This window comes from Streptomyces collinus, from assembly GCF_031348265.1.
In the GTDB taxonomy this organism is placed as follows: Bacteria; Actinomycetota; Actinomycetes; order Streptomycetales; family Streptomycetaceae; genus Streptomyces; species Streptomyces collinus.
This window is the reverse complement of sequence record NZ_CP133771.1, coordinates 6,558,023-6,615,693: the sequence shown is the minus strand read 5'-3', so window position 1 is coordinate 6,615,693 and position 57,671 is coordinate 6,558,023. Positions and strand designations below refer to the sequence as shown.

Below are 57,671 nucleotides of genomic sequence, written 5' to 3'. Positions count from 1 at the left end.
GACATGTCGAGCAGGTTGCCGACGAGGTGGTCGAGCCGGTCGGCACCCTCCTCGATGCCCGCGAGCAGCTCGGCCCGGTCCTCCTCGGACCACTCGACGTCCTCGGAGCGCAGGGAGGTCACCGCCGCCTTGATCCCGGCGAGGGGGGTGCGCAGATCGTGGCTGACGGCGGCCAGCAGGGCCGTACGGATGCGGTTGCCCTCGGCGAGCGTGCGGGCCCGGTCGGCCTCCTCCCGGAGCCTGCGGCGGTCCAGGACGACGGCGGCCTGGGCTGCGAAGGCGGCCAGCACCCGGCGGTCCTCGGCGGGCAGCACGCGGCCGGTGAGGGCCAGGGCCATGTGGTCGCCGACGGGCATGTCCACATCCGCCTGATCGGGCCGGTCGACCGGGTGTCCCCGGCCGACGCGCCCGGCGCAGGTCCAGGGCTCGACGTCGCTCGCCCGTTCCAGCAGGGCCGCCGACTCCATGCCGAAGGTCTCCCGGACCCGTTCCAGCAGGTCCTCCAGGCCGGTCTCACCGCGCAGCACGTTGCCGGCGAGGAAGGACAGGATCTCGGACTCGGCCCGCAGCCGGGCCGCCTGGTGCGTGCGGCGGGCGGCGAGGTCGACGACGGAGGCCACCGCCACCCCGACCGCGACGAAGATCACGATGGCGACGATGTTCTTCGGATCCGCGATGGTCCAGCGGTGCAGGGGCGGTGTGTAGAAGTAGTTCAGCAGCAGGGAGCCCACCGCCGCCGAGGCCAGGGCGGGAAGCAGCCCGCCGAGCAGGGCCGCCGCCACCGTCAGTGCCAGGAACAGCAGCATGTCGTTGGCGAGGCCGAGGTCGACGGCGTTGAGCAGTGCGGCGAGCAGCGGCGGTCCGGCGACACCGGTGATCCAGCCCCACACCCGCCGGGAGCGTCCGAGCCGCGCGCCCCGGGCGACCGGCAGCCCCCGGCCCCTGGCGACCTCGTCGTGGGTGACGATGTGCACGTCGAGGTCGGGTCCGGACTCCCGGGCGACCGTCGCTCCGACGCCGGGCCCGAAGACGTACTGCCAGGTCTTGCGGCGCGAGGAGCCCAGCACGATCTGGGTGGCGTTGACGCCGCGGGCGAAGGCGAGCAGCGCGGCCGGTATGTCGTCGCCGACGACATGGTGGAACGTTCCGCCAAGGTCTTCGACCAGGGTCCGCTGCAGCACCAGTTCCTTGGGCGAGGCCGAGGTCAGTCCGTCGCTGCGGGCTATGTAGACGGCCAGCACCTCGCCGCCGGCGCCCTTCTCGGCCAGCCGGGCGCCCCGGCGGATGAGCGTGCGGCCCTCGGGGCCACCGGTCAGACCGACCACGATCCGCTCGCGCGAGCCCCAGATCTTCGACACCCGGTGTTCGCTGCGGTACTGGGTGAGGTAGGCGTCGGCCCGGTCCGCCACCCACAGCAGTGCCAGCTCGCGCAGGGCTGTCAGGTTGCCGGGGCGGAAGTGGTTCGACAAGGCGGCGTCGATCCTGTCCGGCCGGTAGATGTTGCCGTGCGCCATCCGACGCCGCAGCGCCTCGGGCGTCATGTCGACCAGCTCGACCTGGTCGGCCCGGCGCACCACCTCGTCCGGCACGGTCTCCTGCTGCCGCACCCCGGTGATCGACTCGACGACGTCGCCGAGGGACTCCAGGTGCTGGATGTTGACGGTCGAGACCACGTCGATCCCGGCGGTGAGCAGTTCCTCCACGTCCTGCCAGCGCTTGGCGTTGCGGGAGCCCGGGACGTTGGTGTGGGCGAGTTCGTCCACCAGGGCGACCTGGGGGCGACGGGCGAGGACGGCGTCGAGGTCCATCTCGGGAAAGACGCCGCCGCGGTACTCCAGTTCCCTGCGCGGCACCTGCTCCAGGCCGTGCAGCAGCACTTCGGTGCGGGGCCGTCCGTGGTGCTCGACGAAGGCCACCACACAGTCGGTGCCCCGCTCGACGCGGCGGTGCGCCTCGGCCAGCATCGCGTACGTCTTGCCGACGCCCGGCGCCGCACCGAGGTGGATCCTGAGCTTGCCGCGTGCCATGGCCTCATTGTCTTCCGGTGGTCTGCCGACTGCGCAGCGTCGACCCTACGGCCGGAAAGCGCGGCATTCGGGCGCCGGGCACGCTCCGGGGCGCACTTTGACGGAACTCTGACGCGGCCGGCCCGCCGGGGCCGGGCACCGGGGTCCCCACCCGGCGCCCGGCCGGTCAGGGGGTCACGCGGGGTTGTCGCCGTGGGTGAGGGTCTCCCAGGCGACGAAGAGGTTGTTGCTGCCGGCGGGGCGGCCGCGCTGGGTCAGCGTCGCGGTGTTGGTCATGGCGTGCCCCAGGCGGTTGGCCAGGGCGTTGTGGCCGACCTCGGTCACCGGCCCGAGGCCGAGCTTGAGCGAGCCGCCGCACAGCCGGCCGTCGGCACCGACGCCGAGCTGGTACCTGGCGTGGAAGCCGAGCCCGTGCCGCAGCCGCTCGCCCACGTCGGTGCCGTAGAGGTCCTGCCCCTGGATGCGGCTGGTCTCGGCGACGTGCGAGATGGCCGAGAGGCCGTAGCCGGTGTGGGTGAAGTCGCGGCAGGTCTCCTGGCTGAGTCCGTTGACGAATGTCGACTGGCCCTGCCAGTACTTGACGATCTTCTCCCGGGTGTCGAGGTTCTGGCTCGGCACGGTCTTCGGCAGCGCGCCGTCGGACTCCAGGTAGACGTAGGCGGCCGTGCGCGTGCGGAACTTCGCCATGGCCTTGTCGTACGACGCCTTGTCCTCCAGGAAGACGGAGATGCCGACGGCGGCCTCCATCATCGACAGCTCCCAGTTTCCGTTGGAGTTCGAGCCGTTGATGATCTCCGGCAGGTAGACGGTGCGGAGCATGGTGGCGAAGCGGCCGGAGTTCGCCCAGGGGCCGGTGTAGGTGTGCTTGATGATCTCGGCGGCCCTCGGCCAGGAGGAGCCGGCCCAGCCGGTCTGCAGGGGCGCGTTGCTGTTGGTGTGGTCCCTGATCACGGCGGACCAGGCGTCCATCAGCTCGATGGCCTTGCGGGCGTGCCGTTCGTCGCGGGTGAGGTACCAGGCGAGCGCGTGGGTGTACGCGGCGATCGCGTCCTGGCGCTCGTCGGTGCAGCCGAGGTCGGGGTTGGAGTACGAACCGCATTCGACGACCGCCCGTGGCCTGGGCGTGCGCTCCAGGTCGGCGTACTTGCTCGCCATCATCCGGTCGAAGGCGCCCGTCCAGGGCTGAGCGCCGGCGTTGACCTTGGACCGGGTGAAGTCCAACTGCCCCTTCGAGACGGTGACTCCGGGGTGGGCGAAGGCGGCGGGGGCGCTGGGGGCGGCGTCGGCGGGCCAGGCGAGGACACCGGCGACGAGGGCGGCCGAGGCCGCGAAGAGAGCGGTTCTGCGCATACGTGAGGGCCTTCCGTTCTTCTATGTGAACGTGAAGCGCCTTTATGAACAGACGCGTTGGACGGAGACGGTAGGTACAGACCAATGCACCGTCAAGGTCCCGCGCACGAGAAAGGGCCGCACCCCCGGTGGGGTACGGCCCTGGTGTCTCTACGAGGTCAGCGGACCTCGGTGATCTCCGGTCCGCGCTGGAGCTGGCCCATTCCACCGGCGAAACGGGAACCCTCCTCCTGCTGGACGCCCTCGGGCACCATCTGGGCGTCGTCCGGCAGCTTCAGGACGATCGGGTCGCGGGGCGCCATCGGGCTTTCGCCGCGGACCACGACCGTGTCCCGGAAGATCTGCTCGAGCAGCCCGGCGGCCTGCGGCTGCACCGCGCCCTGGCCCGAGATGACCCCGCGCAGGAACCAGCGGGGGCCGTCCACACCGACGAACCGCACGACCTGGAAGCCGCCGGTGCCGTCCGGCAGCTGTACGGGCACCTGGGCGCGCAGCTCCCAGCCCAGCGGCCCCTCGACCTCGTCGACGATGCCGCCCTGCTGGGTGATGCCAGTGCCGATCTCCTCGCGCACCTCGCCCCAGATGCCCTCGCGCTTGGGCGCGGCGAAGCCCTGCAGCTGGATGGCGCTGTCGCGCAGCACGACCGTCGCCGCCACGATCGCGTCGCCCGCGACCTCGACCCTGAGCTCCATGCCGTCGACGCCCGGCACGAACAGGCCGCCCAGGTCGACCCTGCCTTCGCTCGGGTCACGTACCTCGGAGCTGTCCCAGGGCCCGTCGGGGCGCGGCGCCGGTTCGAGCCTCAGGCGCTCGCGCTCTGCGTCCGCATCGGTGTCGACACCGTCGACGACCTGCTCGGCCTCGCCGGCCGCGTCCTCGGCGGCATCCCTCTTCTTGCGACGTCCGAACACGTCACTGTCCTTCCCGGTCGGATACGACCGAAGCGTATCGATTCCCACCCGCCTGACCGCCGATGGCGGCCTGACCGCTTGTGCCGCTCGTCCCGCCCACCGCCGCATGGCCTCCGGTGGACCCGAAGCCCCCCTCGGCCCGCGCGGAGCCGGGAAGCTCCGCCACCTCCTGGAAGCGGACCCTCTCGACCTGCTGGACTACCAGTTGGGCAATCCGGTCGAAGCGCTCGAACCGCACGGCCTCGCGCGGGTCGAGATTCACCACGATCACCTTGATCTCCCCACGGTACCCGGCATCAACCGTCCCTGGGGCATTCACCAGGGCGACGCCGCAGCGGGCGGCCAGACCGGATCGCGGGTGCACGAAGGCCGCGTACCCCTCCGGCAGCGCCACAGACACCCCCGTGGGCAGAACGGCCCGCTCGCCCGGCCCCAGTCGGCACGCCTCGGTGGTGCGCAGATCGGCCCCGGCGTCACCGGGCTGCGCGTACGACGGAAGCGGCACGTCCGGGTCGACGCGGCGGATCAGCACGTCCAGCGGCGGCCGACTCACGGGGTTCGTGGGGGTCATGGGGCTTTCGGGGCTCACGGGGCTGGTGGGGCTTGCGGGTTGCAAGGGGCGGCCCGTGCTCACGGGTTCACCTCGAAGGCACGGGCGCGCCGGACCTGGTCCGGGTCGCTCATGGCGGCCTGGATCTCCTCCTGGCGGCCGTGGTCGACGAAGTGGTCGACCTTCACCTCGATGAAGAGCGCGTCCGCGCGCACGGCGACGGGTCCCTCGGGGCCGCCCACGCGTCCGGTCGCGGTGGAGTAGATCTTCCGCCCGGCGACCGCCGTCACCTCCGCCGCCAGGTACAGCGTGGTGCCGACGGGCACGGGCCGCTCGAAGTCGGTCTCCAGCCGTCCGGTCACCGCGATCGTGCGCAGCAGCCAGTTCAGCGAGCCGAGGGTTTCGTCGAGGGCGGAGGTGAGCACGCCACCGTGCGCGAGGCCCGGAGCGCCTTGGTGGGCGGGCTGGACGGTGAACTCGGCGGTGAGCGACACACCCTCTCCGGCCCGTGCCTGAAGGTGCAGCCCGTGCGGCTGATCGTCGCCGCAGCCGAAACACGCGCCGTAGTGCGCGCCGAGGAGCTCACCGGGCGCGGGCGCGTCCGGGTGCCGCACCGGCTGCACGGCGTCGGCCGGAGGCTGAAGAGCTGCGGAAGTACGACTCACAGCCGGAGACCTTACCCGCGCATCGGCCCCTTCCGGACACCGTGTCAAGCTTGGCTCCATGCAGCTCTCCGCCGCCCCTTACGAAGAACGCCTCACCGCCCCGCGGACCTGGTGGCTGATCTCGTTCCTCGTAGGCCTCTCCATGGCCCTGATCCTGCTCCCGTTCGGCACGCTGCCGATGCTCGGCGGTCTGGCCGGGGGCACCGCGGTCGCGGCCGTCGCCGCGAGCTCGTACGGCTCGGTTCGCATCCGTGTGGTCGGTGACTCCCTGATCGCGGGAGAGGCGAAGATCCCGCTGGCGGCACTGGGCGAGGCGGAGGTGATGGACGCGGAGGAGGCCCGCGCCTGGCGCACCTACAAGGCCGATCCGCGCGCCTTCCTCCTGCTGCGGTCATACATCCCCACGGCCCTGCGGGTGGAGGTCACGGACCCGCAGGACCCGACTCCGTACCTGTACCTGTCCACGCGCGAGCCGGAGCGCCTGGCGGAGGCACTGCGGACGGCGAAGCCGGCGTAGCACACCTGAGCGGGACGTCACCCGGCCGCCGATCGACGTCCGGTCTCAGCGCCCGTCGCCGCCGGGCCGGTCGTCGCCGCGGTGGCCCTCGTGACGGCCCAGCGGGTCATGGGTGATCTCGCCCATCTCCAGGGCGTCCGCCGGACGTTCCAGGCCGGGGAGCGCCTCCAGGGCCTCCCAGGGCACCTGGATCTTGCGCAGGTCCCGGCGGATCCGGCCGGCGAGCTTTCTCGTCTCGCCGCGGTTCATGACCGCGCCCACGGCGGCGCCCACCAGGAACGGCATCAGGTTCGGCATGCTGCGGACCATGCGCTTCATGATTCGCTGCCGCAGTTCGCGCTTCATGCGGCTGTTCAGCGCCGCGCTGAGGGTCGACGGCTTGGACGCGTCGATCCCGCGCTCCCCCGACCACGAGTCGAGGTACGCGGTGCTGCGCTGCTTGAGGTTGCCGGGCGGCCGTACGCCGTAGACCTCGTGGAGTTCGGCGATCAGCTTCAGCTCGATCACCGCGACGCCGGTGACCTCGGCGGCCAGCTCCGTCGGCATCGCCGGGGGCACGGGGAGCATCGCGGCCGCGCCGACACTTGCTCCGACCGTCGCCGTCGCGTTCGCGGCGCCCGCCACGAGCTTGTCGGCGAGCTCCTCGGGCCCCAGACCCGGGAACTGCCTGCGCAGCTTCGCCAGGTCCCGTACGGGCACGCGCGGGGCCAGTTCGATGATGCGGTCGGCCAGGTAGGCGAGTCCGGCCCGGGCCCGGTCGCCCCCCTTGCGTGCGCCTTCCCTGGCCCGCTCCCGGAGCGTCCCCGCCCGCCGTCTCGCGACGGGTGCGGGGACGTCCACGGACGCCGGGAGGTCACCCCGGTCCGCTGCCGGTTCGAGCGAGGCCGCCCCCGTACCGGATGAGCCTCGCTCGTCTTCACGCGTGCCGTACCGCGGGCCGTCCGTCGGCCCTTCGTCCGCTTTCTGCTTGGAGAAGCGGCGCTTCCAGGGAGGGGTCGAGCCGGTCACGGCCGACCCGCCCTCAGTCGCAGTCGCGGCAGATCGGCTGACCGTTCTTCTCCCGGGCCAGCTGGCTGCGGTGGTGCACCAGGAAGCAGCTCATGCACGTGAACTCGTCCTGCTGCTTCGGGAGCACCCGGACGGCCAGTTCCTCGTTCGAGAGGTCGGCTCCGGGCAGTTCGAGGCCTTCTGCGGCCTCGAACTCGTCGACGTCCACGGCGGAGGCCGACTTGTCGTTCCTCCGAGCCTTCAGCTCTTCGAGGCTGTCCGAGTCGACGTCGTCGTCGGTCTTGCGTGGAGTGTCGTAATCGGTTGCCATGGTCGCTCTCCCCCTCTGGGTGTCTGCGGTGTCTCCAGCGCACGTAACGCGTGAGAGGCCGGACTTGTGCCCGACCTGAGGCGGAGATTTTGCCTCACATCAAGGTCTGTTACTCAATCGACACCCAACCGGACTCCTCAAGAGTGATCGGCTTGGATGGCGATGGGGACCGTACACGGTCCGAATGCTGCACGCCAAAGGCGTCTCACCGTGTACTTCCCGTGATCAAGACCCCCGAAAACCGGGATTATCCCGACTTTCCGACAACGGGCATGATCACAGAGAGTAGATGGCCGGAAAGGCGTCCCTGTGATCGATCACACACGGTGCACGCGCGGTGAAGCTCAAAAAATTCCGCGCAAAGCGAACATCCCCGTGTGACGCCGAGTGGATCGGCGACATGATCTCAGATCGGCAGCGTGACGCGCATGACGAGTCCACCCCCCTCACGCGGCTGGGCGTAGATGTGCCCGCCGTGCGCCCGGGCCACGGACCGGACGATGGACAGGCCGAGCCCCACGCCCTTGTCGCTGCCCGTCCGCTCCGTGCGCAGTCGCCGGAACGGCTCGAAGAGGTTGTCGATCTCGTACGCCGGCACGACCGGGCCCGTGTTGGCGACGACCAGGACCGCCTGGCCGTGCTGGACGTCGGTGGTGACCTCGACCCAGCCGTCCTCCGCCACGTTGTAGCGCACGGCGTTCTGCACCAGGTTGAGCGCGATCCGCTCCAGCAGCACGCCATTGCCCTGGACGACCGCGGGCTTCTGCTCGCCGCGGATGCTCACGCCCTTGCCGGCGGCCTCCCCGCGGACCTGGTCGATGGCCTGCTCGGCGACCTCGGCGAGGTCCACCGGCCCCCGCTCGACGATCTGGTTGTCGCTGCGGGCGAGCAGCAGCAGGCCCTCCACCAGCTGCTCGCTGCGCTCGTTGGTGGCCAGCAGCGTCTTGCCGAGCTGCTGGAGTTCGGTGGGGGCGCCCGGGTCGGACAGGTGCACCTCGAGGAGGGTGCGGTTGATCGCCAACGGCGTTCTCAGTTCGTGCGAGGCGTTGCCGACGAAGCGCTGCTGGGCGGTGAAGGCGCGCTGGAGGCGCTCCAGCATGTCGTCGAAGGTGTCGGCCAGCTCCTTCAGCTCGTCGTCCGGGCCGTCCAGCTCGATCCGCCGGGAGAGGTCGGAGCCGGCCACCGCGCGGGCGGTGCGGGTGATCCGGCCCAGCGGCGACAGGACGCGGCCGGCCATGGCGTAACCGAAGGCGAACGCGATGACCGCCAGGCCCAGCAGGGCCAGCAGCGAGCGGCTGAGCAGGTTGTCCAGGGCGTTCTGGCGCTGCTCGTTGACGCAGTGGTTCATCGCGTTGTTGAACTCGGCGGGCGAGGCCTGGTCGGGCAGGTTGCAGATGTCGCTGGTGACCTTGCCCTCGACGATCTTGAACGGCAGCTCGCTGCCCACGTTCAGGGCCTGGGCGGCCAGCAGGTAGATGATCGACAGCAGCAGGATGCCCGCGATCAGGAACATGCCGCCGTAGAGCAGCGTGAGCCGTATGCGGATGGTCGGGCGCAGCCAGGGGAAGGGCGGCACGGGCCTTCTGGGGTCCCAGGTGGGCTTGGGGGGCGCCTGCGGGGGCGCGGGGGTCGTTGCCACGGGGTATCAGATCCGGTAGCCGGAACCGGGGACGGTGACGATGACGGGCGGCTCGCCCAGCTTGCGGCGCAGGGTCATGACCGTCACGCGCACCACGTTGGTGAACGGGTCGGTGTTCTCGTCCCAGGCCTTCTCCAGGAGCTGCTCCGCGGAGACGACGGCGCCCTCGCTGCGCATCAGGACCTCCAGGACGGCGAACTCCTTGGGAGCGAGCTGGACCTCCTTGCCGTCGCGGAAGACCTCGCGGCGGTTGGGGTCGAGCTTGATCCCGGCGCGCTCCAGCACGGGCGGCAGGGGCACGCTGGTGCGCCGGCCGAGGGCGCGCACGCGCGCGATGAGCTCACTGAACGCGAACGGCTTGGGCAGGTAGTCGTCGGCGCCGATCTCCAGCCCTTCGACCCGGTCGCTGACGTCGCCGGAGGCCGTCAGCATCAGCACGCGCGTGGGCATGCCCAGCTCGACGATCTTGCGGCAGACGTCGTCGCCGTGCACGAGGGGCAGGTCGCGGTCGAGGACGACCACGTCGTAGTCGTTGACCCCGATACGCTCCAGGGCGGCCGCGCCGTCGTACACGACGTCGACGGCCATGGCCTCCCGGCGCAGTCCGGTGGCCACCGCATCGGCGAGCAGTTGCTCGTCCTCGACGACGAGTACGCGCACGTTCCTGGTCCTTCCTCATGTCCACCCGCGCAGCCCTTCACGGGCGCACGCGGGCAGGGGTCTTCGACGTTTCCCTGGTGTTGCCCTCCATCCTGCCCTTTTCGGCCATAAGTCGGAGGTAAGGCGGGTGAGAGGGCGGTGACCCGAGGGGGAATACGAGATTTTCTCCTCCGGTTAGGTTTCCACGGAAGGGAGCTTGGGGAGGACGGCTTTACATCCCACGATCACGCTCTGCTGGCGCCGCACCACCATGCGGTGCGCATCAATCCGCTTTCCGCAGGGCGGGCGTGGGTGTCCGGCACCGTCGCCGCCCGGCCGAGCGGCGCTGGGCATCCACAGGCGGCGTGATCGTCCCTTCCGAACGGCACACCCCCGTGCCATCGACCCACGACCCAGGACGAGGGGGCGCAGCATGGACGCATTCACCGCAGGACTTCTGCAGCGCATAAGGGCGACCGAGTCCGATCTGTCCCGGGCTCGCGACGAGGGCGACGACTTCCTCGTCGATGTGGAGCAGGGCGAACTCGACGACCTGCGCCGTCTCGCCGCCGAGCACGGTGTGGAGGTCAGCGCGACGAGCGGCGTCTGATCAGGCCGTACGGAGCGGGCCCCGGCGAATCCAGCGCCGGGGCCCGCTCCGTTTCCGTGGGGCCGCTGCACCCGGTGCTCGGCGCACGTCGGGCCCCGGGCCCTCTCAGTCGTGCCACGCCCCGAAGTCCTCCAGGAGGCGCTGGAGGGGCTCGAAGACGCCGGGGGTCCCCGCCACTGCCAGATCGCCCGACGGGCGCTCTCCGGGGCGCCCACCGGTCAGCGCGCCCGCCTCCCGGGCGATCAGGTCCCCCGCCGCGAGGTCCCAGGGGTGCAGACCGCGCTCGTAGTAGCCGTCGAGGCGTCCGGCGGCCACGTCGCACAGGTCGACCGCGGCCGAGCCGCCGCGCCGGATGTCGCGCAGCAGTGGGATCAGCCGCTGGGCCACATCGGCCTGGTGGGCACGGACGTCGGCGACGTAGTTGAAGCCCGTGGAGACCAGCGCCTGGTCCAGAGGCGGCGCGGGGCGGCAGGCCAGAGTGCGCTCGCCGTCCCAGGCCCCGGTGGCCCAGGCACCCCGGCCGCGCACGGCGTGGAACGTCTCGCCGCGCATCGGGGCCGTGACGACGCCGACGACGGTCTCGCCGTCCTGCTCGGCGGCGATGGAGACGGCCCAGGTGGGCAGCCCGTACAGGTAGTTCACCGTGCCGTCGAGCGGGTCGATCACCCAGCGGACGCCGCTCGTGCCCTCTGTGGCGGCCCCCTCCTCGCCGAGGATCCCGTCGTCCGGGCGGCGCTCGGCGATCAGGTCCGTGATCAGCTTCTCCGCCGCGATGTCCATCTCGGTGACGACGTCGATGGGGCTGGACTTGGTCGCGGCGACCGCGAGGTCGGCCGGACGCCCGTCTCGCAGCAGCGCGCCGGCGCGGCGGGCGGCCTCCTGGGCGAGTTCGAGCAGGTCCGTGTGCAGGGGGTCGGTCACGGGGCTCCTCACGCGTAGGTGCTGTCGGCGCCCGCGGCGGCGGGCCGGGGGGCGCGGGCCGGGCAGCAGCCGACCGGGCAGAGGTTGTGGCTCGCGCCCAGGGCGCCCAGGGCGCACGGTGTGACGTCCTGCCCGCGCTCGGCTGCGGCACGCTCCACGACCAGCTCGCGGATCGCGGCGGCGAACCTCGGGTCCGCGCCGACGGTGGCCGAGCGCCGCATCGGCAGCCCGAGCTCCTCGGCCCGGGCCTTGGCCTCCGTGTCGAGGTCGTACAGGACCTCCATGTGGTCGGAGACGAAGCCGATGGGGGCGATGACGACGGCCGGGACGCCGGCCGCGTGCCGCTCGTCGAGGTGGTCGCAGATGTCGGGCTCCAGCCACGGGATGTGCGGGGCCCCGGAGCGGGACTGGTAGACGAGCTGCCAGGGGTGGTCGACGCCGGTGCGTTCCCGGACGGCGTCGGCGATCTGCTGCGCCACGTCCAGGTGCTGCTTCACGTACGCGCCGCCGTCGCCGTGCTCCTCGACGGGGCCGGAGGTGTCGGCGGAGGCCGTCGGGATCGAGTGCGTCGAGAAGGCGAGGTGCGCCCCGTCCCGGACGTCCTCGGGGAGCTCGGCGAGGGACTGGAGCACCCCGTCGATCATGGGCTCCAGGAAGCCGGGGTGGTTGAAGTAGTGCCGCAGCTTGTCGACCTCGGGCAGCTCCAGGCCCTCCGCCTCAAGGGCCGCGAGCGCGTCGGCGAGGTTCTCGCGGTACTGGCGGCAGCCCGAGTACGAGGCGTAGGCGCTGGTGGCGAGGACCAGGATGCGGCGGCGGCCGTCGCGGACCATCTCGCGCAGCGTGTCCGTCAGGTACGGCGCCCAGTTGCGGTTGCCCCAGTAGACCGGGAGGTCCAGGCCGTGGTCGGCGAAGTCCTTGCGCAGGGCGTCCAGCAGGGCGCGGTTCTGGTCGTTGATCGGGCTGACCCCGCCGAACAGGAAGTAGTGCTGCCCGACTTCCTTGAGGCGTTCCTTGGGGATGCCGCGCCCACGTGTGACGTTCTCCAGGAACGGGACCACGTCGTCCGGGCCTTCCGGGCCGCCGAACGAGAGCAGGAGCAGGGCGTCGTAGGGGCTGGCATCGCGCGCGTCTGGCATGAGTCGATCCTGCCACCCTGCACTGACAGCCGGGAAACGGCGGGTGGCCCCCGCGCGGCAGCCGGATCCGGGACGGGGCCGAACGGGGGCTGCCGGGCATTCCAGGCGTAAGCTGTGTCGACTGCGTTCGCAGCTTACTGAGCCTTCGGAGACCTCGTGCCCAGCCCCTACCGCGCCCTGTTCGCAGCTCCCGGCTCCAAGGGTTTCTCCGTCGCGGGTTTCCTCGGTCGCCTCCCGCTGTCGATGATGGGCATCGGCGTGGTCACGATGATCTCGCAGCTCACTGGGAGGTACGGCCTGGCCGGTGCCCTGTCGGCCACCATCGCACTGTCCGCGGCGGTGGCCGGACCGCAGGTGTCGCGGCTGGTCGACCAGTACGGGCAGCGGCGGGTGCTGCGCCCGGCGACGCTGATCTCGCTGGCCGCGGCGGCCCTCCTGCTGTGTGCGGCGCACTACGGGTGGCCCGACTGGGTGCTGTTCGCGGCGTGCGTGGGCATCGGCTGCGTCCCGAGCGTCGGCGCGATGATCCGGGCCCGCTGGGCGGCCCTGTACCGGGGGACGCCGCAACTGCACACGGCGTACTCCTTCGAGTCCGTGGTGGACGAGGTGTGCTTCATCTTCGGGCCGATCATCTCCATCGGCCTGTCCACGGCCTGGTTCCCGGAGGCCGGTCCGCTGCTCGCCGCCTGCTTCCTGGCGGCCGGCGTCTTCTCGCTGACCGCGCAGCGCGCCACCGAGCCCGCACCCCACCCGCGCGAGCGGCGGGGCGGCGGCACGGCGATGCGCTCGCGGGGCCTTCAGGTCCTGGTGGCCACCTTCGTGGCGACCGGGGCGATCTTCGGGGCGGTCGACGTGGTCACCGTGGCCTTCGCCGAGGAGGAGGGGCACAAGGCCGCCGCCAGCATCGTCCTCGCGGTGTACGCGGCGGGCTCCTGTGTGGCGGGGATGGTCTACGGGCTGCTGCACTTCGCCGGACCACCGGAACGCCGGTGGCTGCTGGGCGTGTGTGCCATGGCCGTGAGTATGATCCCCCTCCTACTGGTCGGAAACTTGCCGTTTCTGGCCGTGGCGCTGTTCGTTGCGGGTCTGTCCATCGCTCCGACGATGATCACGACCATGTCCCTCATCGAAGAGCACGTACCACGCGCGCAGCTCACCGAGGGCATGACCTGGGTGAGCACCGGGCTCGCGGCGGGTGTCGCACTCGGCTCCTCCGCGGCCGGCTGGGTGATCGACGCGGCCGGGGCGCGTGCCGGGTACGGGGTTCCGGCGGTGGCCGGGGCCGTCGCGGTCGCGGTGGGTTTCCTCGGGTTCCGCCGGCTCAAGCGACCGGCACCGGGTCGGGGAGGCTCCGTTGAGCAGCACAGCGAACGGAAAGAACGGCACGTGGCGTAACTGGGGCGGCAACGTCTCGGCCCGTCCCGCGCGGGAGGTCACCCCTGCTTCCGTGGACGAGCTGGCCGCCGCGGTGCGGCGGGCCGCCGAGGACGGTCTGAAGGTGAAGGCCGTCGGCGCCGGGCACTCCTTCACCTCCATAGCCGCGACGGACGGCATGTTGATCCGCCCTCAACTGCTGACCGGCATACGCAACGTCGACCGCGAGAACATGACGGTCACGGTGGAGGCCGGCACCCCGCTCAAGAGGCTCAACACGGCCCTCGCCCGCGAGGGCCTGTCGCTCACGAACATGGGCGACATCATGGAGCAGACGGTCTCCGGCGCCACCAGTACCGGCACGCACGGCACGGGGCGGGACTCCGGCTCGATCGCCGCCCAGATCAAGGGGCTGGAGCTGGTCACCGCCGACGGTTCCGTGCTCACGTGCTCCGAGAAGGAGAACCCGGAGGTCTTCGCCGCCGCCCGCATCGGCCTCGGTGCCCTGGGCATCGTCACCGCGATCACCTTCGCCGTCGAGCCGGTCTTCCTGCTCACGGCCCGCGAGGAGCCGATGCCGTTCGACAAGGTCCTCTCCGACTTCGAGGAACTCTGGGCCGAGAACGAGCACTTCGAGTTCTACTGGTTCCCGCACACCGGCAGCACCAACACCAAGCGCAACAACCGCAGCGCGGGCCCGGAAAAGCCCGTGCCGCAGCTGAAGAGCTGGTTCGAGGACGAGTTCCTCTCCAACGGCGTCTTCCAGGTGGCCAACTGGGTCGGCCGCGCGGTGCCCGCCACGATCCCCGCGATCGCCCAGATCTCCAGCAAGGCCCTGTCCGCACGGACCTACACGGACATCCCTTACAAGGTCTTCACGTCCCCGCGCCGGGTGCGCTTCATGGAGATGGAGTACGCCGTTCCGCGCGCGGCGGTCGTGGAGACGTTGCGCGAGCTGAAGGCGATGGTGGACCGCTCCGGTCTCCGGGTCAGCTTCCCGGTCGAGGTGCGCACCGCCCCCGCCGACGACATCGCGCTGTCCACCGCGTCCGGCCGGGACAGCGCGTACATCGCCGTCCACATGTTCCAGGGCACCCCCTACCAGCGGTACTTCACGGCGGCCGAGCGCATCTTCACCGCCCACGAGGGCCGTCCGCACTGGGGCAAGGTCCACACACGGGACGCCGAGTACTTCTCCCGGGTGTATCCGCGCTTCGGTGAGTTCACGGCGCTGCGGGATCGGCTCGATCCTGATCGGCTGTTCCAGAACGACTACTTGCGGAGGGTTCTGGGGGCGTAGGCGGCACACCGGGGTGGTGTTCCCGGCGTCTGCGCGCCGGGCGGCACTCGGGGGCGTCGCACTCGCCCGGGAGAGCACTGCGGGGCTCCGGTGCCGGCCGGGCCGGTCGAAGGAGTGCCGGTGCCGGAGCCGGATCGCGGGGGGGGGTGCTTTCGGCCATCGTCACGCCGAAGACGACGGCCGCCGCGAGCACCTGGGCTTCCGTAGTCCGGACCACGCGCGTGACGACGCCGGCGCCGGGGATCCTGCCGTACACCCCGAAGTACGAAGCCGGTTCGGCCGCCAGGATCGCCGCGACGGCACCACCCGCGACCTGCCACACGTTCAGGTCGATCCGCTGCGGCCTCTCCGTAACCCTTCGTTCCGATTCTGGCGATTACATGAAGTTCCCCACGTTCAAGATCACAGAACGGGGGAAAGGGGGGTCTTAGTCCCACCCCTTGCGAGAAGTTGGGCGGCGTGCCAATCCACGCACGTGGCCCGAATGGAGTACTGTTGCGAGCCCTGGGTCCGGTCTCCCATGTGGGTGTACAGGGCCTTGAGGACCGCCGGGAGGGGGCTAGTTGCACAGGGTGATGAAGTTCGTCACTTAGCGTTGCGAATAGGTAACCGTGCCATAACGGCGATCCAGGGCCCGTGCCCGACACGCCGGGCAACTCGGCAAGGTTGTGGCAGGCTGCACCCGGGCAGGCCACACTCGACTAGCGGAAGCAGCGACGCACGTGACGTCGGCAGGCACCACCCGGGAGGTCCCCATGCCCGAACTGCGTGTCGTGGCCGTCTCGAATGACGGCACACGGCTGGTGCTGAAGGCTGCCGACTCTACGGAGTACACGCTCCCGATCGACGAACGCCTGCGCGCCGCCGTGCGCGGCGACCGTCCCCGTCTCGGCCAGATCGAGATCGAGGTCGAGAGCCACCTCCGTCCCCGCGACATCCAGGCGCGTATACGTGCGGGCGCGACCGCGGAAGAGGTCGCGCAGATGGCCGGCATCCCCGTCGACCGGGTGCGCCGCTTCGAGGGTCCCGTGCTCGCCGAGCGCGCCTTCATGGCCGAGCGCGCCCGCAAGACCCCGGTCCGCCGCCCCGGCGAGAACTCCGGTCCGCCCCTGGGCGAGGCCGTGCAGGAGCGGCTGCTGCTGCGCGGGGCCGACAAGGACACCGTCCAATGGGACTCATGGCGTCGCGACGACGGCACGTGGGAAGTCCTGCTGGTCTACCGCGTCGCGGGCGAGCCGCACTCGGCGAGCTGGACGTACGACCCGCCCCGGCGGCTCGTCCAGGCCGTCGACGACGAGGCGCGCTCCCTGATCGGCGAGTCCGACGACCTGGCCGCGCCGGAGCCCAGCTTCCCGTTCGTTCCGCGGATCGCCCGGCTGCCGCGCGACAGACCGCTGGACCGCCCCGAGCGCCCCAGCCTGCCCGCGCAGGCGTCCGAACCGGATGAGGAGATCACCGGCGAGCGGGATTCCCTGACGAGCCTGCTGGAGGCGGTGCCGAGCTTCCGCGGCGACCTCGTCGTCCCGGAACTGCCCCCGGCGGAGCCCGAGGAGGAGCCCGTCGTCGCCGAGATCGAGGAGGAGGAGCCCCCGGCTCCCGCCGCCTCGGCCGGATCCGCCTACGCGGACGTCCTCATGCCGCGATCGGTGGGCAGCCACCGCGACCGGCTCATCGGTGCCACCGACCGCCAGGCCGAGGCGGACGGCGTACGCCCGGGCCGCAGAGCGGCCGTCCCGAGCTGGGACGAGATCGTGTTCGGGACGCGGCGCAAGAAGCAGGAGTAGCCGAGTCAGCCGGCGGACGACGAGGGCCGTGCCTTCCGGGCGCGGCCCTCTCCTCGTGTCAGGTCACTGCGGATCCGGCCCGACGGCGACCGGCCGGTCCGGGTCCGAGGACCACTCCGACCACGACCCCACGTACAGCTCGGCCGGAATGCCCGCGGCCGCCAGCGCCAGGACCTCGTGGGCGGCGGACACCCCCGACCCGCAGTACACGCCGACCCGCGAACCCTCCCTCACGCCGAGCCCCCCGAAGCGCTCCCGCAGTTCCCCTGCGGGCAGGAAGCGCCCGTCCGCCCCCACGTTCTCCGTGGTGGGTGCCGACACCGCGCCCGGGATGTGCCCGGCCACCGGGTCGATGGGCTCCACCTCGCCCCGGTACCGCTCCCCCGCCCGCGCGTCCAGCAGCACTCCGGACCGCGCCAGAGCCGCGGCGGCATCCGCGTCGAGCAGCCCCGTCACCCCCGGCTCGGGCACGAAGTCACCCTCGGCCGGAGCCGGCACGGACGTCTCCAACGGCCCCTCCCAGGACGGCAACCCGCCGTCGAGGACCCGCACGTCCGGGTGACCCGTCCAACTCAGCAGCCACCACGCCCGGGCCGCCGCCCACCCCTGGCCGCCGTCGTAGACGACCACCGGTGTGCCGGCCGACACGCCCGCCCGGCGCATCGCGGTACCGAACTGGGCGAGGTCGGGCAGCGGGTGCCGACCGCCCTTACCCGGCGCGGAGGCCAACTCCCGGTCCAGGTCGACGTATACGGCTCCGGGAAGGTGCCCTGCCTCGTACGCGGTCCGGCCGTCGAACGGCGGCTCGCCGGCCGCCTTGGCCGCGCTGAGCTGCCAGCGGACGTCGAGCAGGACCGGCGGCCGGGCGCTGTCGAGGTCCTTCACGAGGTCGGATGCGGAGATGATGGCGTTCATGGTCCCCATCCTCGCGCACGGGGGTGGCCGAGCCGTCCGTGTCCGGCTACTCTGCTCGGCCGGAGCGGAACGATCACACGGTGTACGGGAACAAGCACATGCTGTACAGCTGAACGACACCTGCCGACAAGCGCGCCGCGAGGGACGAGGCCCGCACATCGGGCATTCTCCCGGACATGGGACGCCCCACAGGGCTGACCCGCCAGGCTGCGGAGAGCACGGCCACCGCGAGGCCGAGAAGAGAGTGACGATGACCGACGCACGGGGGTCCGCCGGGCCGTACGGTGACCCACCCGCCCGGCACGCGCCCGGCGCGCCCTGCTGGGTGAGCCTGATGGTGCACGGACTGGACGCGACCGAGGAGTTCTACGGAGCGCTGTTCGGCTGGGAGTTCCAGCCGGGCCCCCAGCAGCTCGGCCCCTATGTGCGCGCGCTGCTCGACGGACGCGAGGTGGCCGGCCTCGGCCGGCTGCCACCGGACCGCCATCTGCCCATCGCGTGGACGCCCTACTTCGCCTCACAGAACGCGGATCTGACGGCCGAAACGGTGCGCAGCCGCGGCGGAACGATCGGCGTGGGTCCGCTGGACGCCGCCGACGCCGGCCGTCTGGCGATCTGCTCCGACCCCGCGGGCGCGGTGTTCGGCATCTGGCAGTCCGCCGCGCATCTGGGCACCGCCGTCTCGGGCGTTCCCGGCACACCCGCCTGGAACGAGCTGCTGACCTTCGAGTCGGCGAGCGTCGCCAAGTTCTACCGGACGGTGTTCGGCTACGAGGAGGAGCCGGTGGTCTCCGCCGACCTCGACTACGTGGCCCTGCTCCTGGGCGGCGAACCCGTCGCCGGCATCCACGGTGTGGGGCACGCCCTGCCCCGCGACCGGGGGCCGCACTGGGTCACGTACTTCCAGGTCGCCGATGTCGACGACGCCGTGGACCACCTCGTCCACCTGGGCGGGCAGGTCCTTAGGCCGGTACACGACACCGACCACGGGCGGGTGGCGAGGGTGGCGGACCCGGAAGGGGCGCGGTTCGCGCTGCTGCAGCGGCCGGACTGACGGCCGGAGCGCCGGACCTGGGTCAGGCGGACGTCACCGGCAGCACGTCCGGGGACAGGGCTGCCGCATGGGAGGTCGCCGCGGTCATCCGGCGGCGGTGGTGACGGCGGCACAGCACCTCGTACCCGACTTCGTCGGCGGAGTGGGTGACGTCGCCGACGACCACCTGAGCGCCCTCGACGACCATCACCCCGCCTATCGTGCGGGCGTTGTGCGTGGCGCGGGCTCCGCACCAGCACAGGGCCTCGACCTGGAGCACCTCGACCCGGTCGGCCAGCTCCACCAGCCGCTGCGAGCCGGGGAACAGCTTGGAGCGGAAGTCGGTCGTGATGCCGAAGGCGTAGACGTCCAGGCTCAGGTCGTCCACCACACGCGCGAGTTGGTCGATCTGCTCCGGCGCGAGGAACTGCGCCTCGTCGGCGATCACGTAGTCCGCACGGCCGCCTTGCGAGAGATGGTCGACGAGGTAGCCGTAGAGGTCCTGCCCGTCGCCGACCTCCACCGCGTCCGTCACCAGGCCGAGGCGCGAGGACAGCTTGCCCTCGCCGGCCCGGTCGTCGCGCGAGAAGATCATGCCCTGCAGGCCGCGCGCCGAGCGGTTGTGCTCGATCTGGAGAGCCAGCGTCGACTTCCCGCAGTCCATGGTTCCGCAGAAGAACACCAGCTCGGGCATGTGGAGTTGAGCACCTTTCGGCGTGGGAGGTCGGCGTTCGGCAGTGTCAGGAGCGTACTTCGAGCAGGGGGACCAGCTGCTCGGCGGGGGTCATCGAACCGTGGTTGCCGACCATGGCCGACTCCTTGGGCTCCCGCTCGGAGGCGATGAGCAGGACGTCGTCCCGCGCGGCCGCGACCACGTCACCGATCCTGCCGTACACCCGTTCGTCGATCTGCGGGCCGAACCAGCCCGCCGCGATGGCCTCGTCGCGTGAGGCCACCCAGAACTGCTCGCCGAGCACCTCGCGCCAGCAGGTCAGGACGTCGTTCGCCGCGCCGGGCACCGCGTAGACGTGGCGGGCGCGGCCCTCGCCGCCGAGCAGGGCGACCCCGGCGCTCAGCTCCCAGTCCTCGTCGAAGTCGATGCGGTGCTGCTCGTCGAACGGCACGTCGATCATGCCGTGATCGGCGGTGACGTAGAGGGCGCTGCGCGGCGGCAGTTGCTCGGCCAGGCGCTGGACCAGGCGGTCGGCGTACATGAGCTGGCCGCGCCAGGCGTCGGAGTCGACGCCGAAGCGGTGACCGGCGCCGTCCACCTCGGCGAAGTACGTGTACACCAGGGAGCGGTCGCCCGCGGCCAGTTGCTCGGCCGCCAGGTCCATGCGGTCCTCGCCGGTCAGCCGCCCCAGGAACGATCCGCCACTGAGCGCGACCCTGGTCAGCGGGGTGTTCTGGAAGGTCGGGGACGAGACCTGCGCGGCGTGCACCCCGGCCGCGTGCGCCAGCTGGAAGACCGTGGGGTACGGCTGCCAGACGCCGGGCTGCGTCCATGGCTGCCAGCGCAGCTGGTTCATCAGCTCGCCGGTGTCCGGGTTGCGGACGGTGTAGCCGGGCAGGCCGTGCGTGCCGGGCGGCAGGCCGGTGCCGACGGAGGCGAGGGAGGTCGCCGTGGTCGCCGGGTAGCCGGCGGTGAGCGGACGCCCGGTGCCGCCGCGGGAGGTGGCGAGGAGGGACGTCATGAAGGGCGCGTCCTCGGGGTGCGCCTTCAGCTGCTCCCAGCCGAGACCGTCGATCAGGAACACGCAGTTCCGGTCGGCGGGGGTCAGCTCCGTGATCGCGGCGTTCATGTCCGGTACGCCGAGACCGGCGGCCAGGGTGGGCAGGAGGTCGGCGAGCGATCCGCTGCCGTACTCGGGGGCGGGTGCGGAGGCGACGGCGAGCGGTTCGGGGTGGGAATCCCAGGCCGTCTTGGGCTGTGCCATCAGCGGGTCGTGTCCGCGGTCGCCTCGGAGAGGGCCTGCGCGAACGCGAGAGCCTCACGCACGGTCTCCGGTCCGTCCCCGGCCTCGCTGACGCGCAGGCTGAGGTCGTCCGCCGTCGAGTTGCCGGTGTAGCCGTGGTCCGCCTCGCAGTTGGGGTCGCCGCAGGCGGCCGGCTCCAGGTCGATGCGGGAGACGGCGCCCCAGCCGATGGTGAGGACGACCTCGCGGGGCAGAGTGCCCGGCTTGTACGACTCGGGGTTGGCGACCACACGGCTGACCACGATCGACGAGATGCGGCCGATCTTCACGGACTCCGTCGACGTCGTGGCGTACGGCGTCGGGGATGTGCTGTCGGCGGCCTGCTCGTCGGTGTGGCTGACGATGAAGCGGTTGTCCGTGAGGACGAGCACGGTCACGTGCCGCCGCACCTCGTTCTGGTCGAACGTCGTCTCCTGGTGGACCAGGTACGACCGCATGGGCTCACCGCCCACGGCGGCCTCCACCGCCTCGGCCACGAGGGCCGGGTAGTAGCCGCTGCGCTCGATCGCCGCCCGCAGCCCCTGGGTCGTCGTACTGGTCTTGGCCATGACGCCCATCCTACGGGGGACCACTGACTGCGAGGGACAGGTCGCCCCCTGTCAGTAGGCGGGAAGGGTCCGCGGGCCGAGGTCGTCGCGGGCGGGCGGGGGCGCGAGGCGGACGGAGGCGCCGAGGACGCTGAGGCCGTGCGAGGCGACGACCACCGGCTCCAGGGTGACCGCGACGACCTCGGGATGGTCGTCGACCAGCCGGGACACCCGCAGCAGCAGCTCCTCCAGGGCCCGGGTGTCAGCCGGTGCGGAGCCGCGCCAGCCGAACAGCAGCGGGGCCGTGCGGATCGAGCGCACCAGCGAGGTCGCCTCCCGGTCGGTGACCGGGATCAGCCGGTGCGCGGTGTCCCCGAGCAGCTGCGAGGCGGCCCCGGCGAGTCCGAAGGAGAGCACCGCTCCGGCCGCGGGGTCGATGACGGCCCGGACGACGACGTCCACGCCGCGCGGCGCCATCCGCTGCACCACCGGCCGCAGCTCCTCCGGCGCACCGAACAGCTCGGTCAACTCCGCGTAGGAGCGGCGCAGTTGGTCCTCGTCGGCGAGGTCGAGGCGGACGCCGCCCAGGTCGGCGCGGTGCCTGAGGTGCGGGGCGGTGGCCTTGAGTGCCACGGGGTAGCCGAGGGTGCGGGCGGCTTCGGCGGCGGCGTCGGGGGTCGGGGCGGGCAGGGCGCGGTGGACCTGGACGCCGTAGTGGCCGAGGAGGTCACAGGTCTCGTCGGTGCCGAGGGTGAGGCCCTGCCCGCGCGCGAGCAGGCCGTCGATCAGCGCGGCGGCGCCCTTCTCGTCGATGTCCTCGTACTCGGGCACCTTGCCGGGGTCGGCCGCGTCGCGCCGCCACTGCGCGTAGGCGACGGCCTGGCCGAGGGCGCGGACGGCACGCTCGGAGGCGGGGTAGGCGGGGATGAGGTGGGCGCCTTCGGGGGCTTCGGTGGCGGGGAGTTGTTCCGCTGCGGGCGTCGGGCTTGGAGCGTTTTGCGACGGGTTGTCCGATGTGGTCTGCGGCGCCGTGCTCGCCGCCGCCGACAGGGCTTCCGCCAGGCCGCCGAGCTCCACGTGGACCACCAGGACCGGCTTGCCCGGAGTCGCGGCCGAGGCGGAGCGCAAGGCCTCCGCCAGGGCCCCGTCACCGACCGAGCCCTCCCCCACCGCCGGTATGGCCGTGACGACGACGGCGTCGCACCGGTCGTCGGCGAGCGCGCGGGACAGGGCGGCGTGGAAGTCCGCCGCGGAGGCCGCGGTCGTCAGGTCCTGCGGGGGGTGCGGCCGCAGGCCCTCGGCGAGGCACGCGTCGTACGTGAGCAGGCCGAGCGACTCCGAGTTGCCCAGGATGGCCACCCTGGGGCCGGGCGGCAGGGGCTGGCGGGCGAGCAGCAGGCCCGCGTCCACCAGCTCGGTGATGGTGTCGACGCGGATGACGCCGGCCTGGCGCAGCAGCGCCGACACGGTCGCGTGCGGCAGCCGGGTCGCCCGGACGGCGTGCCCCTGGGGGGCGGCGCCGTGCCGCGCGCCCTGGACGACGACCAGGGGCTTGGCCGCGGCGGTCCGGCGGGCGAGGCGGGTGAACTTGCGGGGGTTGCCGATGGACTCCAGGTACATGAGGACGACGTCGGTGTCGGGGTCCTCGTACCAGTACTGCAGGACATCGTTGCCGGAGACGTCGGCGCGATTGCCGGAGGAGACGAAGGTGGAGACGCCTGTCACGCCCGTGACGCCGCCGCCGCGCCGGTGCAGCCGGGACAGCAGGGCGATGCCGATGGCACCGGACTGGGCGAACAGGCCGATCCGGCCGGGGCGCGGCACCTCGGGGGCGAGGGAGGCGTTCAGCCGTACCTCCGGAGAGGTGTTGATGATGCCGAAGGCGTTGGGGCCGATGATCCGCATGCCGTACGTGCGCGCGTGCCGTACGAGGGCGCGCTGGCGTTCACGCCCCTCGTGGCCGCTCTCGGCGTACCCGGCGGAGACCACGACGAGCCCCTGCACGCCGTGTTCGCCGCACTCGGTGACGACCTCGGTGACCTGCTCGGCCGGTACGGCGACGACGGCGAGGTCGACCGGGCCGTCGATGTCCCGCACCGAGCGGCGGGCGGGCACCCCGTCGAGCTCCTCCTGCCCCTCGGGGAGGGCCTTGTTCACGGCGTACAGGCGGCCGGTGAACCCGGCGTCGCGGATGTTGCCGAGGACGCTGCGGCCCACGCCGCCCGGGGTGCGCCCGGCGCCGATGACGGCGACCGACCCGGGGGCGAGGAGCCGCTGCACGGAGCGTGCCTCGGCGCGGTGTTCGCGGGCGTACTGCACGGCGAGGGAGCGGTCGGTGGGTTCGAGGTCGAACTCCAGACGGACGACGCCGTCCTCGAAGCTGCGCTTCTGGGTGTAGCCGGCGTCCGTGAACACCTTGATCATCTTGTTGTTGGCGGGCAGCACCTCGGCGGCGAAGCGGCGGATGCCGCGCTCACGGGCGACGGCGCCGATGTGTTCGAGCAGGGCGGAGGCGACTCCGCGGCCCTGGTGGGCGTCCTGGACGAGGAAGGCGACCTCGGCCTCGTCGGCGGGTGCGGACGCGGGCGTTCCGTCCGCGCCGATCCGGTCGTAGCGTACGGTGGCGATGAACTCGCCGCCGACCGTGGCCGCGAGTCCCACCCGGTCCACAAAGTCGTGGTGCGTGAAGCGGTGGACGTCCTTGGCGGACAGGCGAGGGTACGGCGCGAAGAAGCGGTAGTACTTCGACTCGTCGGAGACCTGCTCGTAGAAGCTGACCAGGCGATCGGCGTCATCAACGGTGATGGGCCGGATGCGCGCGGTGCCCCCGTCGCGCAGCACCACGTCGGCTTCCCAGTGGGCGGGATACTCGTGCCGGTCCGGCGAGGTCTGCATGGGCCCCAGAGTACGGCTAGCGTCCGACAGCGGCGCGAGGCAGTCTGTGGAGGGCGTCAGTCGGGTCGAGGCCGCGATCCGACGGCACCCCGGGAGTGGAACGCGAGGACCACTCCTGGAGGGCTTCACGATATGGGAAACTGGTCTAGACAACCCTGAAAACCGAAGGGCAGCAACACATGGCTGAGCGCCGCGTCAACGTCGGCTGGGCCGAGGGTCTCCACGCCCGCCCCGCCTCCATCTTCGTCCGAGCCGCCACGGCCGCAGGCGTCCCGGTGACGATCGCCAAGGCTGACGGCAACCCCGTCAACGCGGCCTCGATGCTGGCCGTCCTGGGCCTCGGCGCCCAGGGTGGCGAGGAGATCGTCCTCGCCTCCGACACCGAGGGCGCGGACGTCGCCCTGGACCGGCTGGCCAAGCTGGTCTCCGAGGGTCTCGAGGAACTGCCCGAGACCGTCTGATGTCCCGTGCGCCGGTCCGGCGCACATGGAAGGGCTCGCCCTGATGCAACGGGCGAGCCCTTCGCCATTCCCGGCCGACAAGGAGCGGGAATTCTAGAATTCCCCGTTTCGGGCACGGGAAATAGACCCTCACGAATTGGCTGCTCTTTGTATACGGCCGCCGTGTTAATGCCGCAGGCTCGCCGTGTTTACGGGATGTTGCGAGTTCCTCACACCGCCGGCGGGCTCCCTGCCGGAGCCGAAGCGCAGACGGTGCGCGCCCGTGGCACGCTCGGCGTGCAGCGCCGTGACCGCCCGCGCGCGCTCGCCGTCCCCGCGCGCCACCGCGTCCACGATCGCGCCGTGTTCCGTCCAGGACTCCACCGGGTTGGCCGGCGCGTCCACGGCGTACATCCACGCGATCTTGTGGCGGAGCTGGGTGAGCATCGAGGTCAGTGCGGGGCTGCCGGAGGCCTGGGCGAGTGTTTCGTGGAACCAGCCGCCGAGGGAGCGCAGGTCGTCGCTGCTGCCGCGGCGGGCCCGCTCCTGGCCCAGCCGGACCAGGCCGCGCAGGACCTTCAGATGCGCCTCGGTGCGGCGCTGGGCGGCGCGGGCCGCGCCGAGGGGCTCCAGGAGCATGCGCATCTCCAGCAGGTCGCCCGCCTCCTGCTCGGTGGGTTCGGCCACGCACGCGCCCGCGTGCCGGCGGGTCACCACGAAGCCCTCGGCCTCCAGCGTGCGCAGCGCCTCCCGGACGGGCACCCGCGAGACGCCGTAGCGGCGCGCCAGGAGTTCCTCGGTGAGCCGGCTGCCGCGTGCGTGGACGCCCGCGACGATGTCGTCCCGGATGGCCGTGCACACCGAGTGCGCGGGAATACGCATGACCGACCTCCCCATTAATCCCCGTGAAACGCCGACGAGCGGCGTCCGTTCCGTGACTCTATTGCAATGAGCCGGAATTTCCGACGGCCCTCGGGAATCCAGGGATATTTTTTGGACAGGCTGCCGCCGTAAACACCGAAAGCCCCGGCTCGGGGAGCCGGGGCTTCGGGAACAGCGCGGAGGTTCCGGTCAGACGTTGACGCCGTGGGAGCGGAGGTAGGCGACCGGGTCGATGTCCGAGCCGTACTCGGGGCTCGTACGGGCCTCGAAGTGCAGGTGCGGGCCGGTGACGTTGCCCGTCGCGCCGGACAGGCCGATCTGCTGGCCGGGGGTGACCTGCTGGCCCACCGAGACGCCGACGGAGGACAGGTGGCCGTACTGGGTGTACGTCCCGTCGTTCATCTTGATCACGATCTGGTTGCCGTAGGAGCCGCCCCAGCCGGCCTCGACGACGGTGCCCGCGCCGACCGCGTGGACGGAGGTGCCGCTGGCGGCGTGGAAGTCCACACCGGTGTGGCTGCCGGAGGACCACAGGCCACTGCTGGCCTTGTAGCTGGTGGAGACGTACGAGCCGGAGATCGGGGCCACGTAGGCGTTGAGGCGCTTGCGCTCGGCCTCGCGGGCGGCGCGCTCCTTGGCCTCGCGGGCCTTCTCGGCCGCTTCCTTGGCCCTCTCCGCCAACTCGGCGGCCTGCTTGCGCGCGGCCTCCTCGGCCTTCCGCTTGGCGGCGGCCTCGTCGGCGGCCTGCTGCTGCGCGACGGCCTGGGCGTCGATCTGCTGGGCCACGGTGTCGCCCATGGTGACGACCGGGGTGAGACCGGTCTGCTCGGGGCTGGGCTCGGCGGCGAAGGCCGCAGGGGCCGCCACGGTGCCGATCACGCCGGTGGTGGCGAGGGCCGCGACGCCCGCCGCGCGGGCGGTGCCGCGCTGGATCCTGCTGGGACGACGGTGCTTCCCGGTGGCGCGAGTGAACGCCATGTAGTGGCTGGTCCTTTCCTTCCCTCTCGCCTACCGGGTTAGCTGACGGGTTCGGAGCAGGAAGGTCTCCTACGGACTCCCTCGCGACTCGCGCGGGCGTCCGATTCACCCCAGGGACTACGGTGGGTCCCCGGCTCCCCTGGCTCGCGCCGTACGGGGACTCGGCGATGACTGTCCGGTGCCGCGGGTGCGGCGCACTGCCTGACGAACAGCCCGGACGACGCTAAGCGGCGCCGCTTTCAATTCCCAAACGAATCCCGGCGTTTGTAGCGCATCCCACAGGGCAGACAGGCAACTCCCATCCCAATTCGGACATAAAGGGGCCCTGGTGCCTTTGAAGACAACCAGGGCCCCTGTGCGCGCGTGCCGCTACTCGGCCGCGACGACGGTGACTTCGCCGATGCCCAGGGCCTCGACAGGTGCCTTGATCTGCGCCGCGTCACCGACGAGGACGGTCACCAGACGGTCCACCGGGAAGGCGCTCACGGCCGCCGCGGTGGCCTCCACGGTGCCGGTCGCGGCGAGCTGGCGGTACAGCGTGGCCTGGTAGTCGTCGGGCAGGTGCTGCTCGACCTGGTCGGCCAGCGTGCTCGCGACCGCCGCGGCCGTCTCGTACTTCAGCGGAGCCACCCCGACCAGGTTCTGCACGGCGACGTCCCGCTCGGCGTCGGTCAGTCCCTCGGCGGCGAGGGTGCGCAGCACCGTCCAGAGGTCCTCCAGAGCGGGGCCGGTGTTGGGCGTGTCGACGGAACCGCTGATGGCGAGCATCGCGGCACCCGTGCCGTCCGGGGCCGACCTGAGGACCTGGCCGAACGCCCGTACGCCGTAGGTGTAGCCCTTCTCCTCGCGCAGGACGCGGTCCAGGCGGGAGGTGAGAGTGCCGCCGAGGCAGTACGTGCCGAGCACCTGCGCGGGCCACACACGGTCGTGCCGGTCCGGGCCGACCCGGCCGATCAGCAGCTGCGTCTGGACGGCGCCGGGGCGGTCCACGATGACGACCCGGCCGGTGTCGTCGGCGGTCACCGGCGGCACGGGTCGCGGCTCGGCCGAGGAGCCCGTCCAGGCGCCCAGGGTGTCCCCGAGCAGGGCGTCGAGGTCGATGCCGGTGAGGTCGCCGACGACCACGGCGGTGGCCGTGGCGGGGCGGACGTGCTTCTCGTAGAAGCCGCGAACGGCAGCGGAGTCGATCGCGGCGACCGTCTCCTCGCTGCCCTGCCGGGGCCGCGACATGCGCGCGTCCGACGGGAACAGCTCCTTGGAGAGCTCCTTGGCGGCGCGGCGGGAGGGGTTGGCCAGTTCGTGCGGGATCTCGTCGAGGCGGTTGGTGACCAGCCGCTCGACCTCGCTGTCGGCGAACGCGGGCGCCCTCAGCGCGTCGGCGATCAGGTTCAGCCCCTTGGCGAGCCGGGAGGCCGGCACCTCCAGGCTGAGCCGGACGCCGGGGTGGTCGGCGTGCGCGTCGAGGGTGGCGCCCGCGCGCTCCAGCTCGGCGGCGAACTCCTCGGCGGAGTGCTTGTCGGTGCCCTCGGAGAACGCCCGGGCCATGATCGTCGCCACACCGTCGAGACCGGCCGGCTCGGCGTCCAGGGGGGCGTCCAGCAGCACCTCCACGGCGACGACCTGCTGGCCGGGGCGGTGGCAGCGCAGCACCGTCAGGCCGTTGTCGAGCGTGCCGCGCTCGGGGGCGGGGAAGGCCCACGGCCGGGCGTCGCCCGACTGCGGCCGGGGGTGGAAGTCCATCGTGGCGAGCTCGGTCACCGGGCCGCCTCCTCGTTCTCGTCCTGGTCGGCGGGGGATTCGGGGGCGGTCGGCTCGTAGACGAGCACCGCGCGGTTGTCGGGCCGCAGGCAGGCCTTGGCGACCTCGTGGACCTCCTCCGCCGTGATCTCCAGCACACGCTGGACGGCGGTCAGGGCGAGCTGCGGGTCGCCGAACAGCACGGCGTACCGGCACAGTTCGTCGGCGCGGCCGGCGACCGTGCCGAGCCGGTCCAGCCATTCGCGCTCCAGCTGGGCCTGGGCGCGCTCCATCTCCTCGGCCGTGGGGCCTTCCTCGGCGAACCGGGCGAGCTCCTCGTCGATGGCGGTCTCGATGACCGGAACCTCCACGTCACCGGACGTCTTCACATCCAGCCACCCCAGGGAGGGCGCCCCGGCGAGCCGCAGCAGGCCGAAGCCGGCCGCCACGGCCGTACGGTCGCGCCGCACCAGCCGGTTGTAGAGGCGGGAGGACTCGCCGCCGCCGAGGACGGTGAGGGCCAGGTCGGCGGCGTCGCACGCGCGCGTGCCGTCGTGCGGCAGCCGGTAGGCGGCCATCAGGGCGCGCGCCGGGACCTCCTCCTCGACGACCTCGCGCAGCTGCTCGCCGATGGTCTCCGGCAGCGAGCCGTCGCGCGGGGCGGGCTTGCCGTCGTGCCCGGGGATGGAGCCGAAGTACTTCTCCACCCAGGCGAGGGTCTGCTCCGGGTCGATGTCGCCGACCACGGAGAGCACGGCGTTGTTCGGTGCGTAGTAGGTGCGGAAGAACGCCCGCGCGTCCTCCAGGGTCGCCGCGTCCAGGTCGGCCATGGAGCCGATCGGGGTGTGGTGGTAGGGGTGGCCCTCCGGGTAGGCGAGCGCGGTCAGCTTCTCGAACGCGGTGCCGTAGGGGACGTTGTCGTAGCGCTGGCGGCGCTCGTTCTTGACGACGTCCCGCTGGTTCTCCATCGACTCGTCGTCGAGCGCCGTCAGCAGCGAGCCCATGCGGTCGGCCTCCAGCCAGAGGGCGAGCTCCAGCTCATGGGTGGGCATGGTCTCGAAGTAGTTGGTCCGCTCGAAGCTGGTGGTGCCGTTCAGCGAGCCGCCCGCGCCCTGGACGAGCTCGAAGTGACCGTTGCCCTTGACCTGGGCGGAACCCTGGAACATCAGGTGCTCGAAAAGGTGAGCCAGGCCGGTGCGTCCCTTGACTTCGTGGCGCGAGCCGACGTCGTACCAGAGGCACACCGCGGCGACCGGGGTCAGGTGGTCCTCGGAGAGCACCACGCGCAGGCCGTTGGCCAGGCGGTGCTCGGTCGCTGTCAGGCCCCCGGAGCCTGCCTGGGCTGTGGCCGTGTGACCCATGGGCATGTACGTCCCTTCGATCGCGGAGCGGTCTTCACAACCGCGGATTCCTGCCGGTCCTGCCACTGTATGCAAGCGTGCGAAGCCCTGGTGAAGTTCCCGGGCGGCGTACGCCGAGAGCGAGCACGGGGGACCGTCCTCGCCGGGCTCGGTAGGGCCCGACAGGCGTCGGAGACCGGGCCCTGGTCCCGGTTGTCAGTGCGGCGGTCCACAATGGTCGGCGTCAGATCCGGATCGCAGCAGCATGAGCGAGCCGCAGGGGCGGCCGGTGACGAGTGGGCGAGCGCGCGCAGGGCCCGATGGGCCGGGCACGATCGACGTCTCCTCACCGGCAGGAACGCCCCGTAGGCGAGCGACCAGTAACAGGAGGAGCCGGCAGCGATGGCCCGCCGCAGCACGAAGACGCCGCCCGACGACTCGTACGAGGAGCGGATCCTCGACATCGACGTCGTCGACGAGATGCAGGGCTCCTTCCTCGAGTACGCGTACTCGGTCATCTACTCCCGCGCCCTGCCCGACGCACGCGACGGCCTCAAGCCCGTGCACCGCCGCATCGTCTACCAGATGAGCGAGATGGGCCTGCGCCCCGAGCGCGGGTACGTCAAGTGCGCCCGTGTCGTCGGCGAGGTGATGGGCAAGCTGCACCCGCACGGCGACGCGTCGATCTACGACGCCCTCGTGCGCATGGCCCAGCCCTTCTCGATGCGGGTCCCCCTGGTCGACGGCCACGGCAACTTCGGCTCGCTGGGCAACGACGACCCGCCGGCGGCCATGCGGTACACCGAGTGCCGGATGGCCGAGGCGACGAGCCTGATGACGGAGTCGATCGACGAGGACACCGTCGACTTCAACCCCAACTACGACGGCCAGGAGCAGGAACCGGTGGCCCTGCCCGCCGCCTTCCCGAACCTCCTGGTCAACGGCGCCTCGGGCATCGCGGTCGGCATGGCGACGAACATGGCGCCGCACAACCTGCGCGAGGTCATCGCCGCCGCCCGCCACCTGATCAGGTACCCGAACGCCGATCTCGACGCCCTGATGAAGCACGTCCCGGGCCCCGACCTGCCCACCGGCGGCCGCATCGTCGGCCTGTCCGGCATCCGGGACGCCTACGAGTCCGGCCGCGGCACGTTCAAGATCCGGGCGACGGTCTCGGTGGAGCCCGTGACGGCCCGCCGCAAGGGCCTCGTGGTCACGGAGCTGCCCTTCACGGTCGGCCCCGAGAAGGTCATCGCCAAGATCAAGGACCTGGTCGGTTCGAAGAAGCTCCAGGGCATCGCCGACGTCAAGGACCTGACCGACCGCGAGCACGGCCTGCGCCTGGTCATCGAGATCAAGAACGGCTTCGTGCCGGAGGCGGTCCTGGAGCAGCTCTACAAGCTGACGCCGATGGAGGAGTCCTTCGGCATCAACAACGTGGCGCTGGTGGACGGCCAGCCGCTCACGCTGGGCCTGAAGGAGCTCCTGGAGGTCTACCTCGACCACCGCTTCAACGTCGTACGGCGGCGCTCGGAGTTCCGCCGCTCCAAGAAGCGCGACCGGCTGCACCTGGTCGAGGGTCTGCTCACGGCCCTGCTGGACATCGACGAGGTCATCCGCCTGATCCGCTCCAGCGAGAACTCCGCACAGGCCAAGCAGCGCCTGATGGAGCAGTTCTCGCTGAGCGAGGTACAGACGCAGTACATCCTCGACACGCCGCTGCGCCGTCTGACCAAGTTCGACCGCATCGAGCTGGAGTCCGAGAAGGACCGGCTCAACGCGGAGATCGAGGAGCTGACCCGGATCCTCGACTCGGACGCGGAGCTGCGCAAGCTGGTCTCCTCCGAACTGGCCAACGTCGCCAAGAAGTTCGGCACCGACCGGCGTACGGTGCTGCTGGAGTCGGGCGGCGCCCCGGTCGCGGCCGTGCCGCTCCAGGTGGCCGACGACCCGTGCCGGGTGCTGCTGTCCTCGACGGGTCTGCTGGCCCGTACCGCGAACGGCGAGCCCTTCACGGAGGACGCCGGTGCCCAGCGCGTGAAGCACGACGTGATCGTCTCGGCGGTGCCCGCCACCGCCCGCGGGGAGGTGGGCGCGGTCACCTCGGCGGGCCGGCTGCTACGGCTGAACGTGGTCGACCTGCCCCAGCTTCCGGAGTCGCTGACGGCACCGAACCTCGCGGGGGGCGCGCCGCTGGCGGAGTTCGTCTCCCTGGAAGACGACGAGACGGTGGTCTGCCTGACCACGCTCGACGAGTCGTCGCCGGGCCTGGCGCTCGGCACGGCACAAGGCGTCGTCAAGCGCGTGGTGCCGGACTATCCGGCCAACAAGGACGAGCTGGAGGTGATCACCCTCAAGGAGGGTGACCGGATCGTCGGCGCGGTCGAGCTGCGCACCGGCGAGGAGGACCTGGTCTTCGTCACCGACGACGCGCAGTTGCTGCGCTTCCAGGCGTCCCAGGTCCGCGCTCAGGGCCGCCCGGCCGGCGGTGTGGCCGGCATCAAGCTCGCCGAAGGCGCGAAGGTCATCTCCTTCACCGCGGTGGACCCGGCGGTGGACGCCGTGGTCTTCACCGTCGCGGGCTCCCGGGGCACGCTGGACGACTCCGTCCAGACGACGGCCAAGCTGACCCCGTTCGACCAGTACCCGCGCAAGGGCCGCGCCACGGGCGGCGTCCGCTGCCAGCGGTTCCTGAAGGGCGAGGACTGTCTGTCCCTGGCCTGGGCGGGCCCCGTCCCCGCCCTGGCGGCGCAGAAGAACGGCACGCCGGCCGACCTGCCGGACATCGACCCCCGCCGCGACGGCTCGGGAGTGTCCCTGGCGAAGACGGTGGCCGTGGTGGCCGGGCCGGTCTAGGCCGGGTCCGCGGCCTGCTCCTCGGGGTCGCGTACGTACCGCAGGACGCCCCACATGCCGTGCTCGTCGGCGTGTGGGGCGTCGCTCGCGGACGCCTCCAGCTCCTTCTCGAGCGCGGCGGCGTCGATCCCCGAGCCGATGAGGACCAGCTGCGTGAGGCGTTCGCCGCCGTCCGGCCAGGGCTCCGGGTAGAAGCGCAGGAACCGCCCGACGGCGTGGACGGCGTAACGGTTGCGGGCGTCGTGCGGCCCGAAGTCGATGTAGCCCTTGATCCGGTACAGCCCCTCGGGCCTGCTGTCGAGGAACGTCATCAGCCGGCGCGGGTCGAGGGGCGCCCGGGAGACGAACGACAGGCTGTCGTACGCGGCGTGCAGGTGTCCGGCGTGGCCGTCCGCGGCGCGCTGGTGCGGGGCGTGTGCGTGGGGGGCGTCTGCGGGCAGGTCCTCCGGGTGCAGGCCCTCTTCGCGCAGGTCGCCTTCGTGCAGATCGTCTTCGTGCAGGTCGTCGAAGGAGAGCTGCCCCATGCGCTCCTCGCTCGGGCGGCAGTCGAAGAGGAACTCCGGGTCGATCCGGCCGTAGGTGGCCGGGACGACGGCGGCGCGGTCGACGAGGGACCGGACCAGCCCGAGGACGCGTTCGGCGTCCGCCGCCCGGTCGAGCTTGTTGACGACGACGAGGTCGGCCAGCGCGAGATGCCGGTCGATCTCGGGATGCCGGGCACGGGTGTCGTCGAACTCGACGGCGTCGACGACCTCGACGAGTCCTCCGTACACGACCCCGGGATGCTCGCTGGCCAGCAGCATCCGTACGAGTTCCTGCGGCTCGGCGAGACCGCTGGCCTCGATGACGATGACGTCGATGCCGAGGGAGGGCTCCGCGAGCCGCTCCAGGTACTGGTCCAGTTCGCTCGCGTCGACGGCACAGCACAGGCAGCCGTTGCCCAGGGAGACCGTCGAGTCGCCGAGCGCTCCCGCCACGGCCATCGCGTCGATCTCGATCGCCCCGAAGTCGTTGACGATGGCGCCGATACGGCTGCCGCCACTGCGGTGCAGGAGGTGATTGAGCAGGGTGGTCTTTCCCGAGCCGAGGAATCCGGCCAGGACGACGACCGGGATCTGCTGCGGTTTCGGACTCGGCTGGCTCACCGTGCGACCTCTCTCGCGCCGACGCGTGCACCGGCTCGCGTTCCCGGCACACGTGGGAAATGGGGATGCCGCCCCAGGATACGAGCCAAAAGATCCACACCGAAGTGAACGGCCGTCAGCACCACTCACGGGACAGACGTCGGGCAGGGCGCCGGTCTGCGCGACTCGCACTGCCCTCCGTGCGCCTCCCCTCCGATCGGAGCCGCTCGGCTCCCTGGAGTTACAGCTTCACGCGCACCACCGCGCCTGAGGACTACCGCCTCGCATCGCCGGCCCAGCCCTCCACCCGGCGGCGCTTCCCCTCAGTCCGGCACAGGCGCCGGCGCCTCCGGCCCCACATACCGCGCCACCGGCCTGATGATCTTCGAGTCCTCCGACTGCTCCAGGATGTTGGCGCTCCAGCCCACCGCCCGGCCGGCAGCGAAGGTCGGGGTGAACATCTCGCGAGGCAGACCGCAGAGTTCCATGACCACACCCGCGTAGTACTCGACGTTGGTGTGCAGCTCCCGCCCGGGCTTCAGCTCCGCCAGAATCGCCTCGATGTGACGCTCGACCTCGACGGCGAAGTCCACCCGCGGCCCGCCGAACCCCTGGGCGACCTCGCGCAGCATCCGGGACCGCGGGTCCTCCGTGCGGTAGATCGCGTGCCCGAACCCCATGATGCGCTCACCGGCGAGCACCCGCTGGCGCACCCAGGGATCGATACGGTCCGGGGTGCCGATCGCGTCCAGGGTGTCCAGAGCCCGGCTGGGCGCGCCCCCGTGCAACGGGCCCGACAGCGCCGCCACCGCCCCGGCGAGGCATGCCGCCACGTCCGCGCCCGTCGAAGCGATGACCCGGGCCGTGAAGGTGGATGCATTGAATCCGTGATCAATGGTTGAGATCAAGTATTGCTCGATCGCCCGCGCATGCCGCTCGGCCGGCACCGAACCGGTCAGCATGTAGAGGTAGTTCGCCGCGTAGGTCAGGTCCTCCCGCGGCTCCACCGGTTCCAGCCCCCTGCCCAGCCGGTGCAGTGCGGTGAGCAGCGTCGGTACGGCCGCGGCGGCCTCGATCGTGTCCCTGCGGCGCCGGTCGGCGTCGATGTCGTACACGGGGCGGAATCCCTTCGCCGCACCCAGCAGCGACAGCGCGGTACGCATCCCGGCCAGCGGCCCGGAGCGCCCACCGGCCGCTGCGATGGCCGGCAGCGCCGCTCGCACCTCGTCGGGCAGGCGCCGCAGTGCCGCGGTCTCGGCCGCGAAGGCCGCACTCCGCTCGGCGTCCGGCAGTTCGCCGTGTACGAGCAGGTGCCAGACGTCCTCGAAGCCGCGGGTCCGCGCGAGGTCGACGGCGGAGTACTGGCGGTAGTGGTAGAAGCCCTCCAGACCGCGGACATCACCGATCCGGGTGTCGGTGACGACGACACCGGCAAGCCCCCGAGGCGCTTCGACAAGAGTGGCTGCTGACCTTTTCACGGACATGACTTCCTCCCTGGACTTGATTCGACTGTCCATGATTGACTGAATGCCTGTCAATATTGATTGAATCAACCTAACAGTCAATGGTCCGCTGCACGGATACGGTGACCCCCATGCGCGATCGAGAACCCGCCCCCCAGGACGCGGAACGGCGGCTGAGCACCAAGGAGGCCGCCGAGCTGCTCGGCGTGAAGCCGGAGACCGTGTACGCGTACGTGAGCCGCGGCCAGCTCAGCAGCCGTCGGGTGAGCGGCGGCCGGGGCAGCACCTTCGACGCCGCGGAGGTCGAAGCCCTCGCCCGGCGCAACAGGCGGGAGAGCGTCGGCACTTCCGGTTCCGGCAGCGAGCTGTCCGTCCGCACCCGCATCACGCTCATCGAGAGCGACCGCTACTTCTTCCGCGGGGTCGACGCGGTCGAACTGGCCACACGGCACACCTACGAGGAGGTCGCCGAGTGGCTGTGGACGGGCCGGATGCTCCCGGGCAGCACGTTCACCGCACCCTCCGCTTCCGTCGCCGTCGCCCGCCGCGCCGTCGACGCCCTGCCCGAGCACGCCGCTCCCGCCGACCTGTTGAGGGTCGCGACGATCGCCGCCGCGACCACCGATCCCCTGCGGTTCGACCTCTCCGAGGGCGCCGTACTCGGTACCGCGCGCACCCTCATCCCCACGCTCGTGGCCGCTCTGCCCCCGGCGGGCCACCGGCGCCGCGACGAGGGCCCCCTGGCCCACCGCCTGTGGTCCCGGCTGTCGGTGCACAAGGACCCCGACGAGGCCTCCCTGCGCGCCCTGGACGCCGCCCTCGCCCTCCTCGTCGACCACGACCTGGCCGCCTCCACGCTCGCGGTGCGCGTCGCCGCGTCCGCCCGTGCCCACGCCTACGCCGCGGTCTCCGCCGGGCTGGGCGTGATCGAGGGCCCGCTGCACGGCGCGGCCAGCGGGCTCGCCCACCGGCTGCTGCAGGACGTGCTCGACCAGGGCGACGCGGCACCCGTGATCGCGGACGAACTGCGCGCCGGCCGCCGCATCCCGGGCCTCGGACACCGGCTCTACCCCGGTGAGGACCCACGCGCGCGTGCCCTGTTCGCCCTCCTGGAACAGATCCCGCGCGCGGAGCCCGCTCTCCTCGCGGCCCGCGACATCGTCGAGACGACCGCGCGTCACGCCCCGCTGCACGCCAACGTGGACCTGGCCCTGGCCGTGCTCACCGCGTCCTGCGGCATGGCCCCGAGCGCGGGCGAGACGATCTTCGCCGTGGCCCGGACGGCGGGCTGGATCGCCCATGCCCTGGAGGAGTACGGCGAGCGCCCGCTGCGGATGCGACCGAGCGGTCTCTACGCAGGTCCGAAACCGCCGCAGCCACTGCCGGAGTAGCGTCGGCCTGCCCCGAAAGTCGCCGTGGAGGAAGTCAGGTTAGGCTCACCTCTGTGAGTACGTGCTCAAGCGTCTCCCGGGACTTCGCCGAGCCCGTTTCGGGAACCGCGGCCACCGCGAGGACCTGGCTGTTGCTGGAACAGCCCGGTCCGTGGGGTGCCAAGGCGCTCACTTCGAGCCACCTGGACCCCGCCCTGGGGCGTGCCCTGGAGGCGGCCGCCAAGGACACGGGCGTGCGGATCGCGCTCATCCGCCGCCCGGGGCGTCACGCGGACCGCCGTGTGCCCGCAGCTCGCCGGGTGTACGCCGCGCACGTCGTCCCGGGCAATGTCTGGCTGCACAGCGCCTCGACCTCGGACCCCGGGGAGCTGCTCGGCCTCGACTTCGCCGCACTCGGCAGGGGCGACCACCAATCGTTCGGCGCGCTGCTCGGCGGCCGGCCCCACGACGGTGACCCGCTCGCCCTCGTCTGCACCAACGGCAAGCGCGACCGCTGCTGTGCCCTCCTGGGCCGGCCGCTCGCGGCCGAGCTGGCGACCTCCGGGGTCGAGGGCGTCTGGGAGGTCACCCATCTGGGTGGTCACCGCTTCTCCCCCACCGTGCTCGTGCTGCCGTACGGATACGCGTACGGCCGGGCCGAGGCCCATTCCCTCAAGGAGGTCCTGCACGGCGCCCGTGAGGGGCGGATCGTCGTGGAGGGGTGCCGGGGCAGCTCGGCATGGGACCGGCCCGGTCAGGCCGCCGAGCTCGCCGTGCGCACCAGGGTCGGCGAGTACGGCGCTCAGGCTCTGAGTGTCGTCCGGACGTCCGGCGCGGCCCCGCGCTGGGAGGTGACCGTCGCCCACGCCGACGGACGCCACTGGCAGGTCGACGTGGCCCAGGGCGCGGCCCTGCCGGCCCGCCCCGAGAGCTGCGGGGCGTCCGTGCTCGGTACCCCCGCACGCATGGACGTGGTGGCGGTGCGCGAGGTGAGGATGACAACCTCACTGGCCAGCTGACCGTCCGGCTCGCCTCGGACACACGTTGATGCCGCATCTGTACACATTGATCTGGAGATCCACGCCACACCCGTCTAGGGCCGGCGGCCGTGCGCACGTACGGTCTTGGCTATGAGCCCCACTCCCTCCGCACGCCGCCTGCGCCTCGGCCTGCCCCGGCGGGTGTTCTCGCAGGTGCTGCTGATGCAGGTGGCGATCGCCGCGGGAGTCGCGGTGCTCGCGACCGGATTGTTCCTCGCGCCCCTCAGCAACCAGCTCGACGACCAGGCCATGCGCCGCGCGCTCGCGATCGCGCAGACGACCGCACAGCTGCCGGATCTCGCGAAGGACCTGCGGGACACGCCGCCCTCGCCGGACGGCCCGGTGCAGCGGGAGGCGGAGCGGATCCGCAAGGCCACCCAGGCCGAGTACATCGTGGTGATGGACTGGCGGGGCGTGCGCTGGTCGCACACGGACCCGCAACAGATCGGCGGCATCGTCTCGACCGACCCCGGCCAGGCCCTGGCCGGTAAGGAGGTCATGGAGATCGACAGCGGCACCCTGGGCCGCTCCGCCCGGGGCAAGGTGCCGCTGCGCGACAGCGACGGCACCGTCATCGGCGCGGTCTCGGTCGGCATCGCCTACGACAGCGTCCGGGCCCGGCTGATCCACGCGATCCCGGGACTGCTCGCGTACGCCGGCGGCGCCCTGGCCGTAGGCGCGCTGGCGGCATGGCTCATCTCCCGGCGGGTCCACCGGCAGACCAGGGATCTGGCCTTCTCGGACATCGCGGCGCTCCTGTCGGAACGCGAGGCGATGCTGCACGGCATCCGCGAGGGGGTCGTCGCCCTGGACCGCACCGGCCGCATCCGTCTGGTGAACGACGAGGCGCAGCGCCTGCTGGGCATCGGGGAAGCGGTCGTGGGCCGCTCACCCGACGAGGCGCTCGGCGCGGGCCGCACGGCCGACGTGCTGGCCGGACGCGTCACCGGCACGGATCTGCTCACCGTGCGCGGCCAGCGGGTGCTGGTCGCCAACCGCATGCCCACCGACGACGGCGGCGCCGTGGCCACCCTGCGCGACCGCACCGAGCTGGAGCAGCTGGGCCGCGAGCTGGACTCCACCCGCGGTCTGATCGACGCCCTGCGCGCCCAGGACCACGAGCACGCCAACCGCATGCACACACTTCTGGGGCTGCTCGAACTGGAGATGTACGACGACGCTGTCGACTTCGTCGGCGAGGTCGTCGGTGACCACCGGGCCACCGCCGAGCAGGTCACCGAGCGGATCGAGGACCCGCTGCTCGCCGCCCTGCTGGTCGGCAAGGCGACCGTCGCGGCCGAGCGGGGCGTCGCCCTGGGGGTGTCGGACCGGACCCGGCTGCCCGACCGGCTGGTCGACCCGCAGGGGCTCGTCACCGTCGTGGGGAACCTGGTGGACAACGCCCTCGACGCCGTCGCCGGCAAACCGCACGCGCGCGTGGAGGTCGAAGTGCGCGCCGAGGGGCGTACGGCGATCCTCAGGGTCCGCGACACCGGGCCGGGAATCCCGCCGGAGCACCGGGAGTTGATCTTCACCACGGGATGGTCCACGAAGACGCCGCCCGCCCACCGCGAGCGGGGCATCGGACTCTCCCTGGTGCGCAGGCTGGCGGAGCGGCAGGGTGGCAGCGCTACGGTCGGCGAGGCGCACGGCGGAGGCGCGGAGTTCACCGTCGTCCTGCCCGAGGCGCTGGCCGGGCCGGGTCCCGAACCGGCCGTATCGACCGTGCCGTCCGCACCGCAGACGGCCGAGGAGGGGTCGTGATGATCGAAGTCCTGGTCGTGGACGACGACATGAGAGTCGCCCGGGTCAACGCCGCCTACGTCGAGAAGGTACCGGGCTTCCACGTCGCCGGAGAGGCCCACAGCGCCGCGGAGGCGCTGCACCGGCTGGAGACACTGCCCCGGCTGGACCTGGTGCTCCTGGACCACTACCTGCCGGACGCGACGGGACTCGCGGTCGTCCAGGAGATGCGGCGGCGCGGCGATCAGACCGACGTGATCATGGTGACGGCGGCCCGGGACGTCTCCACCGTGCAGGCGGCGATGCGGCACGGCGCACTGCAGTACCTGGTCAAGCCGTTCGCCTTCGCCGGCCTGCGCGCCAAGCTGGAGGCCTACGCGGAGCTGCGCCGCACCCTGGACGGCGGTGGAGAGGCGGAACAGGCCGAGGTGGACCGCATCTTCGGGGCCCTGTCGGCGTCGTCGGAGCCCGATCTGCCCAAAGGCCACTCCCCCACCACCGCGGAGCTGGTCCGCCAATGCCTGATGCACGCGGACGGACCCTTGTCCGCCCAGGAGATCGCCGAGCGGACCGGAGTGAGCCGCCAGACCGCCCAGCGCTACCTGAAGCTCCTGGAACGCACGGGACGGGCCAGGCTGACCCTCAAGTACGGCGACGCGGGCCGCCCGGAACACCGCTATGTGTGGGCGACCCGCGGCTGAGGCGACAGCCCGCCGCGTTTCCACGGCCTGGCGATGGCCGCGCACCGACCGTGGCAGCGATGGCAGCCGCAGCTACGCCGCTCCCGCACCCGTCAGCGACCGCACCTCTGTCTCCGCATGCTTGACCTCGTCCGGGCCCTCCGCCGAGGTGACCGTGCCCAGCCAGCCCGCGAGAAAGCCGAGGGGGATCGAGACCAGACCCGGGTTCTGCAGGGGGAAGTACTGGAGGTCGATGCCCGGGAACAGCGAGTCGGGGCTGCCCGAGACCACCGGTGACAGCACCACGAGCACCACCGCCGGGACCAGACCGCCGTAGACCGCCCACACGGCACCCCGTGTGGTGAAGCCGCGCCAGAACAGCGAGTAGAGCAGCACCGGCAGGTTCGCCGACGCGGCGACGGCGAACGCCAGGCCCACCAGGAACGCCACGTTGAGATCCCGCGCCAGCAGACCGAGCGCGATCGCCACCGCACCGACCCCGACGGCCGCGACGCGGGCCACCGCCACCTCGCTGCGCGGCTTCCCGCCCCGGCGCCGCAGGGACGCGTACAGGTCGTGGGCCACGGACGCCGAGGAGGCGAGTGTGATGCCGGCGACCACGGCGAGGATCGTGGCGAAGGCGACCGCGGCGACGATCGCGAAGAGAACCGTCCCGCCGGTGGATCCCGCACCACCGCCGAGATCGAGCGCCAGCAGCGGAACCGCCGTGTTCCCGGCCGCGTTCGAAGCACGGACCGCATCCGGCCCCAGGATGGCGGCCGCACCGAATCCGAGCACGATCGTCATCAGGTAGAAGCCGCCGATGAGACCGACGGCCCAGACGACCGAGCGGCGCGCGGCGCGCGCGGTGGGCACGGTGTAGAAGCGGGACAGGATGTGCGGCAGCCCTGCCGTGCCCAGCACCAGAGCCAGCCCCAGGCTGATGAAGTCGAAGCGGGCGGTCCAGTCCCCGCCGTACTTCAGTCCCGGCGCCAGAAACGCCCCGCCGTGCCCACTGCGCTCGGCTGCCGTGAGCAACAGCCGGTTCAGGTCGCCGTGGAAGCGCATCAGGACGAGCACCGTCAGCGCGATGGTGCCGCCGAGCAGCAGAACGGCCTTGACGATCTGGATCCACGTGGTCGCGCGCATCCCTCCCAACGACACGTAGATCACCATCAGTGCGCCCACACCGATGACGGTCCAGGCACGGGCCGCGTCGCTCGTGCCCCCGAGCAGCAGCGCCACCAGGCTCCCCGCGCCGACCATCTGCGCCACCAGGTACAGAACGGACACCGTGACCGAGGAGGTTCCCGCCGCGATCCGGACCGGGCGTTCCCTCATCCGGGCCGCCACGACGTCGGCGAGCGTGAACCGGCCGCAGTTGCGGACCAGTTCGGCGACCAGGAACAGCACCACCAGCCACGCCACGAGGAAGCCCACGACATACAGCAGCCCGTCATAGCCGAACAGCGCGATGAGCCCGGTGACCCCGAGGAAGGAAGCGGCCGACATGTAGTCACCGGCGATGGCAAAACCATTCTCCATGGGGGAGAAGAGCCGCCCGCCCGCGTAGAACTCCTCCGCCGAGCCACGCCGGTTGCGGCTGACCCAGGTGGTGATCCCCAGCGTGACAGCGACGAACGCGCTGAAAAGCAGCAGCGCAAGCGTCTGATGTTCTTCCGTCACGACCCACCACCGCTCATGCCACGCGTCAGTTCCTGTGTGTCCCACCGCAGTTCGAGGGCGGCTCGGTCCCTGCGCAGCCGCGCGTGCCGCGCGAAGGCCCAGGTGAGAAGGAAGGTGGACAGGAACTGCCCGAGCCCCGCCACCATCGCGACGTTCAACGCTCCCGCCACGGGCCGCTCCATCAGCTCAGGCGCCGTCGTGGCTGTCACGACGTAGCCCACGTACCAGGCGAAGAACGCCACGGACGCCGGCACCACGAACTTCCGGTACCGCCGCCGCACCTCCTGAAAGGCCGCACTGCGCTGCACTTCCAGGTACACGTCGGCCGCCGCGGCCCCCGTGGCGCCCTCCGTCCGTGCCGATGGAACCATCGGTTGAGCTTGCGCCCCGTCGCCGGACGACTCGCCCCAGCCGGAGGCGAGGGCGTCGTACCAGGGATCGTCGTACCTGAGCTGTCCGGCCTCCTCGGCCGGGAACGGATCATGACCGTCGAGAGGCTCGACCCGGTTCTCCTGGCCGGCCCCACCGCCGCGGAGACGGCCCTTGCTTGGCTGCATGCCCAAGGATGGACAGAACGGGAAGATCCCCGACTCTTCTTCCCCGCACACTTCACCCCATCAGGTGACTAACCTGCTGGTAGCCGCACAAGTCCCTTTCCGTAGGCGTAACGCACCGCCTGCGCACGGTCCTTGATCCCGGTCTTGGTGAAGAGGTTGTTGCTGTGAGACTTCACGGTCGCCGTGGAGAGGTGCAGCCTCCGGGCGATCTCCGGGTTGCTCAGCCCCTCGGCGATGAGGAGCACCACTTCCGTCTCCCGGCCGGTGAGCCCGTCCCGTGGCGCAGGGGGTGCGACCGGCCTGGGCCCGGCCTCCCCCAAGCGCTCCAGTGGCCGCCTCTGAACGCCCGGCGACCGCGATGCCCTGGAGCAGCGCGAACGACGCTGCGGGTTTGGCCAGTTCACGGGATCGGAGCCTGGGTGGATCACGGGTGGATCCCCGACCGTGTGTCTCTCCACCCGGGGGTGGAGAGACGTCTCGGTACGGCCGGGGCCGTACCCAGGCGACTCATGGAGGCCGGACCACTGCCGACCGGGTACATGACCCCGGCCGTACCCGGCAACAGCCCGGCGCTCCGGCTACGCGTCGATCCGCGACCGGTCCAGCGTCGCCGCCGAGTTGGAGATGAACTCCTTGCGCGGCGCCACGTCGTTGCCCATGAGCAGATCGAAGACCTGCTCGGCGGCCTCCAGGTCGGAGAGGTTGATCCGGCGCAGGGTGCGGTGGCGCGGGTCCATCGTCGTCTCGGCCAGCTGGTCGGCGTCCATCTCACCGAGGCCCTTGTAGCGCTGGATCGAGTCCTTGTAGCGGATGCCCTTGCTCTGGAACTCCATGAGCGTGTCACGCAGTTCGCGGTCGGAGTACGTGTAGACGTACTTGTCCTGCCCCTTCTTCGGCTGGACGATCTCGATGCGGTGCAGCGGCGGCACCGCGGCGAAGACCCGGCCGGCCTCGACCATGGGCCGCATGTAGCGGTGGAACAGCGTCAGCAGCAGGGTGCGGATGTGCGAGCCGTCGACATCGGCGTCGGTCATCATGATGATCTTGCCGTAGCGTGCTGTGTCGATGTCGAAGGTCCGGCCCGAGCCGGCTCCTATGACCTGGATGATCGCGCCGCACTCGACGTTCTTCAGCATGTCCGTCACAGACGACTTCTGAACGTTGAGGATCTTGCCGCGGATCGGCAGCAGCGCCTGGAACTCGGAATTCCGGGCGAGCTTCGCCGTGCCGAGCGCAGAGTCTCCCTCGACGATGAACAGCTCGCTGCGGTCGACGTCGTCGCTGCGGCAGTCGGCCAGCTTGGCGGGCAGCGAGGAGGACTCCAGGGCCGTCTTGCGGCGCTGCGCGTCCTTGTGCTGCCGGGCGGCGATACGCGTGCGTGCGGCGGCGACGGCCTTCTCCAGCACGACTCGGGCCTGCTGGGCGGCATCCCGCTTGGTGGACGTCAGGAACGCCTTGAGCTCCTTCGTGACCACGTTGTTCACGATGCGGCGGGCCGCCGAGGTCCCGAGGACCTCCTTGGTCTGGCCTTCGAACTGCGGCTCGGCGAGACGCACGGTGACGACCGCGGTCAGGCCCTCCAGGGCGTCGTCCTTGACGATGTCGTCCTCGGCGACGCGCAGGAGCTTCTTGGCGCGCAGCACCTCGTTCATCGTCTTGGCCACGGCCTGCTCGAAGCCCGCGACGTGGGTGCCGCCCTTGGGCGTGGCGATGATGTTGACGAAGGACCGGAGCGTCGTGTCGTAGCCCGTCCCCCAGCGCAGGGCGACGTCGACACCGAGTTCGCGAGTGACCTCGGTGGGGGTCATCTGGCCGTGGTCGTCCAGGACGGGGACGGTCTCCTTGAAGATGCCCTGCCCGGAGAAGCGGAGGACGTCGCAGACCGGCTTGTCGTTCGCCAGGTACTCGCAGAACTCGCTGATTCCGCCGTCGAAGCGGAAGGACTCCTCACCCTTGCTGCCGCCCTCGCCGAGCCCGTACTCGTCGCGCACGACGATGGTCAGGCCGGGCACCAGGAACGCGGTCTGACGGGCGCGCTGGTGCAGCGTCTCCAGGTTGAGCTTGGCGTCCTTGAGGAAGATCTGGCGATCGGCCCAGTACCGCACGCGCGTGCCCGTGCGGGTCTTCGGGATCTTCTTGGCCTTGCGCAGGCCGCTCTTGGCCTCGAACTTGGCCTCGGAGCCGTTCCCGGCGAAGGCGCCGGGAACACCGCGCCGGAAGCTGATCGCGTGGGTGTGCCCACCGCGGTCCACCTCGACGTCCAGCCGGGCGGAGAGGGCGTTCACCACGGAGGCGCCGACGCCGTGCAGACCGCCGGAGGCGGCGTAGGAGCCGCCTCCGAACTTGCCGCCGGCGTGCAGCTTGGTCATGACGACCTCGACACCGGAGAGGCCGGTCTTGGGCTCGACGTCGATCGGGATGCCCCGGCCGTTGTCCCGGACCTCGACAGAGCCGTCGTCCTGGAGGATCACCTCGATGTGGTCGCAGTACCCGCCCAGGGCCTCGTCGACGGAGTTGTCGATGATCTCCCAGACGCAGTGCATCAAGCCACGGCTGTCGGTCGACCCGATGTACATACCCGGGCGCTTGCGCACGGCCTCGAGCCCCTCGAGGACGAGCAGGTGCCGCGCGGTGTAGTTGGAACCGTCCCGGTCGGCTCCTGCCAGCAGAGCTGTGGACGGCACGGACGTCTCGGCGGTCACGCGGTTCGCTCCTCGCTGAATTTCAGATGGGGCCCTCATGGGTAAGGGCGCGGCTTCGGTCACCGGTGAGAGGGTACCGAGGCCTGGTAGAGCCGTTGTAACGCCACCCTCCTCCGAAACTCAGACTAGTCCACACTCGCATGCGTGTTCGATCCCTCGATGGAGTGAAGTACACATCACGTTCCCTTCCAGGCATGAACCATTTAGGCTCCGGGCACGTCCTCATGAACAACCGGCAACCCAGCCGGGAGGACCGACCACCGATACAACGCGAAGCCCCGTAAGACACATAGACACGCAATACGGCACATTCGCCGCCAACCGGCAGCAGACAGCCGCCTCGCAAAGATTCTTTCGAGGAAAAGCCACGAGCGGGAACGTTTTGGGGCTGGTTGGATGTTGACCCTGGTACGACAGCTCGTCGAGCTAGAGAAGAGGCGACGTGACTACTGTTCTGACCCCTGCGAGCCAGTTGACGGCCGCTGATCGCTGCGACCGCTGCGGCGCCCAGGCGTACCTGCGCGTCGTCCTGCTCAGCGGCGGAGAACTGCTCTTCTGCGCCCACCACGGGCGCAAGTTCGAGCCGGAACTCAAGAAGATCGCCGCTGAGATACAGGACGAGACGGAGCGGCTCACGTCCGTTCCCGCGAACGCCTCCGAAGAAGAGCGCTGACACCTCGCGTCCGACGACGAGCCAGCCCGGCACAGGCCGGTGAACGGGCGGCTGTCTCTGGTCACCAGAGACAGCCGCCCGTTTCCTCGTCCCCCGTACCGGCTCGGACTCCGCCGGACGCCTCCCACACCTTCCGGGGTTCAGGTCCAGCCGAGCGTCCGCATGAGGTGGGACACTCGCATGTACACACCGGGGTTGCCGGCCCGCCCACAGCCGATCCCCCAGGACACGAGCCCGATCAGCCGCCCCTGAGCCACCAGCGGCCCTCCGCTGTCGCCCTGACAGGCGTCCCGGCCCCCCTCGGCCTCCCCGGCGCACAGCATGCTCGTGGCGTCGTAGGTGCCGTCCATACCGCCCGGATACGCCTTCTCGCACAGCGCGTCCGGAAGCACCCGCACGCGTGCCGCCCGTAGACCGTCCGGGTATTCGCCGGTGCCCGAGGTGTCGCCCCACCCGTACACCGTCGCGGTCTCACCGGCCGCGTATGCGGGGTCACCGTCGGCCGCCATGGCGATGACCGAGTCCCCCTGGAGCGGTTTGGCCAAGGTGAGTACGGCGAAGTCCCCGGCGTTGCTGACACCGTCGTAGGCCGGGTTCACCCACGTGCGGCTCACGGCGACCTCCTGCCCGCCGCGGCCCGAGAGCAGGTCGGTGCGCCCGGCTATGACCTTGAGGTCCCGTACGCGCTCCGGGGGCCCGCCCAGGACGTCCTCATCCAGGCAGTGCGCCGCGGTGAGCACGGTGGTGGGGGCGACCGCCACTCCTCCGCAGAACTGCCCCGCGCGCGTACCCCCAAACCGGTCACGACTGGACAGGGCCACCGTCCACGGGCTCTGGGACGCCTCGACGGGAAAGCCGCCTATGACCACGCTGTCGGCGGCCACAGGGGCGCTGAAGCCTATGGACAGGGCAGGCACCGCGGCCGCCAGGGCCAGCGGCAGGACCAGAGCTCGTGCCAGTCGACGACGCATGCACACTCCTCACTCCGTGATGTCGGTCGGACACCCAGAGTGATTCAAGCCGCCGAACCCCGCACCTGCGGCGAAGCAGCACTGCGAAGGCCCGGCCCCCCTGGGGGAACCGGGCCTTCCGTGTCGTACGGCCTCGCTCAGTCGAGGTAGTCGCGCAGCACCTGCGAACGGGACGGGTGGCGCAGCTTCGACATGGTCTTGGACTCGATCTGACGGATCCGCTCACGCGTGACGCCGTAGACCTTGCCGATCTCGTCGAGGGTCTTCGGCTGACCGTCGGTGAGGCCGAAGCGCATCGAGACGACGCCCGCCTCACGCTCGGACAGGGTGTCCAGGACGGAGTGCAGCTGCTCCTGCAGGAGCGTGAAGCTGACCGCGTCGGCCGGGACGACCGCCTCGGAGTCCTCGATGAGGTCACCGAACTCGCTGTCGCCGTCCTCGCCCAGCGGGGTGTGCAGCGAGATGGGCTCACGGCCGTACTTCTGGACCTCGATGACCTTCTCGGGGGTCATGTCGAGCTCCTTGGCCAGCTCCTCCGGGGTGGGCTCGCGGCCCAGGTCCTGGAGCATCTGGCGCTGCACACGCGCGAGCTTGTTGATGACCTCGACCATGTGCACCGGGATACGGATGGTGCGGGCCTGGTCGGCCATGGCGCGGGTGATCGCCTGACGGATCCACCAGGTGGCGTACGTGGAGAACTTGTAGCCCTTGGTGTAGTCGAACTTCTCGACCGCGCGGATCAGACCGAGGTTGCCCTCCTGGATGAGGTCCAGGAAGAGCATGCCGCGGCCGGTGTAGCGCTTGGCCAGGGAGACCACCAGACGGAGGTTGGCCTCCAGGAGGTGGTTCTTGGCGCGGCGGCCGTCCTCGGCGATGATCTCCAGCTCGCGCTTGAGCTTCGGGGCCAGCTTGTCGGCGTTCGCCAGCTTGTCCTCGGCGAACAGTCCGGCCTCGATGCGCTTGGCGAGCTCGACCTCCTGCTCGGCGTTGAGCAGAGGAACCTTGCCGATCTGCTTGAGGTAGTCCTTGACCGGGTCGGCGGTGGCACCGGCGGCCGCGACCTGCTGGGCGGGCGCGTCGTCCTCGTCCTCGTCGGAGAGCACGAAGCCCGCGTTCTCGGTGGTGCCCTCGGCCTCCTCACCGGCCTTGCCGGGGGCTGCTTCCTCGAGCACCTCCTCCTCGAGGATCTCGGCGTCGTCCTTCTTGGCGCTGGTCTTCTTGGCCGCCGTCTTCTTGGCGACGGTCTTCTTCGTGGCCGCCTTCTTGGCGGTCGTCTTCTTGGCAGCCGCCTTCTTGGCGGGTGCCTCCTCCTCGGCGGCGGGCTCGGTGGCGGGCGCCGCCGGCGTGGCGGTGGCGGTGGGCTTCCGGGTGGTCACCGCCTTGGCCGCGACCGTCTTGGTGGCGGTGCGCTTGGCGGGACTCTTCGCTGCGACGCTCTTTCGGGTGCGCTTGGGCTCTGCGGCACTGACCATCAGCGTCACACCCTCTTCCTCGAGGATCTGGTTGAGGCTGCGCAGTACGTTCTTCCACTGAGTGGCCGGAATCTGGTCAGCTTCGAAGGCCCGACGCACGTCATCGCCGGCGATCTGCCCCTCAGCCTTTCCCCGCTCAATGAGCGCCATGACAGAGACGGACTCGGCGATCTCCGGCGGGAGCGTACGGGATGTGCTGGCCGACACGAACAACCTCTCGGAACGTTGGAAAACGGCTTCCGGCCCCGTCCACAGTGGACAGGAGCCGACCGCCGGCTTGGGGGTGGGCCGACGGCGCGGGCGGGGGCCGGGAAGATGCACAGCGCCGTGAACGGCGTCCGTATTCCCTCCGCGGCTGTCACCTCTTAGGTCATCGCGTTCTTCCCGCGAGCGTTACGCCTAATCCGCGTGGCCCGAGTCACACCCCGTAAGCGAACGAAATCGTTCAAACACTTACATAAGAGGTCACATGCGGTACTGGCTCGGCCGCCCCACAAGGCCCGGCCCTTTCGCGCCGTCGGACCCCGCAGGATCACTGGGATCCCACGAGGTCCGACGGGAGGCGGATCACCGATCAGGCACTGCCACAGGAGGGGGGTGGCACACCCGGCCGCGCCGCCCGCGGAACTCGGTCAGTGCTCGCGCGGGGCGGGCACGACCCGTTCCACCTCGGGATGGACCATGAGGAGCTGACGCATGGCCGCCTCGGCCGCCGCCCCGTCGCCGGCGGCGAGGGCGTCACAGATACGGCCGTGGTGCCCCAGGGACGCCTCGTTCGGCCGGTCACAGCCCGTGACCGGGCCACCCGAGACCTGAAGCGCCGCGGACACGATGCCGGAGAGGTGCTCCAGCATGCGGTTGCCGGCGACCTGAATGAGCAGCGAGTGGAACTCCGAGTCGGCGCGGGAGAAGGTGAGCGCATCACCCTGGGCCATGGCGTGCCCCATGATCTCGACCATGTCTGCAAGGCGCTGCTGGACGTCCTCGCGCCCGTGCCCGGCGGCGAGGCGGGCGGCGAGGGGCTCGATCGTCCACCGCAGCTCGCTCAGCTCGCGGCGCTGGTCGTCGCGCTGCGGCCCGAAGGCCCGCCATTCGATGATGTCCGGGTCGAGGAGGTTCCAGTCGCTGACGGGGCGCACGCGCGTGCCGACGTTCGGGCGGGCGCTCACCAGGCCCTTGGCCTCCAGGACGCGGAGCGACTCGCGGACGACGGTGCGGGAGACCTCGAAGCGCTGGCCGATCTCCTCGGGCACGAGCGGGCGGTCGGCACCCAGGTCGCCGGAGACGATCATCTGACCGAGTTGCTGGACGAGTTGACCGTGCAGCCCGCGTCCGCGACTGCCCGCGGCGCGTCGGCCCACACGGCCCAGCTCGGGGTCCCCGCCGTCCCAGACAGGGACCCCGACGCGGTCGACGGCGGGCGCCTCGGCGTACGGGTAGCGGTCGAGTTCGCCCGGGCTCGCGAGGCCGGAGTCAGCGGAGCGGGCGGCGGTCATCATGGTGTGCGCAAGGGTACTCACGCATCCTTTGTCGGCCTCGTCTCCAACTCCCTTGAGGTCTTTGGTGAAAAGCACACGAAAGGGTGATCGCTCACCCCGTCGCAATTGACGCCTTATCGGAAAGAAATGGGCGTTCTGCGGGGAGTTGTGGGCATGGCCGGACCAAGGGTTACGGACAGTCGTCACCGGAAGCGGCTGCGCAGGCCGGTCAGCAGATACGCGCAGAGCAGGGCGGTCAGCGACAACGTCAGTGCACCGCCCACGGGTTGGGAGATCACCTCGAGCGCGGCTTCCAGGTAGCGCTCTCCCCCGAAGGGCCATCGCGGCAGGAGTGCCTCTCGCAGCCTCATGGGCAGTCCGGCCGCGGTTCGCACGGACGGTCCGTTCACGAGCTGGTGCACGACGGGTACGACGAGGAGGGGAACGGCGGCGACGGCGGCGAGTCCGGCGGTGGTGGACCGGAAGACACCGGCGGCGAGTACACCGGCCCAGGCGCAGCCGACCACGAGCCCGATCCAATTCGCACTCATGGGGAGCCAGTCGGCGGGAACCTGGGCGACCTCTCGTCCGTAGACGAGATAGAGCACTTCGGCGTCGCAGCCGACGGTCAGGACGGCCAGCACCAGCGCGGTGGCCGAGGAGACGAGCAGTTTGGCGGCCAGCAGCCCCAGCCGGCGGGGCACGGTGCCGCGGTCTGCCGCCAGGGCGGGATGGCGGAACTCGTCGCCGAAGGCCAGCGCACCGAGCAGTCCCGCACCGAGCGCCGCGGGCGGCAAAGGCAGCTCCCGCGGCCATGCGGCCAGCAGGCGAGGCTGAGGCGTGTGGCCGATGCGTGCGAGCACGACGGCGGTCACCGCGGACACGGCGAGCACGACGGCCCCGGTCAGGAACCCGGTGCCGACCCCGGCGGCACGACGGATCTCGTAACGGAGGGGGCGGAGAGGGCTCGGGGCGGGTCGGACGGAGATGGGGGGCGGCAGAGGGGGCAGCGCGTCGAGTGTGCGAGCTGTGCGGACGCCGGTAGGGAGCAGCGTTCGGGGCGGGATGGGCGCGGTCTCCGCCAGAGGCCCGTTGCTTGACTGGCTCGTCGAGGAGGCGTCGAGGACTTCTTGCATCTCGGCGGCAGGGCGCGGGTGCCCGGAGGAAGGCGACGGCTCGTCCGTGCCCGGTTCCGGAGCGCCCGTGCCGGATAGCGGGTCCAGCGTGGGCCGCGGCTCGGCGGAAACGACGACGGCAGGGTCTGCGGAGGTGGGCGACGGCTCTGCGCCTTGATCGGGTGCGGTTTGCTCTGACGCGCCTTGTTCTGGAGCGCCTCGTTCTCGCGCACCCTGCTGTGGTGCGCCCTGATCTGGTGCGCCCGGCTCTGGAGCGCCCTGTCCTCGTGCGTCTGACAAAGATCCCGGCTCTAGCGGAGACCGCGACCCGATCGTTTGGGCCGTGGCATCGCTCACGAACGGTCTCGATGGGTCGCGAGGCGACGCTGCTTCTGCGGGCCGGGGCGGATGGGCCGTCCGGTGCATTCCGGTGACGCGCCCTGATGCGGCCAGACTTCGGTCACTCGGCCCGCCTGTCCGAGGGAAGCCTGCCCCGGGCCCCATGTCTCCGATCTCGTCGGCGAGTTGGTGAACCACGATGCCGTGGCGGAAGGCGATCTCGCCGACGTCCGCGCAGGTACCGCCGTACACCGAAAGACGGTTGCCGCCCTCTCGGACGACCTCGACCGAACGCCGTGAGGTGCGGGCCTGCTTGGCCAGGAGAGCTGCCAGACGGGCCGCGTGCGGGCTGCGTACGGCGACCCGGGGGCGGAGGCGGGTCCGCGAGAACTCCGCGACCTCCTGGTCGGCCACGAGCCTGCCCTGTTCGAGGGTGACGACGTGATCGGCGGTGCGCGCGGCCTCCTTGGGGTCGGTCGTGGTGAAAAGGACCGTGCCGCCCTGGCCGGCGTGGGCACGCAGCATGTCGTGCAGCCAGGTGCTCTCGCGCGTGGACAGTCCGCCGGCGGGATCGTCGAGGACGAGGGTGTGCGGGTCGGCCAGGAGGACGCAGGCCAAGCCCAGGCGGCGGTCCATACCGCGGGAGAGGGTGCCGAGGCGTTCGTCGCGCAGGCTCACGAGCCCGACCGCCTCGAGGACTTCATCGGCACGTCGGACCGGGACCCCGGCGGCGGCGCACAACATGCGCAGATGACCGCGGACCGTGCGGGCGGGGTGCCCCGGCACGTCACCCAGCAGCACGCCGACCTCACGCGAGGGATGGGCGATGCGGTGCAGGGGGCGGCCCCGGAAGTGGGTGATGCCGCGACCCTGTTGCAGTTCGAGCATGAGTCTGAGAACCGTCGTCTTGCCGGCGCCCGGCGCTCCGAGCAGCGCGGTGATGCGCCCCGCCCGCGCCTCGAAGGAGACGTCGTCGGCTGCGGGCGGAAGCTCCTTGCGGGGGTTGCTGGTCAGTCCGAAGGCCTGGATCACCTGTAGCAAGATAGCGCGCTATGTCCGGTTTTTCGGGCACCGTTAGCCTGCCTCAGGCATGACCCTCACCGTGACCGGGCTGCGGGCGGGCCGAGTTCCGGGCCGGGCGTCGCACGCGCCCGGCCCGCAGCTCACACCTCGGGGCGCAGCATCGGGGGGTTGAGCAGCGTCGCGCCCCCGGCACGGAAGAGCTGGGCCGGGCGTCCGCCCTGGCGGGTGGTCGTCCCACCGGTGGGAACGAGGAATCCGGGTGTGCCCGTGACCTTGCGGTGGAAGTTGCGCGGGTCGAGCGCCACTCCCCACACCGCCTCGTAGACACGGCGCAGTTCCCCGACGGTGAACTCGGGCGGGCAGAAGGCGGTGGCCAGCGAGGAGTACTCGATCTTGGAGCGGGCTCGCTCCACTCCGTCCGCGAGGATCAGAGCGTGATCGAAGGCGAGCGGCGCGGCCGGCTCGGTGTCACGCCCATAGCCGCCCTGCTGCAACAGTTCCTCGACCGGGGCCCACCGCGCGTTGCTGGCGTCCCCGCCCGCTCTGGGCGCGGGCAGGTCGGGGGCGAGAGCGAGGTGCGCGACGCTGACGACCCGCATCCGGGGGTCCCGCTTGGGATCTCCGTAGGTGGCGAGCTGCTCCAGATGTGCGCCGTTGTCCTGTGCCGGGACGGACGGGTCGTGGACGCGCAGTCCGGTCTCCTCGGCCAGCTCGCGTTCCGCTGCCTGCGCCAGGTCCTCATCGGCCCGTACGAAACCGCCGGGCAGCGCCCAACGCCCCTGGAACGGCGGTTCGCCCCTGCGTACCGCCAGCGCACACAGGGCATGGCGGCGCACGGTCAGCACGACCAGGTCCACAGTGACGGCGAAGGGAGGAAACGCTGACGGGTCGTAGGGCATGCGGCGATCATAGTCGTCTGCCTGACGATAAACACTCCCTTCGCCAGTCCCGTCGCTTACTGATCCACTTCGGTCCGGCAGGGACGGCACCGCCTGCCCTCCCGTCCAGAAATGACACGTCGTCGCACGTCACACCCCCAGTTGCAGCTCGTCGGCCGCCTCCTCGACCATCGCGAGTCCCAGTCGGCTGACCCGTACGGAGAACGGGGCGCCCGCCACGCGCAGTCCCGTGAAGCCGATCTCCCCGAGGGGCGCACTGCGCACGGGACGCAGGGTGACCGTCCCGGCCGGGGCGTCGGGGCGGATGCCGACGAGCGTGGTCAGCAGCAGGACTCCGGCAGCCGCCGCTGTGGCAGAGGGGCGGCAGGCTGCCGGGTGCGGGAGCGGAGCGCCCCCGTCCGTGCGCTGCTCCCCCGCGTACATCTCGGGCAGCCGGTAGGAGAAGGTCTCGGCAGCCACGAGCACGCCGCGCAGCAGCGAGCTCGCTTCCTTCTCGTAGCCTGCGGCGACCAGTCCCGCTACGGCGAGTGCCGTCTCCTGGATCCGTACGGCTCCGGCGCGGTGGCCGAACGGATTGAATCCCGGTTCCTTCGCGCCCAGTCCGCGCAAGCCCCACCCCGAGTCCATGACCGGGCTGCCGAGCAGCCGGGCGAGGTGCTCGGTCCGGGCCTTGTCGAGCAGACCTGGTGCCGGATCGCCCCCGCCCAGCAGACCCGTGTCGAGGAGGTGCACGGCGGCCGCGCCCAGATGGGGCACCATGCACCCGTCCGGTCTGCGGGCTGCCGCGGGCCGGCCGCCCCCGCGATCCTGGACCCAGAAGTCCTCTCGGAACGCGGTCCGCAGGGTTTGCGCCCACTGCCGGAGCGCCGCTCCCCCCTCCCGGCCGAAGGCGTCGAGGAGGTCGGCGCCGAGCAGCGCGGCACGGTGGGCGTGGGCTTGTGTCTCGCAGCGGATGGACCCGCCCTCGTTCGCATCGCGCAGGTACGGGCCGTCGCCCGCGGTGGCCCGCAGCCAGGCCAGGCAGCGCTCGGCGGCGGGCAGCAGCTCTTCCGTCTCCTGGTCGGGGAGACCCCAGCGGCGGGCCTCGGCGAGCAGGGCGGGGAAGAGCAGGGTGGCCTCCGTTCCCGTGCACTGCGGCGGAAGGTGCGGCCCGGCGTCCCGTCGGGGGCCTGGGATCATTCCGGACTGTGCTCCGTGGGCGGGGAGTTGGGTCCGGGCGAGGATCCTCAGCGTTCCCGCGGCGAGCCCTGTGCCGAGCGGCAGTGCCATCCGGGCGGCGGCGAGCGCCTCGGCGGGGGCCAGACCGCAACGCCAGGGCGCCCCGGCCGCGAGGTGGGTGTCGGCGGGGTTCGCCGAGTCACGCAGGAGGAGTGCTTGGAGGTCCTCGATGCTCGTCCGAAGGAGGGCGGGGACTCTCAGGTCGTCGCCCTCCGCTTGCGCTGCGGCCAGCGGGCTGGTCGCAGCTCGTCCCACGGCTCGGAGGGGCCCTGCCCCGTCCGGCCGCACCCGCAGTTCGACGGTTCTGCTGCCGCCGGGGGGCAGGTCGAGCTCCCACCGCAGCAGCCCGGTCGAGGCAAGGGCGTCCGCTGGAGGCGGTTCGGCCGTGACGGACGCGTTGCCGGCGGGGCAGGACCAGCGCAGGCCGGAGCCGTGGACACTGGCGGGGAGTTCGGGCCCTGCACTCCCGGAGGCGATGGCCCCGAGATCGGCGAGGTCCGTGCCCAGGACGATCTCGACCGGCAGTCGCAGGGGGCGGGACGCCGCACTGTGCAGGGTGATCCGCTCCGTGCCGTCGGCGAAGCGGTTGCGTTCCACGATCACGTCCGGGTCCGGACCTGCCTGGGGTGACGTGCGGAGCGTTCCCACGAATCTGGCGCGGTCGGCCGCAGCCATCCGGGCCTGTACCGCGAGGGGTTCTCTGCCGGCGACGCGGATCTCGCACCGGGAGAGCACGCGTCGGCCGGCCCGGTAGAACCCCTCCAGCCCGCTACCGGTCAGCTGCCCTCCTTCGGTCGAGATGGCGAGGCCGGGAAGGGCGACACAGATCATCGCGGTGTGGACGGGGGGCAGGTCGGCGGACCAGCGCAGTCCAGGGATCGTGGCTCCCCGGGGCGGGCGCGCAGACGAGTGCCCCCAGGGCGAGGGAGTCCGTCCTTGAGTAAAGGGCGGTGCGACTGAGCCATGTCCTGCTCCCGCACCAGGGCGCCGGTTCTGGCCCGCCCACCGGGGAGACGATCGGCCGGGGCCGGGCGACGAGGGCGGGCGCGGGTCGGGTCCGGTGGGTGCCGAGGGGTATGCCGTGCTGCCGGGGAACCGCGGCCCGTATCCGTCGAGACGTGCCGCGGGCCGCGGAGGGACGATCTGGTCCCCCGCCCGCGGCGCTCCGGCCCCTGGCGGGCCGAGACCCGGTCCGAGAGGTGGGGGCGGGCCGCCCTGGGGGCGGCGGTCGTCGGCGGCGGAGGGCGGAGTCGGCTGTGGCATGGGGGGGGCTTCCTCTGCGCTCGGTGCGCCTCGATCGGGTTCGGCGCCGGTGCCTGAGGGATCCGACGGGGCAGGGGTAGTGCGGCGTCATGGCCCGTCGGGCCGTTCCGCCACTCAGGTGAACGGTGGGACCGTCCTCCGAGTCACGCCTTGGGCCCGGCTCCATGAACCTCGAAGCCTCCGGGCGAGGGCTCACTCCTCCGCGTCCTCGCCGTGGCCGGGCTGTAGACCTTCCTGGACCATGTCCCGGCCGGGCAGGGCTGCCTTCGTCGATGTACGCGCAGGTGTGCCGCCCGGTCGCACGCTTGCCGATCGCGCGGTGCTCGCCCTCATCGCACGGCCGGGGCGCGGACCGGTTTCGGTGCCACCGGCAGGGTGCGTGGTGCCCGAGGACGGACGCCGCCGGAGAGCCCGGGCGCCCGTGTCACGGTCACCCGCGCCGGTGCGGCCGGAGGCTGAGTCGCTGCTACCGGCGGGGAGAGAGCGGCGGCGACGGCGTTTGGGCATCGCTGCCGGTGAGGGCTTGTGGTGTGGCTCGACTTCGCGCGCCACGGTCGTCTCGCGTTCGTCGGACTCGTCACCGTCCGCGCGTGTTTCCAAGAGATCGGCCACCGCGGACCCGCGTCCTTTCCGCTCCGCGCGCAGGCAGTTGCGGATCGCCTCCGGGTCGAGGCCCTCGTTGCAGGCCTGGTGCAGAAGCCGGGCGAAGAGGTAGTCGGGATCGGCGCCCAGGGCCATGGCGAGGGCTTCGCGGGCCTCCAGTTCGTCGCCGGTGGACCAGGCGACCCAACCGGCGAGGGTGAGCGGCGCAGCGGCATGCTCTCCGTAGGGTCCGACGCAGCGCCGAGCCAGGGTCCGCCAGAGACGAAGGGCACGTCCGGCCTCGTCGCCCTCCATCCACTCCGCCGCGCGGTCACGGGTTGCTCGGTCCTGGAGGCCGAGGATCAGCCGGGCGGCTTCGTCGTGCCCGAGCAGTTCGTCGTCGCGGAGATCCTCAAGGAGCATGCCGGTCACGGGCGGTGCCTCGGCGAAACGGTCCAGGATCTTCCCAGCCAGGTGCAGCGTCTCGTCGGCCACGACGGCACGGCCCGCTTCGTCGAGGATTTTCGGCACCAGCGCCATGCTGGCGATGTCCAGGGCTGCCTCCTGCTCAAAGGCCGCGGCGTTCTCCCAGGGCAGCAGCCGGGCCCGGAGTTCCCGCAGTGACCCGCGCACCTGGATACCGGCGTAGGTGGCCGCCGCGGCCAGCACGGAGGTGCCGGGCAGGCCCATGGCGGCTCCCTCGGGGGAGCAGCATGTCGCGTTGTCACAGCAGTACGACCAGTACCGGCCCTCCGAGATGCACAACGCCTCGACCACCACCACGTCGAGGGAACCGCACTCGACGCGCAGCCTCTGGGCCAGTGGCCTCAGCCGCTCCATCACCTGCCGACCCGTCTGGCCCTTCCCCGGTTCCTGGCACAGGAAGGCGACCATCGACTCGGGTCGTGCACCTCGGCGCTCGCTGCCCGTCACAAGGCCGTAGGAGAGTTGCCGGGCCGCGGACGGCCAGTCGTCAGCGTTCGCGGGGATGCCGAGACGGGCCCGGCCTCCGAACCGCCCGCGTCCGTCGCTGTCGTGCAGAGCGACCAGGACGATGCTGTCCTCGGGGCGGTACCCGAGCAGGTACGGCAGCGCGTCGGCCAGCTCGGCCGGAGTACGCAAGGTGACCTGGTGCTCGCCGCCGTGACTGTCGTAGGCGGGGCCGGCGGTGTGCAGCCGGGACGCGTCGCTCGCCTTCTTCTCCTGTTCACCGTTCTTCCGCCCGCTTCGTGCTTCGGGCCCGGTGATGTCGCCGTTCTCGGGGGATCCGGTCGTTTCGCTGTGGTTCGTCATGCGAAGACGATCTCGCGGAACGCAAACCTCCGCTTGACCCTGTGGATAAGTTCGATCAGGAACATGCCAGCCCAGGCGGCCGCGTCCACAGCTCTCGGTGCGCCGCCCCGGATGTCAGTGCAGTCCTGTTGTATGGAACGCATGGAGCACACGAGCAACGCGGAACTCCGGGCGGCGGCCGACACGGTCCTGGCCCGTCTCGTCGGGGACGTCTCGGGGGAGGCCCGACTGCGCGAGGACCAGTGGCGTGCGATCGAGGCGCTGGTCGCCGACAGACGCCGTGCCCTGGTCGTCCAGCGCACGGGTTGGGGCAAGTCCGCGGTCTATTTCGTGGCGACCTCGCTGCTGCGGGCCCGGGGCAGCGGCCCGACCGTGATCGTGTCGCCGTTGCTCGCGCTCATGCGGAACCAGGTCGAGGCGGCGGCTCGGGCCGGCATTCACGCCCGGACGATCAACTCCTCCAACACCGAGGAGTGGGAAGCCGTGCAGGACGAGATCGCCGCAGGCGAGGTGGACGTCCTGCTGGTGAGTCCCGAACGGCTCAACAACCCGGACTTCCGGGACCAAGTGCTGCCCCGCCTCGCGGCCGCCACCGGGCTCCTGGTGGTGGACGAGGCGCACTGCATCTCCGACTGGGGCCACGACTTCCGGCCGGACTAC

At 71.4% G+C, this 57,671-nt stretch carries 46 protein-coding genes, 1 pseudogene and 1 riboswitch (2 of these 48 running past the window's edge); of the genes and pseudogenes, 14 read left to right on the top strand and 33 right to left on the bottom strand.

Annotated elements, in window-relative coordinates:
* The 5 genes from RFN52_RS30165 to RFN52_RS30145 form a co-directional block, all read right to left on the bottom strand.
* Positions 1-2,027, bottom strand: partial view of a sensor histidine kinase gene (locus tag RFN52_RS30165; protein ID WP_184850813.1) — the 5' portion only. 517 nt of this gene lie to the left of the window's left edge; only the first 2,027 of its 2,544 coding nucleotides appear in the window; the start codon lies at positions 2,025-2,027; its stop codon lies off the left edge, out of view.
* Between the two features lie 174 nt (positions 2,028-2,201).
* On the bottom strand, positions 2,202-3,377 hold the full coding sequence (locus tag RFN52_RS30160; protein ID WP_184850811.1) for an alginate lyase family protein: 1,176 nt from the start codon (positions 3,375-3,377) through the stop codon (positions 2,202-2,204).
* Between the two features lie 158 nt (positions 3,378-3,535).
* Entirely contained in the window at positions 3,536-4,288 is a 753-nt protein-coding gene (locus RFN52_RS30155; RefSeq protein ID WP_184850809.1) for a DUF3710 domain-containing protein, read from the bottom strand.
* Between the two features lies 1 nt (position 4,289).
* Positions 4,290-4,859: a dUTP diphosphatase gene (gene dut / locus RFN52_RS30150; protein ID WP_184850807.1), complete on the bottom strand. Its 570-nt coding sequence runs from the start codon at positions 4,857-4,859 to the stop codon at positions 4,290-4,292.
* A gap of 59 nt (positions 4,860-4,918) precedes the next feature.
* Entirely contained in the window at positions 4,919-5,503 is a 585-nt protein-coding gene (locus tag RFN52_RS30145; RefSeq protein WP_184850805.1) for a PaaI family thioesterase, read from the bottom strand.
* A gap of 58 nt (positions 5,504-5,561) precedes the next feature.
* Between RFN52_RS30145 and RFN52_RS30140 the strand changes: the two genes are divergently transcribed.
* Entirely contained in the window at positions 5,562-6,020 is a 459-nt protein-coding gene (locus RFN52_RS30140; protein WP_184850802.1) for a DUF3093 domain-containing protein, read from the top strand.
* 45 nt (positions 6,021-6,065) lie between these two features.
* Here RFN52_RS30140 and RFN52_RS30135 read toward each other — a convergent pair whose 3' ends face one another.
* From RFN52_RS30135 to RFN52_RS30120, 4 genes are all read right to left on the bottom strand, one after another.
* Entirely contained in the window at positions 6,066-7,028 is a 963-nt protein-coding gene (locus RFN52_RS30135) for a hypothetical protein (RefSeq protein WP_184850799.1), read from the bottom strand.
* Between the two features lie 13 nt (positions 7,029-7,041).
* Positions 7,042-7,338 (bottom strand): DUF4193 domain-containing protein, encoded by a 297-nt coding sequence (locus RFN52_RS30130; RefSeq protein WP_003993510.1) that lies wholly within the window; start codon positions 7,336-7,338, stop codon positions 7,042-7,044.
* Between the two features lie 406 nt (positions 7,339-7,744).
* Complete coding sequence (locus RFN52_RS30125) at positions 7,745-8,977, bottom strand: sensor histidine kinase (RefSeq protein WP_184850797.1); 1,233 nt, start codon at positions 8,975-8,977, stop codon at positions 7,745-7,747.
* Positions 8,978-8,983: 6 nt separating this feature from the next.
* The gene (locus RFN52_RS30120) at positions 8,984-9,637 is read right to left on the bottom strand and encodes a response regulator transcription factor (protein ID WP_003993508.1); all 654 of its coding nucleotides are present in this window, start codon (positions 9,635-9,637) and stop codon (positions 8,984-8,986) included.
* Between the two features lie 412 nt (positions 9,638-10,049).
* Between RFN52_RS30120 and RFN52_RS30115 the strand changes: the two genes are divergently transcribed.
* The gene (locus tag RFN52_RS30115; RefSeq protein ID WP_184850795.1) at positions 10,050-10,226 is read left to right on the top strand and encodes a hypothetical protein; all 177 of its coding nucleotides are present in this window, start codon (positions 10,050-10,052) and stop codon (positions 10,224-10,226) included.
* A gap of 105 nt (positions 10,227-10,331) precedes the next feature.
* On the opposite strand, the gene RFN52_RS30110 is transcribed toward RFN52_RS30115, so the two are convergent.
* Complete coding sequence (locus RFN52_RS30110) at positions 10,332-11,147, bottom strand: inositol monophosphatase family protein (RefSeq protein ID WP_184850793.1); 816 nt, start codon at positions 11,145-11,147, stop codon at positions 10,332-10,334.
* Positions 11,148-11,155: 8 nt separating this feature from the next.
* Complete coding sequence (locus RFN52_RS30105) at positions 11,156-12,283, bottom strand: ferrochelatase (RefSeq protein ID WP_184850791.1); 1,128 nt, start codon at positions 12,281-12,283, stop codon at positions 11,156-11,158.
* Between the two features lie 156 nt (positions 12,284-12,439).
* Here RFN52_RS30105 and RFN52_RS30100 point away from each other — a divergent pair, with 156 nt between their 5' ends.
* The 3 genes from RFN52_RS30100 (at position 12,440) to sepH (ending at position 16,741) form a co-directional block, all read left to right on the top strand.
* The gene (locus tag RFN52_RS30100) at positions 12,440-13,678 is read left to right on the top strand and encodes an MFS transporter (RefSeq protein ID WP_184850789.1); all 1,239 of its coding nucleotides are present in this window, start codon (positions 12,440-12,442) and stop codon (positions 13,676-13,678) included.
* The gene (locus tag RFN52_RS30095) at positions 13,638-14,957 is read left to right on the top strand and encodes a D-arabinono-1,4-lactone oxidase (RefSeq protein WP_184850787.1); all 1,320 of its coding nucleotides are present in this window, start codon (positions 13,638-13,640) and stop codon (positions 14,955-14,957) included. The genes RFN52_RS30100 and RFN52_RS30095 overlap by 41 nt, the downstream gene beginning before the upstream one ends.
* Before the next feature lie 755 nt (positions 14,958-15,712).
* Positions 15,713-16,741 carry a septation protein SepH gene (sepH, locus tag RFN52_RS30090; protein ID WP_184850785.1) on the top strand — a complete coding sequence of 343 codons (1,029 nt, stop codon included), beginning with the start codon at positions 15,713-15,715 and terminating at the stop codon, positions 16,739-16,741.
* A gap of 63 nt (positions 16,742-16,804) precedes the next feature.
* Here the strand turns inward: sepH and RFN52_RS30085 are convergent, their stop codons facing one another.
* Positions 16,805-17,656, bottom strand: a complete 852-nt coding sequence (locus RFN52_RS30085) for a sulfurtransferase (protein WP_184850783.1) — start codon at positions 17,654-17,656, stop codon at positions 16,805-16,807.
* Between the two features lie 250 nt (positions 17,657-17,906).
* Here RFN52_RS30085 and RFN52_RS30080 point away from each other — a divergent pair, with 250 nt between their 5' ends.
* Positions 17,907-18,710 (top strand): VOC family protein, encoded by an 804-nt coding sequence (locus tag RFN52_RS30080; RefSeq protein WP_184850781.1) that lies wholly within the window; start codon positions 17,907-17,909, stop codon positions 18,708-18,710.
* Between the two features lie 22 nt (positions 18,711-18,732).
* On the opposite strand, the gene RFN52_RS30075 is transcribed toward RFN52_RS30080, so the two are convergent.
* The 4 genes from RFN52_RS30075 to RFN52_RS30060 are packed head-to-tail and all read right to left on the bottom strand — an operon-like array spanning position 18,733 to position 24,087.
* The gene (locus RFN52_RS30075) at positions 18,733-19,383 is read right to left on the bottom strand and encodes a thymidine kinase (RefSeq protein ID WP_031108015.1); all 651 of its coding nucleotides are present in this window, start codon (positions 19,381-19,383) and stop codon (positions 18,733-18,735) included.
* A gap of 46 nt (positions 19,384-19,429) precedes the next feature.
* Positions 19,430-20,626, bottom strand: a complete 1,197-nt coding sequence (locus tag RFN52_RS30070) for an alkaline phosphatase family protein (RefSeq protein ID WP_184850779.1) — start codon at positions 20,624-20,626, stop codon at positions 19,430-19,432.
* The gene (locus RFN52_RS30065) at positions 20,626-21,213 is read right to left on the bottom strand and encodes a DUF5998 family protein (RefSeq protein WP_181361612.1); all 588 of its coding nucleotides are present in this window, start codon (positions 21,211-21,213) and stop codon (positions 20,626-20,628) included. The genes RFN52_RS30070 and RFN52_RS30065 overlap by 1 nt, the downstream gene beginning before the upstream one ends.
* Positions 21,214-21,264: 51 nt before the next feature.
* Entirely contained in the window at positions 21,265-24,087 is a 2,823-nt protein-coding gene (locus RFN52_RS30060) for a bifunctional acetate--CoA ligase family protein/GNAT family N-acetyltransferase (protein WP_184850777.1), read from the bottom strand.
* A gap of 179 nt (positions 24,088-24,266) precedes the next feature.
* On the opposite strand from RFN52_RS30060, the gene RFN52_RS30055 reads away from it, so the two are divergent.
* Entirely contained in the window at positions 24,267-24,548 is a 282-nt protein-coding gene (locus tag RFN52_RS30055) for an HPr family phosphocarrier protein (protein ID WP_184850775.1), read from the top strand.
* A 165-nt stretch (positions 24,549-24,713) separates the two neighbouring features.
* Here RFN52_RS30055 and RFN52_RS30050 read toward each other — a convergent pair whose 3' ends face one another.
* The 4 genes from RFN52_RS30050 to RFN52_RS30035 form a co-directional block, all read right to left on the bottom strand.
* Positions 24,714-25,409, bottom strand: a complete 696-nt coding sequence (locus RFN52_RS30050) for a GntR family transcriptional regulator (RefSeq protein WP_184850773.1) — start codon at positions 25,407-25,409, stop codon at positions 24,714-24,716.
* Positions 25,410-25,598: 189 nt separating this feature from the next.
* A complete protein-coding gene (locus tag RFN52_RS30045; RefSeq protein ID WP_184850771.1) occupies positions 25,599-26,387 on the bottom strand; it encodes a M23 family metallopeptidase in 789 nt (262 codons plus the stop codon).
* Between the two features lie 12 nt (positions 26,388-26,399).
* Positions 26,400-26,564, bottom strand: a riboswitch (cyclic di-AMP (ydaO/yuaA leader).
* Between the two features lie 192 nt (positions 26,565-26,756).
* Positions 26,757-28,145: a M16 family metallopeptidase gene (locus RFN52_RS30040; RefSeq protein WP_184850769.1), complete on the bottom strand. Its 1,389-nt coding sequence runs from the start codon at positions 28,143-28,145 to the stop codon at positions 26,757-26,759.
* Positions 28,142-29,485, bottom strand: coding sequence for a M16 family metallopeptidase (locus tag RFN52_RS30035; RefSeq protein ID WP_184850767.1), 1,344 nt, complete (start codon positions 29,483-29,485; stop codon positions 28,142-28,144). Before RFN52_RS30035 ends, RFN52_RS30040 begins: the two co-directional genes overlap by 4 nt.
* A gap of 381 nt (positions 29,486-29,866) precedes the next feature.
* Here RFN52_RS30035 and RFN52_RS30030 point away from each other — a divergent pair, with 381 nt between their 5' ends.
* On the top strand, positions 29,867-32,320 hold the full coding sequence (locus RFN52_RS30030; protein ID WP_184850765.1) for a DNA gyrase/topoisomerase IV subunit A: 2,454 nt from the start codon (positions 29,867-29,869) through the stop codon (positions 32,318-32,320).
* Here RFN52_RS30030 and RFN52_RS30025 read toward each other — a convergent pair.
* Entirely contained in the window at positions 32,317-33,465 is a 1,149-nt protein-coding gene (locus RFN52_RS30025; protein ID WP_184850763.1) for a CobW family GTP-binding protein, read from the bottom strand. The two genes, RFN52_RS30030 and RFN52_RS30025, sit on opposite strands and share 4 nt — an antisense overlap.
* Positions 33,466-33,767: 302 nt before the next feature.
* Positions 33,768-34,928, bottom strand: coding sequence for a citrate synthase (locus tag RFN52_RS30020; RefSeq protein WP_184850761.1), 1,161 nt, complete (start codon positions 34,926-34,928; stop codon positions 33,768-33,770).
* Positions 34,929-35,038: 110 nt separating this feature from the next.
* On the opposite strand from RFN52_RS30020, the gene RFN52_RS30015 reads away from it, so the two are divergent.
* The 4 genes from RFN52_RS30015 (at position 35,039) to RFN52_RS30000 (ending at position 39,761) form a co-directional block, all read left to right on the top strand.
* The gene (locus RFN52_RS30015) at positions 35,039-36,298 is read left to right on the top strand and encodes a citrate synthase (protein WP_184850759.1); all 1,260 of its coding nucleotides are present in this window, start codon (positions 35,039-35,041) and stop codon (positions 36,296-36,298) included.
* 53 nt (positions 36,299-36,351) lie between these two features.
* Positions 36,352-37,296 carry a ferredoxin family protein gene (locus tag RFN52_RS30010; RefSeq protein ID WP_184850757.1) on the top strand — a complete coding sequence of 315 codons (945 nt, stop codon included), beginning with the start codon at positions 36,352-36,354 and terminating at the stop codon, positions 37,294-37,296.
* A gap of 111 nt (positions 37,297-37,407) precedes the next feature.
* On the top strand, positions 37,408-39,081 hold the full coding sequence (locus RFN52_RS30005) for an ATP-binding protein (RefSeq protein ID WP_184850755.1): 1,674 nt from the start codon (positions 37,408-37,410) through the stop codon (positions 39,079-39,081).
* On the top strand, positions 39,081-39,761 hold the full coding sequence (locus RFN52_RS30000) for a response regulator (protein WP_184854083.1): 681 nt from the start codon (positions 39,081-39,083) through the stop codon (positions 39,759-39,761). Before RFN52_RS30005 ends, RFN52_RS30000 begins: the two co-directional genes overlap by 1 nt.
* Positions 39,762-39,833: 72 nt before the next feature.
* On the opposite strand, the gene RFN52_RS29995 is transcribed toward RFN52_RS30000, so the two are convergent.
* The 4 genes and pseudogenes from RFN52_RS29995 to RFN52_RS29980 all read right to left on the bottom strand — a co-directional run bounded on the left by RFN52_RS29995 (position 39,834) and on the right by RFN52_RS29980 (position 44,685).
* Positions 39,834-41,426 (bottom strand): monocarboxylic acid transporter, encoded by a 1,593-nt coding sequence (locus tag RFN52_RS29995; RefSeq protein WP_184850753.1) that lies wholly within the window; start codon positions 41,424-41,426, stop codon positions 39,834-39,836.
* Entirely contained in the window at positions 41,423-41,983 is a 561-nt protein-coding gene (locus tag RFN52_RS29990; protein WP_184850751.1) for a DUF485 domain-containing protein, read from the bottom strand. Before RFN52_RS29990 ends, RFN52_RS29995 begins: the two co-directional genes overlap by 4 nt.
* Positions 41,984-42,051: 68 nt before the next feature.
* Positions 42,052-42,345: pseudogene (locus RFN52_RS29985) on the bottom strand (response regulator transcription factor); the annotation flags it as partial.
* 216 nt (positions 42,346-42,561) lie between these two features.
* Positions 42,562-44,685 (bottom strand): DNA gyrase/topoisomerase IV subunit B, encoded by a 2,124-nt coding sequence (locus RFN52_RS29980; RefSeq protein WP_184850747.1) that lies wholly within the window; start codon positions 44,683-44,685, stop codon positions 42,562-42,564.
* Between the two features lie 442 nt (positions 44,686-45,127).
* Here RFN52_RS29980 and RFN52_RS29975 point away from each other — a divergent pair, with 442 nt between their 5' ends.
* Positions 45,128-45,358, top strand: a complete 231-nt coding sequence (locus RFN52_RS29975; RefSeq protein ID WP_033308327.1) for a DUF7455 domain-containing protein — start codon at positions 45,128-45,130, stop codon at positions 45,356-45,358.
* A gap of 140 nt (positions 45,359-45,498) precedes the next feature.
* Here the strand turns inward: RFN52_RS29975 and RFN52_RS29970 are convergent, their stop codons facing one another.
* From RFN52_RS29970 to RFN52_RS29940, 7 genes are all read right to left on the bottom strand, one after another.
* A complete protein-coding gene (locus RFN52_RS29970; RefSeq protein ID WP_184850745.1) occupies positions 45,499-46,329 on the bottom strand; it encodes a S1 family serine peptidase in 831 nt (276 codons plus the stop codon).
* Between the two features lie 137 nt (positions 46,330-46,466).
* Positions 46,467-48,008 carry an RNA polymerase sigma factor gene (locus tag RFN52_RS29965; protein ID WP_184850743.1) on the bottom strand — a complete coding sequence of 514 codons (1,542 nt, stop codon included), beginning with the start codon at positions 48,006-48,008 and terminating at the stop codon, positions 46,467-46,469.
* A 425-nt stretch (positions 48,009-48,433) separates the two neighbouring features.
* A complete protein-coding gene (locus tag RFN52_RS29960; RefSeq protein ID WP_184850741.1) occupies positions 48,434-49,321 on the bottom strand; it encodes a FadR/GntR family transcriptional regulator in 888 nt (295 codons plus the stop codon).
* Between the two features lie 161 nt (positions 49,322-49,482).
* Positions 49,483-51,765 carry an ATP-binding cassette domain-containing protein gene (locus tag RFN52_RS29955; protein ID WP_184850739.1) on the bottom strand — a complete coding sequence of 761 codons (2,283 nt, stop codon included), beginning with the start codon at positions 51,763-51,765 and terminating at the stop codon, positions 49,483-49,485.
* Between the two features lie 131 nt (positions 51,766-51,896).
* Positions 51,897-52,655 (bottom strand): NUDIX hydrolase, encoded by a 759-nt coding sequence (locus RFN52_RS29950; RefSeq protein ID WP_184850737.1) that lies wholly within the window; start codon positions 52,653-52,655, stop codon positions 51,897-51,899.
* 129 nt (positions 52,656-52,784) lie between these two features.
* A complete protein-coding gene (locus RFN52_RS29945) occupies positions 52,785-54,704 on the bottom strand; it encodes a glycogen debranching N-terminal domain-containing protein (protein WP_184850735.1) in 1,920 nt (639 codons plus the stop codon).
* A 624-nt stretch (positions 54,705-55,328) separates the two neighbouring features.
* Entirely contained in the window at positions 55,329-57,011 is a 1,683-nt protein-coding gene (locus RFN52_RS29940) for a DUF4192 domain-containing protein (RefSeq protein WP_184850733.1), read from the bottom strand.
* A 141-nt stretch (positions 57,012-57,152) separates the two neighbouring features.
* On the opposite strand from RFN52_RS29940, the gene RFN52_RS29935 reads away from it, so the two are divergent.
* Positions 57,153-57,671: the 5' end (the start) of a RecQ family ATP-dependent DNA helicase gene (locus RFN52_RS29935; protein ID WP_184850731.1), read on the top strand. The gene runs 1,647 nt beyond the window's last position; only the first 519 of its 2,166 coding nucleotides appear in the window; its start codon is at positions 57,153-57,155; its stop codon lies off the right edge, out of view.

Bases quoted from the DNA above. Each gene is read 5' to 3' on its own strand.
- RFN52_RS30160 (WP_184850811.1), bottom strand. From the start codon at position 3,377: ATGCGCAGAACCGCTCTCTTCGCGGCCTCGGCCGCCCTCGTCGCCGGT.
- dut (WP_184850807.1), bottom strand. From the start codon at position 4,859: ATGACCCCCACGAACCCCGTGAGTCGGCCGCCGCTGGACGTGCTGATC.
- RFN52_RS30140 (WP_184850802.1), top strand. From the start codon at position 5,562: ATGCAGCTCTCCGCCGCCCCTTACGAAGAACGCCTCACCGCCCCGCGG.
- RFN52_RS30130 (WP_003993510.1), bottom strand. From the start codon at position 7,338: ATGGCAACCGATTACGACACTCCACGCAAGACCGACGACGACGTCGAC.
- RFN52_RS30115 (WP_184850795.1), top strand. From the start codon at position 10,050: ATGGACGCATTCACCGCAGGACTTCTGCAGCGCATAAGGGCGACCGAG.
- RFN52_RS30105 (WP_184850791.1), bottom strand. From the start codon at position 12,283: ATGCCAGACGCGCGCGATGCCAGCCCCTACGACGCCCTGCTCCTGCTC.
- sepH (WP_184850785.1), top strand. From the start codon at position 15,713: ATGCCCGAACTGCGTGTCGTGGCCGTCTCGAATGACGGCACACGGCTG.
- RFN52_RS30085 (WP_184850783.1), bottom strand. From the start codon at position 17,656: ATGAACGCCATCATCTCCGCATCCGACCTCGTGAAGGACCTCGACAGC.
- RFN52_RS30080 (WP_184850781.1), top strand. From the start codon at position 17,907: ATGACCGACGCACGGGGGTCCGCCGGGCCGTACGGTGACCCACCCGCC.
- RFN52_RS30075 (WP_031108015.1), bottom strand. From the start codon at position 19,383: ATGCCCGAGCTGGTGTTCTTCTGCGGAACCATGGACTGCGGGAAGTCG.
- RFN52_RS30070 (WP_184850779.1), bottom strand. From the start codon at position 20,626: ATGGCACAGCCCAAGACGGCCTGGGATTCCCACCCCGAACCGCTCGCC.
- RFN52_RS30065 (WP_181361612.1), bottom strand. From the start codon at position 21,213: ATGGCCAAGACCAGTACGACGACCCAGGGGCTGCGGGCGGCGATCGAG.
- RFN52_RS30060 (WP_184850777.1), bottom strand. From the start codon at position 24,087: ATGCAGACCTCGCCGGACCGGCACGAGTATCCCGCCCACTGGGAAGCC.
- RFN52_RS30055 (WP_184850775.1), top strand. From the start codon at position 24,267: ATGGCTGAGCGCCGCGTCAACGTCGGCTGGGCCGAGGGTCTCCACGCC.
- RFN52_RS30050 (WP_184850773.1), bottom strand. From the start codon at position 25,409: ATGCGTATTCCCGCGCACTCGGTGTGCACGGCCATCCGGGACGACATC.
- RFN52_RS30045 (WP_184850771.1), bottom strand. From the start codon at position 26,387: ATGGCGTTCACTCGCGCCACCGGGAAGCACCGTCGTCCCAGCAGGATC.
- RFN52_RS30035 (WP_184850767.1), bottom strand. From the start codon at position 29,485: ATGGGTCACACGGCCACAGCCCAGGCAGGCTCCGGGGGCCTGACAGCG.
- RFN52_RS30030 (WP_184850765.1), top strand. From the start codon at position 29,867: ATGGCCCGCCGCAGCACGAAGACGCCGCCCGACGACTCGTACGAGGAG.
- RFN52_RS30020 (WP_184850761.1), bottom strand. From the start codon at position 34,928: ATGTCCGTGAAAAGGTCAGCAGCCACTCTTGTCGAAGCGCCTCGGGGG.
- RFN52_RS30015 (WP_184850759.1), top strand. From the start codon at position 35,039: ATGCGCGATCGAGAACCCGCCCCCCAGGACGCGGAACGGCGGCTGAGC.
- RFN52_RS30005 (WP_184850755.1), top strand. From the start codon at position 37,408: ATGAGCCCCACTCCCTCCGCACGCCGCCTGCGCCTCGGCCTGCCCCGG.
- RFN52_RS30000 (WP_184854083.1), top strand. From the start codon at position 39,081: ATGATCGAAGTCCTGGTCGTGGACGACGACATGAGAGTCGCCCGGGTC.
- RFN52_RS29990 (WP_184850751.1), bottom strand. From the start codon at position 41,983: ATGCAGCCAAGCAAGGGCCGTCTCCGCGGCGGTGGGGCCGGCCAGGAG.
- RFN52_RS29970 (WP_184850745.1), bottom strand. From the start codon at position 46,329: ATGCGTCGTCGACTGGCACGAGCTCTGGTCCTGCCGCTGGCCCTGGCG.
- RFN52_RS29950 (WP_184850737.1), bottom strand. From the start codon at position 52,655: ATGCCCTACGACCCGTCAGCGTTTCCTCCCTTCGCCGTCACTGTGGAC.
- RFN52_RS29945 (WP_184850735.1), bottom strand. From the start codon at position 54,704: ATGATCTGTGTCGCCCTTCCCGGCCTCGCCATCTCGACCGAAGGAGGG.
- RFN52_RS29940 (WP_184850733.1), bottom strand. From the start codon at position 57,011: ATGACGAACCACAGCGAAACGACCGGATCCCCCGAGAACGGCGACATC.